We start from the raw sequence: 48,707 nt of genomic DNA, 5'->3' as shown, positions 1-48,707 counted from the left end.
ATTGTCGACACTAGTACGTCCTGTACGTTGGGGGTAGGCGCTCCTCCTAAAAACTAACGCTTTTACTCGTGCGATGATAATGCTGCCGAAGCGTTCCTTGTGGAGCTGGACAGTTCTCAAACTCGAGAAAAGTTATACTTTCTATTGAAATAGCTAACAGATTGTAGAATTTCAATACTGACCAAAAAAAAAGAACATGCTGTAATAGCACGTCCCTATTTTACCCCGATAAATTCCTTTAAATTAGAAAACTCACCAATGGATTTATACTTATCATACCGGTGAATAGTTAATTGGTCTTCTTTAAATCCTTTTAGTTCTTTCAGAGATTTATGCAGGACTTCATCTATGAAATGTGCCTGCTGCTTTATATCTTTATGTGCCCCACCTTTAACCTCAGAAATAATTTCATCAACGATTCCTAACTCTTTAAGATCTGGGGCTGTAATTCTCATGCTCTCAGCTGCTCTTTTCGCTTGAGTGGCATCCTTCCATAATATAGCAGCAGCACCTTCAGGCGAAATAACCGAGTACGTTGAATTCTCAAGCATATGAATATGATTTCCAACACCCAGTGCTAATGCGCCTCCGCTTCCGCCTTCTCCGATAACGATGCAAACGACAGGCACCTTTAAACTAGCCATTTCAAATAAATTTCGGGCAATTGCTTCACTCTGCCCTCGTTCTTCGGCTGCTTTACCAGGATAAGCACCTTTTGTATCAATGAAACAAATAATCGGGCGTCTAAACTTTTCTGCCTGTTTCATTAGCCTAAGGGCTTTTCGGTAACCCTCTGGGTGAGGCATGCCGAAGTTTCTGCGGATGTTTTCTTTCGTATCCTTGCCTCTTTGATGACCAATTACAGTAACAGGAAGTCCTTTATATTTGGCAATCCCGCCAACAATCGCCTCATCATCTGCAAATGTTCTATCTCCATGACATTCAAAGAAATCAGTGAAAAGAAGTGAAATATAATCCAAAGTCGTTGGACGGCCTGGGTGTCTTGCGATTTGCACTCGATCCCAAGGTTTCATGTTTTCATAAATCTCTTTTTCTAATTTTCCTAACCTTGCTTCTAATTTTTCAATTTCTGCAGATAAATCCACATCTGCATTTTTAGTAAATTCCTTTAGCTCCGATATTTTATTCCTAAGCTCAATAACCGGTTTCTCAAATTCAAGGACTCCTACCATTCAAGGTCACCTCCTTGTTCATGTATAGATAGAATAGTCGCAATTTGCCCTTTCAAATCTAACCTCGAAATGACTGCATCCAATTGTCCGTGTTTTAATAAAAATTCTGATGTTTGGAAGTCTTCAGGCAGTTCCTCCCTGATCGTCTGCTCAATGATTCTTCTACCTGCAAAGCCAATTAACGCCCCTGGTTCTGCTAGATTATAATCACCAAGAGAGGCAAAGCTAGCTGACACGCCCCCAGTAGTTGGGTGTGTCATAATAGAAATAATTAAACCGCCATTATCACTGAATCTTTTTAAAGCCACACTAGTTTTTGCCATCTGCATTAAGCTTAGTACACCCTCTTGCATCCTGGCTCCGCCTGAAGCTGTGAAGATAATGAAAGGTACTGACAATTCATCTGCTTTTTCAATTGCTAGTGTTATTTTTTCTCCAACTACCGATCCCATACTGCCCATTCGAAACGTTGAATCCATAACGGCAATAACAATCTGATGTCCGTTAACTGTTCCAATGCCAGTGACAACCGCTTCGTTTATACCGGACTTTTTCCTGTCCTTTTCAAGTTTTTCAATATAATCAGGGAAATTCAATGGGTTTTCAGAAATCATTCCCGCATTCATTTCTTCAAAGCTGCCTTCATCAAGAAAGCTATCTACCCGCTCACCTGAATCCATAGAATGATGGTATTGGCAATGCATGCAAACCTTTAAATTCTTCATTAATTCTTTCGTATACATGATCTTTTTGCAGTTTGGACACTTTGTCATAATTCCTTCGGGAACATCCTGCTTGGCTGCTTCCGAAGGAATTGTAGCGTATTTCTTCTTTTTTGGTTTTGTAAAAATCTCCTTAAGCAAGGTGAAACCTCCCGTTCTATATATAACAGCGTTTCTTTTCGTAACAGAAGTGGTCAGACCACTTAGAACAAAAATAAATGAGTGAAGGAAAACTTGTCTATCTTTACCACTATAGAATAAAAGAGCTACAAAATTTGCAAAAAACTGTCGTTAATCATTCGACAATTTTCTAAGCTCCTTATAGGCTTTCCTAACCTCAGATTCTTTTCTTGTTAATAGTTTATTGATTACATTCATATATTCTTGCTTGTCTGCGTCCATTTTAAATATTTTCAAGGAATTATAATAGTCTTTTAATATTGTCCATAATCGCAGAAGCAAATGATTATCTGCAAGCTCCGCCATTTTCAGGAAAAAATCTTCATCTGTGAATGATGAAGTTTCCGCCCATTTTTTTATGTCTTGCAATAGCTTATCTGGTGATTTGATAAGAACAAGTAACAAGCAGTCCATTTCAATCAGAGACTTTGTCTCAGCAATGTCTGCTTTCGCCTTTTCATCTTGAAGAATAAAGGTACTGATCAGTTGAACAAGCTGATGTCCTTTAAAGTCGCGAATAAAGGTTCCTTCTCCTCTTCTAGTTTCAATTAACCCTAGAAGTTCAAGTGCTCTTAGCGCTTCACGAACGGAAGAGCGCCCAACTATTAGGCGCTCACACAATTCTCGTTCAGAAGGTAATTTATCGCCAGCTTTTAGACCCTCTTGTTCGATCATCAGTCTAAGCTGTTTGACAATTTCAACATATATCTTTGAACCTTGTTGACTTGGATCCACGTTAAAGACTCACTCACTTTTCCCAATAACTGCGAGTTTTCGTGTTTTCTCTTTGACAGCTTCCGGGTCAACTTTAATTCGAGCTACCCCTGTCTCCATCGCTGCTTTTGCCACTGCGGCAGCAACTTCTGGTGCGACCCTAGAGTCAAAAGGACCTGGAATCACGTAGTCTGCGTTCAGTTCATCTTCATGAATAAGATTTGCTATGGCTTCTACTGCCGCAATCTTCATCTTTTCATTAATATGTGTCGCCCTTACATCTAAAGCACCGCGGAAAATACCCGGGAATGCAAGAACATTGTTTACCTGATTAGGGAAATCGGATCTTCCTGTTCCAATGACAGCTGCACCTGCTGCCTTTGCTTCATCAGGCATGATTTCCGGAGTAGGATTCGCCATTGCAAAGATAATCGGATCTTGGTTCATTGAACTAACCATATCTGCTGTCAAAGAGCCAGCGGCAGAAACTCCAATGAAAACGTCTGCACCTTTAATGACATCTGCAAGACTTCCTTGAACCTTATCGCGATTCGTATATTTCGCGACATTCGTTTTTATATCATTCATACCATTCGGACGGCCTTCGTAAATCGCACCCTTAGTATCGCACATAATGATATCTCTAACCCCATATGTGTAAAGAAGTTTAATGATGGCGATCCCAGCAGCGCCAGCTCCATTTGCAACAACCCGAATTTCATTCATTTTCTTCCCTGTAATCTTCAATGCATTTACAAGGCCAGCAACCGTTACAATGGCGGTTCCATGCTGATCATCATGGAAAACAGGGATATTTGCTTCCTTTTTTAATCTTTCTTCAATCACAAAGCAATTAGGGGCAGCAATGTCCTCTAAATTAACGCCTCCAAAAGTAGGCTCTAGTAATTTAACCGTTTCAACAATTTTATCAATATCCGTTGTATTTAAACAAATAGGAAATGCATCTACACCAGCAAAGCTTTTGAATAAGACAGCTTTTCCTTCCATGACAGGCAGTGCAGCTTCGGGGCCAATGTTTCCAAGCCCAAGTACAGCTGTCCCATCTGACACGACCGCTACCATATTGCCTTTCATTGTATATTCGTATACAGATTCAGGCTTATCATAAATCTCCTTACAAGGCTCTGCGACTCCAGGTGAGTATGCGAGACTTAAATCTCGTGCATCTCTCACTGGCACCTTAGACTTAGATTCAAGTTTTCCTTGGTTAACTCTATGCATATGAAGAGCTTCTTCACGTAAAGTCATGCTTATTCCACTCCTTTGAATTGCTTATAAATTCGGTAGCATATACGTTATGTAAAAACAAATAAAACTTGGCGTCTGCAAGTTCTATTGCAGATGCCTTCGTTTTCTTTATGCGATATTCTAAGCAGTAAGCTAATTAATTTCTAAATTATCTTTTCTTTTATAGATATTATCTTTCTATCGATCGTTTGTAGAATTCTTTAAGTCTCGTGGTGGTCAGACCATTTTCTCTTTTAACAAATATACCATATTTGTTGATGATGTAAAGTAATAACATGAGACAGGAATAATACTATTTTTTTAGAATTACATGTTGTTCCCCAAGGATTTCCTTTAATTTTATAATAAATTCTTCAGAAGGATTAACTAAATCTTCCTCTCCTAAACGAATCCTTTTTTGTGTGCTTTCATAATATAAAATAATTTGAACTTTTCCTTCATTTTCATTAAATAATTTTTTGAGGTAATGAAGAATATCCGGATTTTCATTTTCTTTTGTAATCTTTAAATATAGTACAGGATCCTTTTTCTCTTCCTTTTCAATAGCCGCATTGACTTCTTCACATCTTTGAACAATAAATTGACGCTTTCCATCCTTTTCTTCCAGCTTCCCCTCAATTAAAAGAATATTGCCTTGCTTTAGCAATACGGAGAATTTAGTATATGTATCAGGAAAAACAACCGCTTCCAATTCATCTGTTTGGTCACTGATCGTTAAAAAAGCCATGGCAAGACCTTTTTTTGTTCTTATATTTTTTATATTTGTCAAGTAAACTACTGCACGGACTCGGTTTGTACTAGGATGCAAATAATATAGTTGTGTGGCGTTCAACATTGGCACATACATCTCGTATGAAGCAACAGGATGGTCTGATAAATAAACCCCAAGTACCTCCTTTTCAAAAGCCAGTTTATCCTCTGAACGTATCGAATCTACTTGTGTATACTTTGGTTTTGGAAAAAAATCACCTTCTGAAAAGAAATCAATTTGTTCATCTTCGATCTTCAGTAAATTTGCATGTTCAACTGCGGGGTCAAGACTTGCAAGCAGTATAGCCCGGTCTTGACCAAATTCATCAAAGCTTCCTGAATGCACTAGCGCCTCCAGCACCTTTCGATTGATCGCTTTCGCCGTCACTCGGATAGAGAAATCAAATAAATCATCAAACCGTTTATTCTTTCTCGAACGAAAAATTTCCTTAAGAACAGATGCACCTATTCCTTTAATTGCAGCCAAGCTATATCTAATTGCAGCTTTTTCAACTAAGAATGAGTATCCGCTGTTATTTATGGAAGGAGGAAGAATCTTAAGATTCATTTGCTTGAGCTCCCTCACATATTGAGAAATCTTTTCTTCATTTCCAATAACAGATGTGAGCAATGCCGCCATAAAATGAAGGGGAAAATGTGCCTTTAAATAGGCAAGCTGATAAGAGATAAAGCTATAGGCAACTGCATGGCTGCGGTTAAAGCCATAGTTGGCAAAGCGAACGATTAAATCATATATATCATTGGCCGTTTTCTCATTGTAGCCTTTCTTTAACGCTCCATTTACAAAATGGGTTCTTTCCCTGTCAAGAATTTCCTTTTGTTTTTTACTGACGGCTCTCCTAAGCAAGTCAGCCTCTCCAAGTGTGAACCCCGCCAATTTGGCTGCAATTTGCATAATTTGTTCCTGATAAACAATCACCCCATATGTATTCTCAAGAATGGGGATTAAATCGGTGTGGGGGTAAGTAACCTTTTGTTTACCATGCTTACGATCAATAAAAAGTGGAATATTCTCCATTGGACCTGGTCTGTACAAAGCATTTACGGCAACGATATCTTCAAAACTGGAAGGACGGAGCTTTTTTAATACCTTTCTCATTCCTTCAGATTCCAGCTGGAAAATTCCAGTTGTCTCCCCTCTGCTTAATAATTCAAAGGTGCTATGATCATGGAGAGGAATCGCTTTAATATTTATACTCTTACCGGTCTTTTTTTGAATTGACTTTAAAATATTTTCAATTAGGGATAAATTTCTTAACCCTAGGAAGTCCATTTTTAATAAGCCGATTTCTTCTAAATGCTCCATTGAATACTGTGTCAAATAAACCCCAGCATGCCCATTTTGAATTGGAATAACATTTACTAATGGCTTTTCACTAATAACGACCCCTGCCGCATGAGTAGACGTATGCCTTGGAAGGCCCTCTATTTTAAGCGCAGTTTCGAACAGCCTGCGATTTAAGCTCGATTCACTTGCAAACCTCCTTAAAGACTCTGATTCTTTATAGGCATCCTCTAAGGTAATCCCTAATTTAGAAGGTATTCTTTTCGATAAGCTGTCTAATTCTTTCGGATTTAATCCGAATGCTCGCCCTACATCCCGTAATGCCGCTTTTGCTGCTAAGGTACCAAATGTAATAATTTGAGCCACATGAAGCTCACCGTATTTCTGTGAAACATAATGGATTACATCGTCTCTGCGATGATCGGGAAAATCAATATCAATATCCGGCATCGATACACGCTCAGGGTTAAGGAAACGTTCAAAAAGCAGCTTATGCTCAATCGGATCAGCATCCGTTATATATAAAACATAAGCTACAATAGATCCAGCAGCCGATCCCCGGCCTGGTCCTGTTAATATCCCATTCTCCCTTGAAAACTTCATAAAATCCCAAACAATTAAGAAATAGTCGCTAAACCTCATTCTTTTTATGATCTGAAGTTCATAGGCTAACCTTTGTTTATGCTCTTCTGTTACGTTTGAATATCTTTCTTTAAGCCCTTTCAGGCACGTAGCCTCCAGGAGTTCATCAGCAGAGCCATTATTTTCTACTGGATACTTTGGGAGGTGCTGCTGATTGAGTTCGATCATTACATTACATTGGTCGGCAATTTTCAATGTGTTTTCCAGGGCATCTGGATATTCTGATAACAACTCAGCCATTTCTTCTGCAGTTTTTAAATAGTACTCATCGCTTTTTAGATGCACCCTCGTTTCATCCTGAAGCTTTTCCCCATTCTTAATGGCCATGAGGCACTCTTGTGCAAATGCATCCTCTTTTGAAAGATAATAAACTTGGTTTGTTGCTGCTAGTTCAATGCCTGTTTCCTTTGACAAACGGACTAAACTTGGATGTATTTTTGTTTCCTCAGCAAGCTGATGATTCTGGAAAGACAAATAAAAATCTCCCCTGCCAAACAAATCTTTATATATACTAGCTGTTTCCACTGCCTTTTCATATTCATCATTTGCTAAATAATGTTCAATTTCTCCCTCCATGCCAGGACTAATACCTATAAGACCATCTGAATAAGCCTTTAGCCATTTGGCTGGAATCCCTTCAGGAGATTTTGTTTGAACAACACTTGTTATTTTTAATAGATTTTGAAAGCCAATCTGATTTTTTGCCAGGAGCACAATGGGATAGGCTAACGAGGGCTGTATCTCACTAACAGCATCAACCGTTAACCCCAAAATCGGTTTAATAGATTGTTTTAAGCATTCTTTATAAAAAGCTACTGCCCCGTACATAACATTGCGGTCAGTCAAGGCTATTGCTGAAAAGCCCTTTTGTCTTGCGTCTTTGACGAGCTGCTCAACGGCTGCCGTACTAGTCAATAAACTATACGCACTATAAACTTGAAGGTGAATAAATGCCAATTTGTTCACACCCTTAATTCTTCTCTTCTTAATATTATAGGACGGTTCATGGAAAAAGGAAAATACGTTCTCTTTTTAATAAGATCTAAACAAAAATTTGTAGAAGAGGATTAATCATATTTCAGAAGGTTTGTCCATAGAATGGTAGAAATCGTTTTGATATTAGGCGGAAATAAGAAAAGCGGAAGCGTTTTTATCTCCGCGGTAAGGAAGGATGATCATGAAAATCCAGCCCTATTTCGCTACATTATTTGATAGTTATTTTATTGCTCTTGGGGTAGTCATCGGAGGTTCGATTATTGGAAGCGTTGCTGCGTTTCTTACGGGAAAGCCGCCTTTAACAGAAGCATATCGAATATCTAATATTATTAGAATTTGGGCAATTATTGCAGCAATCGGAGGAACATTTGATACGCTTTATAGCTTTGAAAAAGGTGTTTTAGATGGTCAAACAAAAGACTTATTTAAACAATTCTTATTAATTCTATCTGCCTTTGGAGGAGCTCAAACGGGTGCTATACTAATTAACTGGCTAACTCAGGAGCATATATCATGAGGATGCCGCCGTATTTTTCTAGACCAGTCTGGCAACGCTTCTTTGCTGGAATGGCAATAGGCGGTATAATCAGCTGGTTTATTTTTCTATATATATTTGGCGAATGGAATGAAAAATACAGCAAGGAAATACAAAAGCAGAGGGAAGACATTGCTGATCTTGAGAATGATATTAAAATCTGGCAGGAGGACTACAAAGAACTAAATAAATTAAATAGTCAAAAGCTTATCGTTCAAGAAATTAAAGTAAAAATCCAAAACAGCGATAAATATAAACTAGATTCATTTAGTGTTTTTGAAATTGAAGATGAAATAAAAGAAGATATTAAAATGATGAAGGCAAAGGATATTGAAACTATTAATAAAAGTAGTGATTTAATCGAAAAAATTATTGAGAATAAGGTTTTTAAAGTGAATGAAAAGCGTTATCGTGTTGAAATTAGAAAAATGGTAATCTATACAACCTTATCAATTAAAGTAGATATTAAATTGGATTAATAAAGTAATTACTGTAAATAACCATATCAAGAGTCAGGCCCTGCTGCAAAAAATTAGGGGCCCGACTCTTTTATTTCGATCAGCCTTCTAGCCCATACAAGCTTCTTCTAAGTCCTTAATGACGAGATCCTTATCGTCCCATGAATAGATGGATGCTCCCGCGGCAAGTGGATGTCCGCCGCCATTGTATTTTCTGGCAATTTCATTAATGATTGGACCTTTAGAACGAAGACGAACTCTAATCTGATCCTCCTCCTCGATAAAGAACACCCATGCCTTAATTCCTTTAATGTGACCAAGGGCTCCTACTAGAAGGGAAGCCTCTGATGCCTTTACTTGAAATTCTTCTAGTAATTCTTTTTTTAGAACCATTGATACAGCGCCATGTTTTTTCACTTCAAAGTTTTGCAGGACAAATCCATTTAACTTCACAACGTTTGGCGATAGTTCATACATTTTATCAAACAGCTTTGGCCGTGAGAAATTATAGTGAATAAGTTCACCAGCATAGGCAAAGGTTTTATCAGATGTGCTTGGGAAAAGAAACCGTCCTGTATCTCCTACAATTCCCGCGAATATTAATCTAGCTGCTTCATCCGACATTTTTAAGCCCTTATCCTTGCCAAAAAGATAAAATTCATAAATCATTTCACTGACAGAGCTAGCATCTGTATCAATCCACATCATGTCCCCATATGGGTCAACATTTGGATGATGATCAATTTTTATTAATTTATCCCCTAAATGGTACCTGTAATCACAAATCCGTTCGGCATTCGCTGTATCACAAACAATGACTAAGGCCCCTTCATATGCATCATTTGGGATTTTATCCAGTCTGCGCAAATAGTAAAGCGTTTCTTCTTCCTTTCCAACGGTATAAATTGTCTTTTCAGGAAAAGAGGCTTTAAGAATCTCAGCTAGACCTCCCTGAGATCCATATGCGTCTGGATCTGGACGAACATGCCTATGGATAATGATGGTTTCATAATCTTTTATGATGTTTAATATTTTCTCTTTCATGGTCTTCTCCTTTATGATCAAATAAATTTTTATTTTACTCCATATGAAAAGAAAAAAGAGCATGCTATGGCATTTTTTTAGATAAAAAGTTAAAATAGCCTCAGAGTAATGAAAAATGGAGGTTAAGTTAATCATGCCAGTATTAGTTATTTTAATTACAATCGCACTTTCATTTTATCTATATTACAAAGTAAAATTTGTTCGCTGCAAGAAACCAGCTGAAAAAAAGTGGATTTCTTCTAAATCAAGTATGGCTTTAGGTGTTTTTATCGGATTATATGGCTTAAACCAGTTTTTTTTAAATGGAAATACAGCTACTTATATTATCGGTGGAATCTTTTTTCTAGTAGGGGCCTTTACTATTTTCGCCGGCCTTAAAGCCTATAAATATTATTTACCGATTGCCGCAAATGAAGCAAAAGAATAATAATTTTTTAAAGCCGCTCCTTTATGGAACGGCTTTTATCTTTGTCTAGCTTTAGTGCCAAAGTACTTCCGCTTTTCTTATCTCTCAATCAATTGACACATCATCATAGCCTTGCCAACGAGAACACCTTCATTGTAGACCTCTACATCAACTTTCCCGAATTTCCGTCCTACTTCTAGTACACGTGGATAAACCTCTAGCATACTCTCAATTTGTACGGGTTTAAGGAAATAAATGGTCATATTCTCGACAACTAAGTCACCTTTTTTATAATTTCGCAGCACTCGATTGGCGGCTTCTGAAACGATTGTTGTAAATACTCCATAAGAAATGGTACCAAGATGATTGGTCATCTGTGGCGTAACCTCACAGCGGTACACATCTTCCCCTTTTGTCTTCCCCCTCATTAGCACAAGTTGATTGGTCACAATATCATCAATCGTTTCACCGACTTGGGGCTGACGCTGAATCATTTGCAGTGCCTTTAACACATCCTGTCTGGTTATGATTCCTTCAAGCCTATTCGAATCATCGACAACCGGGAGGACCTCAATTCCTTCCCAAACCATCATGTGCGAAGAGGAAGCAACACTTGTTTGTTTCCCGACAGTCATTGGATTCTTGGTCATTAGCTTATCAATTTGTGTATCGGGATCATGCCCCATAATATCCTTAGATGTAACCATACCAATTACCTTTAAATTTTTATCGACTACCGGGAACCGTCCATGATTTGTTTCTTTATTAAATTGAAGCCAATCTGAAACTTTATCAGTTGGTTTGACGTATACCGTTTTTTCAAGAGGAGTTAATATATCCTCTACAAGGACAATCTCCTTTTTAATCAGCTGATCATAAATAGCCCGGTTGATCATCGTTGCTACAGTAAATGTATCATAGCTGCTTGAAATAATAGGCATCTGCAATTGATCAGCGAGTTTTTTTACACTTTCCTCTGTATCGAAACCGCCAGTAATAAGTACAGCTGCACCTGCCTTAAGTGCAGATTCATGTATTTGCGTTCGATTTCCGACAATGAGCAAGCTGCCTGCGTCAGTGTACCGCATCACGGCCTCTAGTTTCATGGCCCCGATTACAAATTTACTCAATGTTTTATGCAAACCATCTCTTCCGCCTAAAACCTGGCCATCAACAATATTAACAACCTCGGCAAAAGTTAGCTTTTCAATATTTTCTTTCTTCTTCCGCTCTATCCGAATCGTACCAACCCGTTCAATCGTACTGACATAACCTTTGTTCTCTGCATCCTTAATAGCCCGGTAAGCTGTCCCTTCGCTGACGCTCAGTGCCTTGGCGATTTGTCTAACTGATATTTTCTCTCCGACAGGCAATTCATCGATATATTGCAAAATTTGTTCATGTTTTGTAGCCAAGACGTTCACCCTTTTTCAATAATTCCTATATCTTCATTATAAGGTTAAAAACGCCTTTATTTCAATTCGATGTGATGAACGTCCTAAATATTTTAATATTAGCGATTAATAGCTCTTGATCTCTTTCTTTCTTGGACTTGTATGCTAGTACTTGGTACAGATTTCTTAGGTGAGTATAGCAATGAAGTTAAATTTCCAGCAATGACAATAAGTGCGAAGGCTAGCCAGCTAATGGCAAATATTCCTTCCAAACCTTCGCCGAAAATGTTAAGTCTTGGAACTGCAAAATAAAGAAAAAAGCCACAAACAAGCAAACATAATAAATATCGATTTTTTTTCATTCCTTTTTCCTCCTAATGATGCTTCTTCATTTATATGTATGCGGACATGCTTGGAAAATGTATGGATTTCTTTTGCTTTGAAGGGGGATATAATGAAATACATCAAGAAAAACTACGAAAAAAAACAGCGCAGCTTAAATCAGCTGCACTGCAATTTTATAATTGAATAGAATCTCCCACCTGAAGTACTTGAACAACACCTGGTTCAAGCATTTCTGCAAATTTTTGTGGATCCTGTCTGATTGGCGGGAACGTATTATAATGTATCGGTACTACTTTCTTAGCACTCAACAAGCCCGCCGCATAGGCTGCGTCCTCTGGCCCCATTGTAAAATTATCTCCAATTGGTAAAAATGCAAGATCAATCGGATGCCGGTCACCGATTAATTTCATATCGGAGAATAGACCTGTATCGCCTGCGTGATAAATCGTTTTATTTTCAATAGTGATCAGCACTCCCGCTGGCATGCCTAAATAAATGATTTCATTGTTTTCTGTCTCTAGTCCAGTTCCGTGAAAAGCAGGTGTCAATTTTACCTTTCCAAAATCAAACTGATAAGCACCACCTATACTCATTGCGTGAGTATTCACACCTTGCCAGCTTAAATAGGTTGCAAGCTCAAAATTGGCAATAACGAGAGCATTATGCCTTTTAGCCAATTCAACGGTATCTCCCAGGTGGTCCCCATGTCCATGGGTCACAACAATAACATCAGGTTTAACTTCATCCACCTTTAAATCTGTTAATTCGTTTCCAGTAATAAACGGATCTATTAAAATTGTTTTCCCTTGTGACTCTATTTTCACAACAGAATGACCATGAAATGATACTTTCATTTCTCTTCCCCTTTCTACTTTTACGCTATGTAATTGATTCAACGGAAGTTTTGGTTTTCCTGCTTTCTATACACTACCCTATTTTACACTTTTCTAAAAGTTTACTTTTCTCCATTTAGTTGCTAATCTTTTAATATTAGCGAAGAGCTTTAATTACAAGGAGGGTAATGATGAATAGCAGATTACAGAAATTATCCAGCTGGATGAAAGAAAATAATGTACAAGTTTGCTTTGTGACGTCACCTGAAAATGTTTTTTATTTTAGTGGTTTCTTAAGTGATCCTCATGAACGCCTTCTAGGCTTAGCCGTTTTTCAAGAAGAAGAGCCTTTTCTCGTTTGCCCTGCATTGGATAAAACGGATGCAAAAAATGCAGGCTGGAACAATGAGATTATTTCTTACAGTGATATCGAAAATCCATGGGAAATGATACATAAATCAATCTTCGGCCGTTTGAAATCCGTTGATCACATCGCGATAGAAAAAGAACATATGAATGTTGAACGCTTTGAAATTCTTACTCAATTGTTTAATGGGGCAAGATTTATTTCGGCGGAGGAAAAGTTAAGAAAGCTTCGGATGGTAAAGGATAAAAAAGAGCTAAGCATTATCCGCGAAGCTTGTGCATTGGCAGATTATGCTGTTGAAGTAGGATGTGCTGAAATAAAAGAAGGGAAATCAGAATTAGAGATCATTGCAGCTGTTGAATTTGCCTTGAAGAAAAAAGGCGTTACAGAAATGTCGTTCTCTACGATGGTTCTTACTGGAATAAATGCAGCATCTCCTCATGGAACACCAGGATTGACGAAAATTAAAAATGGAGATTTCGTTCTTTTCGATCTAGGGGTAGTTGTGGATGGCTATTGTTCAGACATTACTAGAACAGTTGCCTACGGAGATATTAATGATAAGCAAAGAGAGATTTATGATACAGTTTTAAAGGCACAGCTGGCCGCAGTTGAAGCAAGTAAGCCCGGTGTTTCATGCTCCGAAGTTGATTTAACAGCAAGAAAGATTATTGCTGATGCTGGCTACGGCGAATATTTTCCTCATCGATTAGGCCATGGACTTGGGATTAGCGTGCATGAATATCCTTCCTTAACTGAGACAAATCCGCTCCTGCTAGAAGAAGGAATGGTTTATACAATTGAGCCTGGCATCTATGTTCCTGATGTTGCCGGGGTTAGAATTGAAGATGATATTTATGTAACAGCTAACGGCGTTGAAATTTTAACGAAATTTCCGAAAGAACTGCAGATTATTAAATAGTTACTTTAAAATTTGGCCTCGGTTACCGTTGGTTGGAAATTTTTGTTTGAGCGGGCACCATTGACAGTGATTGGTGACCGCTTTTGGCTTTTTCCTATCGTCACAGGCACCATCAGAGGACATTGGTTACCATTGAGTAGAAATATTTGATTGAGCGGGCACCATTGACAGTGATTGGTGACCGCTTTCGGCTTTTTCCTATCGTCACAGGCACCATTGGAGGACATTAGTTACCATTGGGTGGAAATATTTGATTGAGCGGGCACCATTGGAAGTGGTTGGTGACCGCTTTTGGCTTTTTTCGTTATGTTAGGACATCAAATAAGAATGTAGTACTTCTATTCACACTTAATAATCTATATAATGTGAAGATTTACCATACCCGATTAGATTAAAGTTTCTTTTTAATATTCTTCGAATGGTTTTCCTAGAGTCAATCACTTTACACCACTCCCAGATATCCTCTGTAGTAATCTTTCTTAATGGGAACAAGAGTCTATACTCTTCCACACTGCGTATAATTGCACTTTGAAAATCTTCCTGAAATCCACACTCATTGCATGCGATTTTGTCCTTACTCACTTCCGAAATAAAAGTATAACATGTCTGACATGTTATCCCTTTTATAAGTTGTTCATATGAGTATTCTGGTAGGTTCATATATGGTGAATTTTTTATATGGAGAGAAGTTATTTTTTCTGCAAGTACGAAGTATTTTTCTTTCTGTACGGCAATCCTCGTTTTAAATTGATTAAGAAATCGATTAAGTTGCGAAGAGAAAATAATAGGCAGATTTAGCGGGGCCTGATATAGTACAAAATCAGGGTTTATAAAAATGATATAGGCTTTTATTTGTAGATTATATCCTATGTCCTTAAGCAATCGCCTCATCAATGACTCACTACGGTTTAATTGGAAAAATGGATTTGATATCTCCTTTTTATTCGAAACTCTAAACCACTTTTCACTGTCAATATAATAATCACCTTCATAATTCTTTATATTAATAATATGAATTGTTCCGTCATAGATTAATAATGAATCGATTTGAAAAATACTATTGCTTTGTTCCAATAACAAATCATTGAGGATTATACAATCATCAGAAATACCTTCCAACAACTTATCAAACTTTTTCTCTCCATCGTAGCCTTTTTCCATAGTTAAAAAGTTATTTACCTCCTTCTCATTTAAATTCATCCTTGCATGCAAATGCCTCATAATTCTTAATTCTTCTGGTTCACATCGTGGCTTAAAAAACATATAATACACTTCCTTATCCTTTTATTTCGAAGGTTTGGAAAAGGGGAGATATTGAATAAGTGATATTTCTGCAAATCAGGACAAAATTCCTCTTTTAAATTATGAATGATTTGTTCTACATGCGAATGAAAAAGCAGCTAAAAAAATGGAACCATTTTTCTAGCTGCATACATTTTGAGATTATGTCATAAAGTTTTTTCCACTGTCAGACTTCTCCTTCAGCGGCCTCATTATCAGTTAAATTAAAAGTTGCATCCGACTGTTCAATGACACCACTATTATAGGCATCCATAATTTGCTCGCTTACCTCATTTTGTCCTTCTTCATTAAAGAAATAATTTGCTTGTGCTTTTGGATCACGCTTCTCCATTCTTCTAACAACTCCTTATTAAAGTTTTTAATGAACTGTCTTATTGTTCGATTTTTTGTTACAGATATACACATTTTGGTTCTGTATAATAAAGGAAAAGGAGGAGATATTTATGGGGATGAAATATAAAAATATATTAGTAGCTGTAGACGGTTCAACAGAAGCAGAATGGGCATTTAAAAAAGCAATTGAAGTTGCTAAAAGAAATGACGCCCAAATTACTTTAGCCCACATCATCGATACACGTACTTTCGCCACAGTCGAAGCATACGATCGCACAATTTCCGAAAGAGCTGATATGTTCGCTAGAGAGTTAATGGAAAAATATAAGAGTGAAGCAATGGAATCGGGAGTTGTAAAGGTAGAGTATGTAATAGATTACGGTTCTCCAAAAGTCATCATTCCAAAGGATATGGCGAAAAAGCAAAATGTCGATCTCATTATTTGCGGGGCAACAGGAATGAATGCCATGGAAAGATTCCTAATCGGCAGTGTTTCTGAAAACATTGTTCGCTATGCAAAGTGTGACGTTCTTGTAGTACGGACTAGTAAGGATGAAGAATAAATATGAAGCCAAATGATGCATGGGCATAATTCCCCAGCATCATTTTTTTACTTTGTAACTCAAGAAATTCTCCATATTTAGTTTAATAATTTTCAAGAACTAACAAATACTTATAAGAAACTTTTAAAAATAGGCGGGACGTTTATTTGATTAATCATGTCAATCATCTTATTGAGCATTATGGCTATCTGGGAATTATTCTGGCATTAATCGGGGGCATTATCGGGCTGCCAATTCCTGATGAGGTGCTGCTTACATATGTAGGATTCAATGTTTTTCAAGGAAAACTTGCTTATATTCCCTCACTTCTAAGTGCTTTTACCGGCGCAATTGGGGGGATTTCTTTAAGCTACTTTTTAGGAATTAAGCTTGGTCTGCCTTTTTTACAAAAATACGGTCCTAAATTTCATATCAATGAGGATAAGATAAGCAAGGCAAAAAAGTTGTATAATCAATTTGGTCCATTCCTTCTTTTTATTGGTTTCTTTATCCCAGGAGTCCGCCATATTACTGCTTATCTAGCGGGTATTAATTGCTATTCTTATAAAAAATTTGCAACATTTGCCTATTCGGGAGCCATTTTCTGGGGTTTTACGTTTATTACTGCTGGAAAAGTTCTTGGACAAAATTGGCATCAGGTAGAACATTATCTTACGAAATTCAGCATGATGATTATTCCCTTAATTTTGCTTTTAATAGGTGCTTACGCTTATTACTACTGGAGAAAAAAAATAAAAAACAAAAAGGTTTACAATTAAATATATTACACTATTTGCCCCAGCGGATTTTACTAAATTACACGAAGAAGATTTGATTTCAAATTGTTAAATTCCACTTACTAAATACCGTAATTTTCCAACAAACAAATCACACACCCTCACAATCTATTTATATAAAGTTTGATTTTAACTGATAAAATTGCTCCATTTTACCATAAAATCCATATTTTTCTCTGATTACATGTTAATATAAATCTAACTATTCTAACTTATCAAAAAATGGAGGGTGTTAAGATGAACTATTTTATTGCTTTAATGAAAACCACTGACCCCGCAAAGGACGAAGCCATCCGTAAAGAGCATATTGATTATCTTAATGATTTAATTGAGAAGGGAAAAATTATTGCTAAGGGCCCGTTTACAGACCATACAGGAGGTTTAATTATTTTCCGTGCGGAATCTTTGGAGGAGGCTCAGCAGCTCGCTGACAATGATCCAGCAGCGATTGAAAAGACACGTGAATTTATTTTAAAAGAGTGGAAAAGCAACCTAAGTGTATAAAAAAAAGGAGTGCGGACTTGAGCCGGCACTCCTTTTTCAGTTTATTTTTTAACTATTAATTCTTTCGCTTTTTCAATTGCAATCATGATTTGTTTAAAGCCTGTTCCGCCAGCACTATTACGCCTCTTCACAGCTGTTACAGGATCTAATACTTCATAAATATCATTTTCAAATAATGGATGTGCTTCTACAAATTCTTCTAATGATAAATCGGCAAGAAAACAGCCTTTATTCACACATGTTAACACTAGCTTTCCTACAATTTCATGAGCTTCCCTGAAAGGAATCCCTTTGCTTGATAAATAATCAGCTAGCTCCGTTGCATTTGAAAAATCAGTTTTCGTTGCCTTCTCCATTTGATTCGTATTGACTGTCATCGTACGGATCATGCCAGCAAAAATTTTAAGGGAGCCTGTTACTGTTTTAACCGTATCAAACATGCCTTCCTTGTCCTCTTGCATATCCTTATTGTAAGCAAGCGGGAGTCCTTTTAACACTGTTAATAGCCCCATTAAATTACCGTAAACCCGTCCTGTTTTACCGCGGATTAACTCAGCCATATCTGGATTTTTCTTTTGCGGCATAATACTGCTTCCAGTTGCAAAGCTATCATCAAGCTCAATAAACTTGAATTCTTGGCTGGACCAAAGAATAAATTCCTCGCTTAATCTAGATAAGTGCATCATAAAAATCGAGCTGCCAGATAAAAACTCTAGAATGAAATCACGGTCACTTACAGCATCAAGGCTATTCTCGTAAATTCCTTCAAATCCCAGCAATTCTGCACTTAGATGACGATCAATTGGGAAGGTTGTTCCCGCAAGCGCTCCAGCACCAAGCGGGGACAAGTTAATTCTTTTGACACTTTCCGTGAAACGTTCTTTATCACGCTCAAGCATCCAGAAATAAGCCATTAAATGGTGAGCAAATGAGATTGGCTGGGCACGCTGAAGATGTGTATAGCCTGGCATGACCGTTTCAACATTTGCTTCTGCTTGCTCTAATAATGCTTGCTGCATTTCCTCAATTAACTCAATTATCACTTGAACCTGATTGCGTAAATATAAGTGCATGTCGGTAGCAACCTGATCATTACGGCTGCGTGCAGTATGAAGTTTTCCCCCAACAGGACCTACAAGCTCTGTTAAATAGCTTTCTATATTTAAATGGATATCTTCTAGCTTCACTGAATAAGCTAATTCATCGCTTGCTGCTTTTTCCTTTAATTGCTCAAGGCCACTTTTAATCTTGGCTGCTTCTTCTTCAGAAATGATTCCGCATTTGGCAAGCATGGTGACATGAGCGATGCTGCCCTCAATATCTTCCATAACTAGTTCCTGGTCAAAGGAAATCGATGCGCCAAATTCGTCTACCCATTCCTCAGCTGATTTTGTGAAACGTCCGCCCCATAGTTTTTTCACACGTTCACCTTCTTGTTTTGCTGAACAATGCTTTGAACCTTTGTTGGTAATCCCCAAAGCTTAATAAAACCAACTGCTGCATTATGATCAAATTCATCATCAGATGTATAAGTAGCAAGCTTTTCATCGTATAAAGAATATGGAGATTTTCTTCCTTCAACAATTGCATGTCCTTTAAATAACTTTACACGAACTGTACCAGTTACAAACTTTTGAGTTTCTTCTAAGAAAGCTGCTAATGCTTTTCTTAATGGTGAGAACCATAAGCCTTCATAGATAAGCTCTGCGATTTTCTTTTCGATATTTGGTTTAAAATGAGCTACTTCTTTAACAAGTGTTAAATCTTCGAGCTCTTTATGTGCTTTAATTAATGTCATTGCGCCTGGGCACTCATACACTTCACGAGATTTAATTCCTACTAAACGGTTTTCAACGTGGTCGATACGGCCAACACCGTGTTTACCAGCAAGGGAGTTTAACTCTAAAATAAGCTCAGCCAATGGATATTGTTTTCCGTTCAAGCTAACAGGAACCCCCTGTTCAAAGCCGACTTCTACAATATCTGGTGTATCAGGTGCATTTTCAAGACTAGAAGTTAATTCATAAGCTTCTTCAGGCGGTGCTGCCCAAGGATCTTCTAAAATTCCGCACTCATTGCTTCTTCCCCATAAGTTTTGGTCGATTGAGAATGGAGAATCTAGATTAATAGGAATTGGAATATTCTTTTGCTTTGCATACTCAATCTCTTCCTCACGAGACCATTTCCACTCACGAACTGGCGCTAATACTTCTAATTCTGGATTTAATGCATGAATAGCTACCTCGAAACGAACTTGGTCATTTCCTTTACCAGTACATCCGTGAGCTACAGCTACTGCTCCCTCTTTTTCAGCCACTTCTACTAGCTTCTTCGCGATAAGTGGACGAGAAAGTGCAGATACTAGCGGATAAACACCTTCATATAATGCATGAGCTTGAAGAGCCATTAATGCATATTCATTCGCAAACTCTTCTTTAGCATCAATTACATATGATTCTACAGCACCAACTGTTAAAGCTTTTTCCTGGATGAAGGCTAAATCCTTGCCTTCACCAACATCTAAACAGCAAGCAACAACTGCATATCCTTGCTCCTCTAACCACTTGATTGCTACTGAAGTATCTAATCCGCCTGAATAGGCAAGAACAACTTTTGGATTTGACATGTTGTAATTCCTCCTAATATTTATCGAATATTTATTCATGTTTTGTAATGTTTATTCATTCATAATGTATTATATTATCATAATTTCGATCAAAATCAATATTTTTTTTTCAAAAAATGTATAAAAATAAATTTATGTTTTTAAACAAAATAAGAAGAAGCAGAATCTGGGGAATTCTGCTTCTTCGGTCTATTTATTCATTGCTTCATAAACAGCTGTAACAATACTTCCATATTGACTTATATCAAATGTGTCTCCATAAAATCTGTTTGAATCGACCATTGGATCAATAACTGGAGAATGCTTTTTATTTGTTAATAACGCAATAGCTAAATTATTTTCTCTGTCAATCACTGTTATCGTCCCAGTCCACCCAGTATGACCAATTACTTGATGATTAGCATACTCGCTGAACATCCATTTCATGCTATCATTCGAATTTATTCTCCACCCTAAACCATATGTAGGATTCATCTCAGATGGTTGAACAAATAGATCAATCGTTTCTTTATCAAAAAGCTTTACTTTCCCATACCCACCATCATTCAGCATGACTTGGAGCAATACAGCTAGATCTCCGGTTGTGGAAAATAAGCCTGCGTGCCCAGAAACACCGCCCATAGAATAGAAAGCCTTCTCATCGTGGACTTCACCTTGTAATGTATAAGTTCTTATATTAGGAAACGAAATGACGCCATCACGTGTATTTCCCATTAACTCAGTGGCAGCAAAATCCTTTTCATTAAAACCTTTACTAAGGGGGTTGAACATTGTTGATTTTAGCCCTAAAGGTTTATAAATATGCGTTTCAACGTATTGGTCTAATGGCAATCCTGTTACTTTTTCGATGATAAATCCAAGAAGCATATAATCTATATCACTATAGACCACAGTGGTGCCTGGCACATTTTGTAGAGGAGTTTTTAAGATCATTTCCAAGGTTGTCGAACGATCCTGGGAGTATAATTCCCCCGCTCTTACTGGATTATGGTAATGAACACTTGATGGAAAACCGGCCGTATGATGGAGGAGATCGATAATCCGAAGATGATCTTTTCCTTTAATTTTATCTGATGGGTGATCTTTGAAGGATGGGAAGTAGTGCTGAATAGTCTCGTTTAAATCGATTTTCCCTTCACTAACTAAATGCTGCAGCGCATAGTTGACAGAATACATTTTTGTATTGGAAGCCAAATCAAACATCGTATCCACTTTCATTTTTTGAGGATGCTTTAATAGGTCGTGTCCTTCATATTTTTTCGCATAGCCATAGGCTGTATTTTTAACTATTTTTCCGTCTTTAACGACTACTAGTGCAGCTCCTGGGAATCCGTTATTTATCTCCTGTTCAATTAACTGATCCACTTGTCGCAGTTTTTGAGATGAAAATCCCGCCTCCTCTGGCTTCCCAGCTTTCTTTAAGGTTGGATACTTAACTTTCTCCTCCTTAGTAGGATTGCTGAGCATATTTTGATTGGATAAGGCTATTTCTGCTTGACTTGTTACAGTGGCGTGGCCAATTGAGCTCCATGGCATTATGATGCCTAAAGCCAAAATAATGATAATGAATCTGTTCAAATAGTTTTTCATTCTATTCCTCCTCGATTGCAGAATATTCTAAAACTATTTTAATCTTATCCAGCATAAATGGGCTTGTAAATGCCTTAGTTAATAAATAGGTCATTTTCCCCTCAATTGAACTCTTATAAGAGCTTAGCAGGAATTCAACGTAGTTCTTTCGTTACTGTTAAGGTATTCCCATTTAAAGGTTAACTTATTAAAATGCTGCAAAAGGGAATAATCCGTGGAACGCAAGAACTGAATATAGTAGAATGTAAGCATTACAGACTTGGAGGATTAATAAATGGTGGAGTATTTTTCACACAATGAACGGCTTGGTATCTCCATTCCTTCCTTCGATCAGGAATGGGACCTTTACTCAGATAAGATAAAGCAGCATATTTTATATCGATGGGAGATTACCAGGGGAAGAATTCCTGATCGAATCGCTGAACTTGAGGAATTAATTAATATAAAGCAGGCACAGCTTAATGATGAGGAAAATTTCATTAAATCTTGTGAGCTGAACAGCGAGATTTCTGAGCTCGCCTCCATCATTAACGATCTGTGGCTTTGGTATAGGACTCATCAGGATATTTCTGAAAAAGCTCATTTATAAATAAAAAGAAGAAATCCATATAATGTTAATCAAGTGGATTTCTTCTTTCTTTATTTTACAAATCCTTTTTTAATTCCCTAACCACATGCCCAATCTCAGGTAAAATCAGTTTATTCATCGCTAAGCGCACTGCACCTGAAGAGCCTGGTGTTGAAAATACAGCCTTATTTTTCACAACACCAGCAACGGCTCTCGAAAGAATGGCAGCAGATCCAATATCTTCTTGATAGCTAAGCATTCTAAATAGTTCACCAAAGCCGATAATTTCTTTATCGAATAATTCCTTGACGGTTTCAATCGTTATGTCACGGAGGGCGATGCCAGTTCCTCCATTCGTAAGCACGACATCAATTTCTGGATCTTCGCAACCCTTTAGAACCTCCGTCCGAAGCTCAACTGCATCATCTATCACGATTACATAGTCCTTTACAATATGGCCTTCCTCTTGTAATCGTTCAATCATTAGCTTCCCGCTTTTATCGGTTACTTTATCACGAGTATCACTAACAGTGATCACTTTACAGGTGACCTGCTTTGGTGCTTCCATCTTATGTTCCATTGTACTCAAGAGGCGTCTTCCCCTTTCTTATACAAGTATCGATATTGATAATATTTGTGAGCAAACTCGGTTACTTTTCGTGTAAGCTGATAATTTATCCCAGCACCAATAGCCATACTAATTAACGGAATTCCTTGGATAAATTTATTTCGAAACATGTATATCGCTACACCTTTTAATAACTGTTTCACAGGCTGTTCCATCCAGGAGACATCTGCAATTTCCTCTTTCCCCTCATAGAAATAAAAATCCTGTTCATTTTGCAATTCACTAATTAATTCTTCCCAAGCCCTCATTTGCATGCGCGAAGGAAGGGTGGCAGCATGAAAAACTTTAAGAGAACTCATCATTTCATAAGGGGTATTTACCTCTATTCCATATGTCATCGCAATGAGCTGAACAACTCTTAAATTGATGACAGCCATTGCGGGAATATCTGCACCAAGCATAAGTGAACTTCCTGTTCCAGCTAAGCCTCCCTGTGCAAAGGAATAAAGCCGGTGACGGGCAATTTGCTGCTCGGCTATGTATTGAAGCTGATCAATCGTTAATAATTGTAGGTCTACTACGCTTTCGATTTGTACATTAAATACTCTGCCTGCCTGTAGGATCCTTTCTTTAGCATCTAGTTGAAGCTGTGATCCTTGTATTAAGGCGTGAAGATGAAACATCCAATTATCCAATGCACTAAAAACTTGCTGCTGAATATTTTCCGGAAGTAAATGAAAGGATTTCTCCATGTATTTTTCATAAGTTAATTCAAAATCATTTGATTCGTAGCTGTAAAGTTTGTTTTCCCACTCTTGAATTTCGGACCAGACCTTTTGTTCCCGTTCGGTCAAAGCCATGCTGTCTTCCTCCATTCAAAATACTTTTTTTATTAGTATAGCATAACTTAAGTGGGAAATTCTTCTACTTATATATGAGCAAGTCTTACAACATCCCTCGCAATCATCACTTCCTCGTTCGTTGGAATGACTAGCACTTTAACTGGTGAATGAGGATAGTTGATAAAAGCTTCCTCTCCTCGTACTTTATTAAGTGAAGGATCCCAGTAAACTCCCATAAATTCTAAACCATGAAGAATTTGTTTACGAATGACGTCACTATTTTCACCAATACCAGCTGTGAAGATAATCGCATCAACACCAGACATACGTGCCGCATAAGAACCAATGTATTTATGAATTTTATTTGCAAACACTTCCAGTGCTAATTTCGCTCTGTCATTTCCCTCTGCAGCTTCCATTTCAATATCACGAATGTCACTTGAGAACCCGGATAATGCTAGCATTCCGCTCTTTTTGTTTAGAACATCCAGCACTTCGTCTGCTGATTTATTCGTTTTTTCCATAATGAATGGAATTAATGCAGGATCGATATTTCCAGAACGGGTTCCCATTGTTACCCCAGCTAACGGAGTGAACCCCATAGAAGTATCAATCGACTTCCCGCCTTGAATGGCCGCAATACTAGCTCCATTCCCAAGATGGCATGAAATTAAACGCAGCTGGTTAAGAGAGCGTCCAAGCATGCTGGCGGCCCGCTGTGATACATACTTATGAGAGGTACCATGGAAGCCATATTTTCTAATTCCATATTTTTTATAATATTCATAGGGAAGACTGTACAGGAAAGAGTTCTCTGGCATTGTCTGGTGAAAAGCTGTATCAAACACCGCCACTGCCGGCACCTTTGGCAGCACTTGCTTAAATGCATTTATCCCAGCAATATTAGCCGGATTATGGAGAGGGGCTAGCTCTGAATATTCTTCAATTCTCGTCTGAACCTCATCCGTTATTATCGCAGAATCAGAAAACTCTTCTCCACCATGTGCGACTCGGTGGCCAATGCCCTCAATTTCATTTAATGAATGGATAATTTTTAATGCTGTTAATTTATTTAGCAGAAGAGCAACAGCTGCATCATGATCAGGAATTATAGCTGTTTCTTTAATTTTTTTGCCATTTGCAAATATATTAAATACCCCTGTACTCTGTCCAATTCTCTCTATTAAACCTTTTGTGATAACTTCTTCACTCGGCATATCAAACAACTGAAATTTTAATGAGGAACTACCAGCATTTATCGCTATAATTTTCGCCATCCTTCAACCGCTCCTTTATATTGGCTCTTATAGGTCTCTCTTATTTTGCACTATAGATGCTATGAATATCTCTTAATTTCCATTTAAAACTAACATGAAGAAAGAAGCCGGAGGAAAATCGGCTTCTTTCTTATTTATTTTCCTTATACCATCCATCGATTTTTAGCAGTATTTTCTCGACCTCATTCGTCTTAGACAAGCTAGGGAGATTAGCAAGGAGCACTTGCTTTGGCGGCTTCACACCTTCTCCTTTTTTCTGAAGAATAAAGATACTTTTGGCTGCTTTTTCATTTTTGAAGAGAGAGAGAGGCAACTGCAAAAGACCTTGTATGTTTGCATTCTTCTTTATAAAATCGTGAAGCTTGGGTGCCTGTTCGCTTTCAAATAGACCATTTGGAACGATGAAAAATAAATAGCCGCCTTCTTTCACATGGCGAATGCTCTGCTCAATGAACAGGTGATGTGCATATGTATGGCCTTGATCGGCTTTTATTTCATAGTCTGCCGCTCTCACGTCATTCGGATAATATCCAACAGGCAAATCACTTACAACAGCATCTGCCTCTTCAATAAACAATGGCTCCAAACTATCTTGATTAAAAAGACGTAGTGGGTGCTGCTGTAGATTTGCGTTTACATAACTAAGCCTAATTAAAATATCATCAATTTCAATCCCAGTCGCATGGACAGTTTTGTTTTGCTGCTGATTGATGACTGTTGTTAAAAGGTTTCCAGTTCCAACTGCAGGATCCAGTAAACGGTACTCATTTTTTTGTACAAACTTATTAACGAGATAGCCTATGAGCAGTCCAACAGCATCGGGTGTCATCTGGTGATTGGGCTGTATCATTTCGTTCATCCCTTTAAGAATCACGAGCTGAAAGGACTTCCGGATCTCTTCTTTAGTAAAGTTGTCCATTTGAATCGATTCATAACTTTTTTCTACCCTTTTAGCTGTTAATTCACTTAGCTCTTCCTGTATGATACTTCCATGAAACAAATTTTCTCCTGTTTCAGCTAATGCTTCTAAATATGTACAAGACAGTTCTTCTTTAATTATCATTGCTGTTTCATTAAAAACAGTAAACAATTCCTCAACCGGAGTCGTTCTATTCATTATAAATCCTCCCGATTCTTTCTCTGTCCTATTTTACAGACCTTTTTGCAGATTAACAAGATTCAAGCAAAGTAATGCAAAAGCGCCNNGGCGCTTTTGCATTACTTTTTCGAATTTCTACTTACCTCGCTGCTTTTGCAGCTTCTACCGCAGCTTCATAGTTTGGATGGTCAGTTGCTTCACTTACATATTCGGCGTAAGTAACGGTGTCATTTGAGTCTACTACAAAAACAGCACGTGCTAATAGACGTAATTCTTGAATAGCAACTCCGTATGCTTCCCCAAAAGAAAGATCGCGATGATCTGATAGAGTTTGAACATTTTCAATTCCAGCTGCCGCACACCAGCGTTTTTGGGCGAAAGGAAGGTCTACGCTTACAGTTAAAATCTTTACATTGTCTAATTTCGAAGCTTCTTCATTAAAACGGCGAGTTTGTGCGTCACAAACTCCTGTATCAATAGAAGGAACCACACTGATTAAACGAACTTGGCCTTTAGAATCTGCTAAAGTTACTGCTGATAGATCATTGGCAAGAACATTAAATTCAGGAGCTTTATCTCCTACTTTCACTTCATTTCCTAAAAGCGTTACTGCGTTTCCTTTAAACGTAATATTTGCCATCCTCTTCATCTCCTTAAACAATATATGTACATTGTAAATATATCCTCTTAACTAAAGATTTGCAATTTTATTGACTTTATTTCTTACTTACTTTAGCCATAAAATATTAGCCAAGAAAAAAGTTAACCTTCCTGAATTTTGGAAAGTTAACTTTTTAAATTAAATATTTAAATCATGTTTTGGACCGTCATATTCATTTGTAGGGGTGTGATTACTGCTTCCCTGGTTATTCTTGTTATTAAACATCTGCTGAATTTTGTCTACTGCTTGAGGAGCAAGATCAAGTATTCTCTCGTATAAATGAGTGCTTTCATCAAGGTGAACCATTTTCACCCCGCTTGAATTTACGATGAGAAAAGCAATAGGCGTAATGGAAACTCCTCCGCCGCTTCCTCCCCCAAATGGATGACCGCCAGATTGTCCCTGTCCGCCGCCATTTGTTTGTCCCTCTAGTTTAAATTCGCTCCCTCCGGCCGCGAAACCGAAACCAACCTTTGAAACCGTTAAGATTACACTGCCATCTGGTGTTTCAACTGGGTCACCGATTATAGTATTGACATCAATCATTTCTTTCAGATTTTCCATGGCAGTTGTCATTAGTCCTTGAATTGGATGCTCAGACATATACTGCACCCCCCTTTTCTATATTGATTTAGTTTTATTATTAGACAAGGCAGATAAGGGTTTTGCTTTAAAATTAGGTCTTCCGCCTTTCCAATATTTAAGCAATTTAATTCCTGCTAACATAGCATGTCCGATTCGAAAATAAATAATACATGAAATGGATGTCTTGGATAATGCAAATTGAAATTGAGGAGTAATGCTTAAGCTGGGAATAGTCTTAAGTCGCATAAAGTGACTGACAATGCCGATAATCCCCCCTTTAATACCCCAAAATGCACCTGTAAGCATTCCTGTGTATGCGGCATCTCCAATACCAAAAGCTGTGTGCCATTCCATCTTCTGTATGGTAACCTTTCGTAAAAACTTCCTAATAATTTTATTAAAAGATACCACTTTTCTAAGCAGCTCTTTCATATCATGAAAACTATTTAGCAAGTCATCCGCATCATATTGCTTTGTATCTTTCTTCTTGGATTGATCTTTCGTACCCTTCTTTTGTTTAACTACAATAGTTGGTGAATTATCATCAATTTTAATAAGCGGGAGCTCTATTTTATATCTGATTAGACCGAACCATGCCCTGAATTCTATTTTTAGATGATCATCATCATTATGATGGTTATAATGAAAATAAACCTTTAATTTCGTAATAAGAATGATAATAAAAATAATGACCAATATCGCTAAGGCAATTAGAATCCATTTCAAATCAAGTCACAACCTTTCAGCCTATTATTATTGCCGCCAAAAGGAAAAATAAACCTGCAGGCTATAAACAGCCATGCAGGTTTATTTAAGAATAATCAATATTATTTTTCATGGATGACTGTTGTATCAGAAAAAAGATCATGCAGTCCTTGCTTTTTTGGTAAAAAGGCGACAACCACATACCCAATCATAATTGTTGCTGAAATAAAACGGCCAATCCATTCTCTAAAAATGATCGTTCCCCATGTTAGCTTCTGCCCTTTTAAATCAACCACTTTTAACCCAAAAGCCATCTTTCCAAGTGTTTGATTGAAGAAACGTGTCATCAGAACAAAATAAGCATAGAACGTAACAGCGGTTGCAATCGTAATCGGCGCAAAGATATTGAATTCAGTTAGCGGAATGTCTAAAGCTCGAAAGATAGGATTGATCAGAATGCGATCTATACTCCCAATGACAATCAAGTCAAGCAAATAAGCCCAAAATCTCATCCAGAAACCCGCAAATCGTACGGGAGCCAGTTGGCCAATTTGGTCACTTTGACGATGAATGCTTTCAGTTTCTGATTTCGCTATTGCCAATAATTCTTCACTTTTTTCATCACTTACATTCATTTCTTCATCTAATCGGTTCATCTTTGCACCTCCTATTCTGCATATAAATACATGAGACGCGGTGAATTAGGCTGTGACAAAAGCTTCATCAGCCCCGCCATTTCGATATCTTTGCCCATAAGCTTTTGTGCTCCCATACTAAACATGGAACCAAAACCAAGATTTTCAGTATATCTCACAACTTGTGCACCCTTTAGCTTATGATCCTGTTTAAGGGTGTCAATGACATCATCCAAGTATCCAAAACCATCAATTAAGTTTAATTTCTGTGCCTGTCTGCCGTCATAAATTCTTCCATCTGCAATTTCCTTTACTTGAGCAACAGGAATATTTCGTCCTTCAGAAATGACCTTTACAAATCCTTCATAGGAATTGTCAATCATCGATTGAAGGATTTCTCTTTCATCAGCTGTCATTTCTCTTGACGGACTCATAATATCCTTATAAGGCCCGCTCTTGATGGTTACAAAATCCACGCCATATTTTTCGGCAAGACCAGAATAGTTAACACCTTGCATAATGACTCCCAAAGAGCCTGTTAACGTTTCTGGGCTAGCGAAGATTTTATCGGCAGGTGCAGATATATAATATCCGCCTGAAGCCGCCATAGATCCCATTGAAATATAAACTGGCTTATTCGTTTCCGATTGAATTTCTTTGATTTTATCATGAATTTCTGCACTTTCAACGACCCCTCCTCCTGGAGTGTTGACCCTTATGACGATGGCCTTTACCGTTGAATCATCCTTAACCTGATCAAGCTTCTTCATAAATCCTTTATGGTTGTAGCCTGCGCTAGAAAAAAGTGAAGCAGCATCACCCGTATCTTGAATGACTCCATCTACATCCAAGACAACAATTTTCTTCATTTGATTGCCTTCATCCACTATTTCTTCAACAAAACCGGCATTGCTCGAAGCAAATAAATCAGTAATCGAAGTTTCAAAATCTTTAAATGCCAGTCCCGTAAGGAAATTCGTCACAATAGAAAAAACAAATAATACACCCGCAATCCCTAATGCGGCCCAACGCTTTCCATTCATTTTTAATCCCCCTTAATTAAAAAAGACAAACTGCATAACTTATCTTTATACAATCCAGTCTTTCATACGTATTAAACTTTATAAATGTTTCAAAAAGGTGTAAACTGAGTCGAGAAACATTACCTATCATACCAAATTTTTCAACAATGTTGTTTGAATATGCACTTAATAATCTCTATTTTTTGGAGGAATTCACATGACTACTCGTCGAAATGTTTATTTTTATTATAATAATAATTCTGAAATGAAAGAGAAGGTTGAACCCCTTCATGAGCTTGCACTAGCTCATCAATTTAATATTGTGACTGATTACAAAAAAGCAAACATAATTGCAAGCATTGGCGGAGATGGTGCGTTTTTGCAGGCTGTTCGGAAAACAGGATTTAGAGATGATTGTTTATACATCGGAATTTCTACTATGGATCGTCCTAGCCTTTATTGCGACTTCCATATTGATCATCCAGATCAAATGAGTGAAGCGATGACAAATGAAAAGGTTGAAGTCCGTCGATATCCAACTATTGAGGTATCTGTTGATGATCAAACCTCCTTTTATTGTTTAAATGAATTTAGTATACGCTCAGCTATTATTAAAACATTTGTGTTAGATGTATTTATCGATGATTTTCATTTCGAAACGTTCCGTGGCGATGGAATGGTTGTGGCAACGCCAACAGGGAGTACTGCGTATAATAAATCATTAAAAGGTTCGATTGTAGACCCGCTTATTCCTTGTCTGCAGGTAAGTGAAATGGCTTCCTTAAATAATAACCGGTACCGGACACTTGGTTCATCCTTTATTCTAAGCGGTGACAGAAAATTAACATTTGGGGTTGTGCAGGACGGGAATGATCATCCTACAATGGCAATGGATAATGAGGCATTAAGCATTCAGCACGTAGAGAAAGTTGATATTAAACTTAGTGGTAAAATCATAAAAACAGTCAAATTAAAAGATAATTCATTTTGGGAAAAGGTACAGAGAACATTTTTATAATGTAAATTTGAGGAGCTGTCCCCTTGAACAGCTCCTCAAAAATATTATTCTTTTATTACTCTCAAACTCCTAAACTATTTCCCTTATTTCTTTTAGAATTTAAAAAGACAAAAAACTTTGTTTTAGATAATGAAAAGATTGTAATGGCAGACCAAATAAAAATAAATGAAATCAAATGTACTTTCGTAAAATGCTCATGGTAAACGAATACCCCAAGAATTAATGAAATTGTAGGTGCGATAAATTGTAAGAATCCTAAGGTGGACATTGGTATTTTTTGAGCACCTTTTGCAAAATATAGAAGAGGAATGGCAGTAGCTGCCCCTGCTCCAATTAGCAGCAGATCCGTTCCAATTGATACAGATAAGAATGACTGGTTTCCTTTTACGAAAAGAACGGCCATATAAATAAAAGCTAGTGGAGTAACCACAAGTGTTTCGAGAGCTAGCCCAATGGAGGAATCTACCTTAATCATCTTTTTTGATAACCCGTAAAGGCCGAAAGATAAAGCTAGAAGAATTGATATCCATGGAAAGCTTCCATAAGAAATAGTCAGAATTAGAACGCCAATTGCCGCTAGCGCAAACGAAAGATACTGTGCCTGCGATAATCTTTCTCTAAAAACGATCATCCCCAATAAAACACTAACAAGTGGATTTATATAGTATCCAAGGCTTGCTTCAATTATTTGATCCGTATTAACTGCCCATATGTAAATAAACCAGTTACAGCTTATTAACATTGACGCCATAATAAGTGCGGATAATTGCTTTTTATTCGTACGGAAATTCTTCAAAATTTGAAGAAATTCTCCCCACTTTTTTGTTACAAGCAGAATCCCGACCACAAAGAAAAAGGACCAGAAAATTCGGTTGACCAAAATTTCGTCCGCGTTAACATGATGAAGGAGCTTCCAATATATCGGCAGTAATCCCCAAATGATATAGGAAAAGCCAGCATAAAAGACTCCTGACTTTATTTCATTATTTTTCATATTTATTCCTCAATTCTTTCTAGTATCGAAATATTAATATTATAGTTCGAACTGAAAGATGCTGGCAATCTTTTAATTTTATCCATTTAATCTTTGTTCGATGAATCAAAGACAATTTTTCCGCCAATTATCGTTTTTGAAACGGTAATATCCGGTATGGAATGTAAGTCAATGTTAAAAATATCCTCTTTCAAAATGGTAAAATCAGCTAAGAACCCTGCTTTGATTAACCCTCTATCATTTTCGTGACAAGCAGCATAGGCACTCCCCTTAGTAAATAGTCCGACAGCCTCGAAAACGGATAATGCTTCTTCTGGAAAATAAACTGTTTTTTCCGGATCATTGATATTTGTCCTAGTAACCGCTGCATGAATACCTAAAAGCGGGCTTAATGGTTCGATTGGTGCATCTGATCCCCCAGCACACGGAAGACCTTCCTTTAATAACGTGTTCCAAGCATACAGATATTTATCCTGTTCCCCGCCGACTCGGTCTATCACCCATGGAAAATCAGAAGCAAGAAATCTTGGTTGAATATCTAAAATTAACGGCAGCCTTTTTGCACGTTCAATTAAATCCATCCGAAGAATTTGGGCATGTATGAGCCGATCACGCCCATTCCCGCTCAATGGATGTTTTTCAATTGCATTCAAAACCATTTCAAATGCTAAATCACCGATCGCATGAACGGCTACAGGCAATTTATATTCTCTCGCCTTTTTAACAAGTTGATTTAATTGATCCTGTGAAAAGATCGCTACGCCTGATGTAGAAGGATCATCAGCATATGGGTGACTTAGCAATGCAGTACTGCTTCCTAATGAACCATCAGCAAAAATCTTCATCGCTCCAAATTCAATCCATTCATTACCGCTCAGAAAGGTTTCTCCCGCTTCCTTCATATCATCTACAACAAGGTGATGAACTAAAAGATGAGCCCGAAAGGAATAGCCTTCCTCCTCAATGATATCCTTAAAAGCTTGTAATGTTCTCTCGTATCCGCCATAGTAGCTTAAATCCTCTGTATGTACACCTGTTAACCCTAATTTGTAGGCACTTTGAATAGCTGCACGAATGTAGCTTTTTAGATTGGCAGCAGATACTACTGGAAGAACACGATATAAAAGTTCTTGAGCCTCTTCCTTTAGCAAGCCATTCAGCTTTCCATTTTCATCTCTTCCTATCACCCCTCCTTCCGGATTAGCTGTATTTTGATTGATATTTGCAGCTTCGAGTGCTTTAGAATTTGCAACAAGTGCATGTCTGCAAACCCTCTTAAGAAAGACAGGATGATCCGGAACAATTGTATCTAATTCATAATTAAAGATGGGTGTAGCTCGGGGCCCCCATAGATTTTCATTCCAGCCATCGCCGATAATCCATTCTCCTTTTTCAATTGTTGCAGAATATTGCTTTACGGCCTGCAGAGCTTCCTCTTTCGATTGACAATTTGTTAAATCAAGTCGATTCAGCTTTTCACCATATCCAATAAGGTGCATATGGCTATCAACAAATCCAGGAAGCATCGTGTCACCATGTAAATCAATATTGCTCTCTATTTCATGGCCGAATCTCTGCTTCAAATCTGCCTCAGTTCCCATTGCAACGATTCGGTTTCCTTTCGTATAAACAGCTTCTACCTTATGATCTTGCTCTAATAAAGAATAAATATTTCCACCGTACCAAAGTGTGTCCATGTCCATACCTCCATATTAGTAGAAAAGTTGAAGCGCCTAGGTCACCCCCGACAAGCACAAGCCAATCCTCACAGAAAGGTGAGCTCTACCTTTCAGGTTGGGCTTGTGACCTCGAGGTCGACATAAACGCGAAGTCCTCCCAAAAGCTTCACTTTTGGTCGTGCGATGATTACGCTTCCGAAGCGTTACTTGTCCTGTCGCATTGCCGACACTAGTACGTCCTGTACTTCGGGGGTAGGCGCTGAAGCTAGACAAAATGCAGGCGGTTTTTCGCCTGCATGAATAATTTATCGCTCTAAAATATTGTGTTTATTTTTTCGTTGCTGCTTCCATTTCTTGTTTTCGAAGTTCAACACGGCGAATTTTACCAGATGTTGTTTTTGGCAGCTCAGCTAAAAACTCGATTTTACGAGGATATTTATATGGCGCTGTCAGTTCCTTCACATGTTCTTGAAGGGTTTTCACAATGTGCGAATCGTCTTCATTTATTCCATCCTGCAAAACAACAAAGGCTTTGACAATATTCCCGCGAACCTCATCAGGGCTTGCAACGACCGCACACTCCTTCACAAAAGGATGTTTGACAAGTGCATCCTCCACCTCGAATGGTCCAATTGTATAGCCAGAACTGATGATGATATCATCTCCGCGGCCTTCAAACCAGAAATAACCCTCTTCATCTTTCTTTGCTTTATCCCCTGTAATATAATAAGCTCCTCTGAACTGCATGGCCGTTCTTTCAGGATCTTTATAATATTTTTTAAATAGGGCTGGTGTATCTATATGAACAGCGATATCTCCCACCTCATTTACTCCGCAAGGTTCGCCGTTTTCATTGATAATTTCTACACTATTCCCTGGTATAGGTTTCCCCATAGAACCAGCCTTTAAATCCATTCCTTTTGTAATACCAACAAGCAATGTATTTTCTGTTTGGCCATAACCATCACGCACAGCCACATTAAAGTACCTTTTAAAAGTTTCAATTACTTCACTATTCAAAGGCTCACCTGCTGAAACAGCACTTCTTAAATTCGGCAGCTTATATTCATGAATATTATCTACCTTTGCCATAATTCGATATTCTGTAGGTGTACAGCATAGAACATTTACTTCATACTGCTGAAGAAGCTGCAAGTATTTCTTTGCTTCAAATTTTCCATTATAGACGAAGCCAGTTGCTCCAGAGCCTAATACGGAAAGGAATGGACTCCATATCCACTTCTGCCAGCCCGGACCTGCTGTTGCCCAAACAGTATCACCTTCTTCGATACAAAGCCAGTTTGGTGCTGCCGCTCGCAGATGGGCAAATGCCCAGCCATGAGTGTGGACAACGCCTTTTGGATTTCCTGTCGTCCCGGATGTATAAGAAAGAAACGCCATGTCACTTTTACTTGTATCAGCCAATGGCAGCTCGTCCGTAGCAGCTTCCATTTCTTTATTTAAATCGATCCATTGTTCTTGCGGGCTTCCAATCACAAACTTTGGTAAATTCTCTATTTCCTTTATATGTTCAAATTGATCGACATATGGGAAATAACTAACGATACCCTTTACATCACCATGTGTAATCCGATATTGGAGGTCTTTTGTTCGAAGCATTTCAGAGCTTGGAATGACTACTAAACCAGCTTTTAAAGCTGCTATGTATACTTGATAGGCTTCTATAAGCCGAGGAACAACGATTAAAAGAACATCACCTTTTTTCAGGCCATGTTGAAGGAAAACATTCCCGATTCTGTTTGCATTTTTAAGCAGTTCTTTGTACGTAACCTCTTTTTTGTCCCCAAGTTCATTTTCCCATTTAATTGCAAGCCTATTAGAATCACTTGCAAATCGCTCTATTTCGGATACTAGATTGTACTTCTCAGGTGCTAATAAGTCTTCACGCTTCATCAAATCTCCCCCAATAGTCTGTCTAATCTCATGCCTTGCTCAAGATGGTTCTTTTAAAATGATTATACTAAATTAATTTGAAATTTTAAATTATTTAGTATCAAAGGTTAGGTTTAACCTATATAGGCAAGGGAAAATAAAATAGGAGCAGGATGTAAATATCCTGCTCCATGTAGCCATATTATTTTTTTTTATTAAGATTAGCGACCACCTAATTGCTGTTCAGCCATTTGTACTAAACGCTTAGTGATTTCTCCTCCGACAGATCCGTTAGCACGAGATGTTGTATCTGCTCCAAGGTTTACACCAAATTCGCTAGCAATTTCATACTTCATTTGGTCAAGAGCTTGTTGCACTCCAGGAACTAGAAGTTGGTTTGAGCTGTTGTTTGCCATGTGACTTCACCTCCTTGTGAGTATAGAATGTGTAGAATCACATGGCCATATTCAAATATTTATTGGTAATTGTTTCAACTTCTGGCAGATTAAGAGAGCCTTGTCGACCAACTTTTATAGAGCATTAAAATAAATCTTCTAACATTTCCTGCTTTAAAGATTCCGGTTTAATCCGGATCGTTTCCGTATTTTCAACAGCTTTTCTAATATAAGGCTCATAATCTGTATAACTTTCATAGTACTGTACCTTTTCACGTTTAGGTTTTGTTTTTGGAGATGAAGGAACGAACACTGTACAGCAATCCTCATAAGGCTGATTCGATATTTCAAATGTATCAATTTGATGGGCAATATCGATAATTTCGGACTTATCCATTGTAATTAACGGCCGGATGATCGGAGTATTTGTTACATCATTTATTGCGTACATACTTTCAAGTGTTTGGCTCGCAACCTGTCCAAGGCTTTCTCCAGTAATGATCGCCAAGCCTTCATTGTTCTTCCTTATTTCATCTGTAATTCTTAGCATGAGCCGCCTAGTCGTAGTCATCGAATAATTCTCAGGAATCTGCTGCTGAATGAGCTGCTGAATTTCAGTAAATGGCACAATATGAAGGACAACTTCGCCGCTAATATGAGCCAGCTTTTCTGATAAATCCAAAACCTTCTGTTTCGCCCTCTCGCTCGTGAAAGGAGGACTATAGAAGTGAACCGCTTCTAGCTCTATACCTCTCTTCATGGATAGATACCCGGCTACAGGGCTGTCGATTCCGCCTGACAGCATCAGCATGGCTTTTCCGCTAGAACCGACCGGAAGCCCGCCAGCACCCTGTATCGTTTCACATGAAAGATAAACACCTTCTTCTCTGATCTCAATTTGAAGATTGATATCGGGATTTTTTACATTGACCTTTAAATCCTCTACATTTTTTAAAATATGGGTGCCGAATGTATGATTAACTTCATTTGTATCTTGATTAAAGGTTTTATCTGCTCTTTTTGTAGTAATTTTGAATGTTTGCCCTGGCTCGTAAATTTTCCGAAATAGCGACAGGGCTGCTTCTTTCATTTTTTCTAAGTCTTTTTCCGTTTTTACCGCGGGGCTGAATGATTGAATACCAAATACATGCCTTAAACGCTCGATGATTTCTTCACCGTTTTCTCCATTTAATAACACGAACATTCTTTCTCTATTTGCTTCAATTTTTATTTTTTCAAAATTACGGAGAACCCTTTTAATATTTCTCCGTAATTGATCAATAAATAACTTTCTGTTTCTTCCTTTTGTTGATAATTCGCCATATCGAATAAGAATACGATCATAATTCATTTTAGTTCATTACCTTTCTTAGCCTAGCAACGGCTTCGTTTACTGCCTTCATAAATTGCTCTGCCTCATTAAGTGTATTATCATAGGATAAGCTAATTCTAATAGCGCTCAACGCCTCTTCCTCAGGAATGCCCATAGCGATTAATGTCGTGCTTGCCTTTTGCCTTTTTGAAGAGCATGCACTTGTAGATGAAACGTAAATATCCATTTCCTCCAGAGCATGGATGAACACTTCAGCCTTAAATCCTTTTATTGAAAAATTAATAATATGAGGAGCCGACTGGCAAATAGGGGTATGAATAGTAACCCCTTCTATCATTTCCAATTTGTCTCTTAAAAAATCCTTAATTTTTACCATATTATTTATTTGCTCTGTTTGCCGCAGAATTGTTAGCCTAAGAGCCTTCGCCATCGCAACCATACCTGCAACATTTTCAGTTCCACTTCTAAGCCGCCATTCCTGTCCTCCGCCTGTAATTAATGAAGAAATCTTTACCCCATCTCGAACAAACAGAGCTCCAGTCCCCTTTAGGCCATGAAATTTATGCCCTGATATTGTGCATAAATCCACTCGGCTTTCACGAATATTCAGAGGCACTTTCCCAATACCTTGAACAAAGTCGACATGAAAAAGGATTTTAGAATATTGCATGAGAAGCTGTCCAATTTCATGAATTGGCTGAATAGAGCCAATCTCGTTATTTACGTGCATAACGGAAACTAAAATGGTGTCATCGCAAATCGCTCTTTCAATATCCTCTACCTTTACAATCCCGTTTTGGTCAACAGGGATATAGGTGACCCGAAAGCCCAGGTCCTTTAATTGCTCTATGGATTCCTTTACTGAAGGATGTTCAATTTCGGTTGTTATTAAGTGCCGGCCCCTGCCTTTATGCATGAGAGCCGCACCTTTTATCGCAATATTATTACTTTCAGTCCCGCCGGAAGTAAAGTATATTTCATTTTTTTGGACATCTAAAAGCTTGGCTATTTGTTCTCTTGCTTGGGAAAGCAGCTTTTCCGATTGAGCACCTAGCCCATGCAAGGAAGATGGATTTCCGAAATACTCAGAGGAAACCTTTAAAAAAGACTCTAAAACCTCTCTATAAGGCTTAGTCGTTGAACTATTATCAAAGTAAATCATTTTTACTTTCCTCCTAAAAATAAACGGATGGCAATTGTAAATCTTAGCATAAATATAATCGATTGAAAATGCATCTTTCCTATATTATCGCAAAAAATGAAAATTAGGCGTAAAACGTTTTAAGTTTATTTGGCAAATTTTTAATGATCTTAATGGGACAAAGAATTTAGAATCCACTAAAGACCTATCATAAGATAACCAAAGAAGAAGAGGTATCCCTATTCGGACACCTCTTCTTCTTTACTATTCACTTATTAATTCTTCAATCTTCTTCATTGCACTAGGGTCAATTTCCTCTACCGCTGTTGCTGCCTGCTCTAAGGCTGTCTTGTAATCAAATCCTCTAAAGGAAGCCTCTGCATCCTGTAAGCCTCTTGCAACTGAGGGATATCTTCTCCGATAGCGGTTTCCATACTGAATAACTTTTTCAACGAGCATGACCGTTTCAATCATATCATTTGTTGTATTTACAATTTTCTCCACAGTCAGCACAGCAACCTCTAAATATTGCTGGATCGTTTGGATATTCAGCGGCTTTTCATCAAGCTTCAAAATGACATTTCCAATGCTCTCTTTTGCATCTTCCATTAAATATAAATAGTCCTGAGGAAGCCCTGGAATATTGCTTTTTGAAACAAGCCTTGATGTTTCAGCCAATCTTTTTCTTAAATCATTAATGCTTTCACGAGCAGCCATTTCATCTTTTCTTAGTGCCTGAAGCTTTTCTGCAAACTTAACATGCTCTTCCTCAATCTCTTCCAATTGTTCTTTAATTCCTACAAGCTCCGTTTTAAGCAATGTATGAGCCGTGTTTTCTGAAATTATTTTGTGTTCCAGAACCTCATAACTTTTATTTAATTGACTTAACTTCTTCTCTAGCTCTGTCTGAATGATTATATCCTTTTCTGAAAGATGGTAGCTTTGACGAACGAGCTCCACTTCATCCTTTAACTGCCTGTTTATTTCTTTGTTCGTAAATAACATATTCCTTGTGGGCTCATCCTGCTGTCCAATATAATGCTTCGCATGAACCTCAGCTTCAAGCAGTTCATAAAGGAAATCAATGCTTCCCTTAATTTCTTCTATTCCTTTTTGTACATCTGTCATGTCAGCTAACTCGATTAGACTTAAATAAGCCGTTGTTTCATTTTCAAGTCTGTTTATTTCTTTATCAAATTCAATATGATCAAGGATATATCCCTGTTCAACCATTTCTTTGTATCCGTCACTCAATTCTTTCAATTGAGATGGGATTTTCGATTGACACTCGACAAGAAATTCAGGGATTCTATCCATTTTAAATTTAACTTCATTTAGCTGAGCATGAATGGTTAAAACAATTTCCCGTGCTTCTAGATAGTTGCCATTATCTGTTTTTTCATCAAAAACTTCAAATTTTGCAAAGGTTTCATCTAAATGCTGCTCAAGAATATCAGCTGTTTTCCCATATGTGTGATGATGTGCCAATAAGGATTTCTTGCTCTCGCGATATAAATCCTTCAACTCTTCAATATCTGACCTATTCTTTTCTTCGCTTCCAACTAGCTCGTTCAATTCGTTTAATAACTTTTTAATATTTTCTTCAATTTCGTTTAAAAAGTTTTCGGTAGACTGCTGTACTTCTTTTGCCTTCCTAAAGCGGTATTTATCGATATATTCCTCCGCATCGAATAAATATTCTTCAACATTTGGAAGCTGGGCCGTAACAATATCATCCCATTCAGTTCTCCAGCGCTCAAACAATTCTTCCGTTTGTCCAGTCATATTTAATTGCTTTACTTTAGACATTTCATCGAGAACAGGGCGATTAACAATATCCATCTTCCATGTTTCAAGCCGATCTATTTCTTTATAATATTTTTTCTTTAATATGTATCCTGTTAAAAAAAGCACGATCACGATGACGATGCCGCCAATAATATATTCCATTCTCCAAAAAGCCCCCTGTTCTGTACCGAGCCAAATCCTTCTATATCGAATTAAAAATAATGTTCAGTTCAATGTTTTTATGATACCATGTATACGACAATTTTTGACTATTAATTTCAATTTTTTATCTAAATTAGGGAAAAAAATGTACATTGTATTCTTTATTGAACACTAAGCGTGTCATTTTTTCAAATATTTTGCCTTTTCTTGAATTTTACAGAAAGAAGGTTTAATTTTCTAATGGAAAAAGATGGACATATTCATACTCCCTTCTGTCCTCATGGCACGAATGATGCTCTTGAGGGTTATGTCGAAAAAGCAATTGCCTTAGGTTTTAAGGAAATATCATTTACCGAGCACGCACCACTGCCTATAGGATTTAATGACCCCACACCAGCCCGGGACAGCTCCATGAGAATGGAAGAGCTTGAGAAGTACTTGCAAGAAATAGAAAGGGTAAAATCTATCTTCAGTCAAAAAATCAAAATTAACGCAGGACTTGAAGTAGATTTTATTGAGGGATTTGAAGAAGAGACGCGCTCCTTTCTAACTCAATATGGACCATTATTAGACGACTCTATATTATCTGTCCATTTTTTAAAGTTTGGAAATGGCTATGACTGTCTGGATTACAGCCCTGAAGTTTTTGGGCAAATGATTGAAAAATATGGTTCTATCGAGGCTATTTACGAGGCATATTTTCATTCATTGCTTAAGTCCATTCATTCTGACTTAGGTCCTTTCAAACCAAAAAGGATCGGTCATATGACGTTAGTGAAAAAATTCCAAAAAAAATTTCCGGCACAAAGGGAATTTGTTGAACTTATTCAAGAGGTCCTTTCAGCTATTAGTAATAAGGGATATGAGCTAGACTATAACGGCGCTGGATTTTCCAAACCTCTATGCAGGGAGCCCTATCCACCTAACTGGGTTGTAAAAGAAGCCATGAAAAAAGGGATCCCGCTTGTATATGGATCTGATTCTCATCAAATTAAGGATCTTGGGCAAGGGATGGATGAGATGCTTTTTTGAGGGAAATCCTGCTTAGATTTCCTTCCATTTTTATTTTACGGCTAGATAAATTGGCGGGTCATACGGCCGCTTGCATATAACCCCATCAATCCAGTGATAAACTTCACGAACGTATTTCTCAGCAAAATACTTTTCGTTTGGCATCACATGCAAAACTTCGGTCATATATTGTATATTTAAAAAAGGCATACTTAATAGCCCCTTTAATTGGAGAATCATATAATCAGGAGATAGAGTTCGGAATTCTCTCGTTATCATTCCTCGTTCAAATACTTTACTTAAATAAAACCTTTCTTTCATCAAATAGGTTGACATAATTTCACGAACAACCTGAGAGTCAATCGAAATTTCCCTCCATATTAATCTCGTTAAATAAATATTTTCAAATTGATAATACATCACATTTTCCGTAATTTTTCTCAAACAGCCTGCTGCACCCTGATCAAGGGTTGAAAATCCATCTTCAATTTGCTCCACATACCCTTCGAAAAAAACTGTAAAGCAATGCTCTAGCAATCCGTGTTTATTATCGAAGTAATAAGCAATATTTGCCGAGTTCACCTTTGCCTTATTGGCAATATCCCGTACCGATGTGCCATCAAATCCATTGACATTAAATAGACTGATTGCTGCATTAACAATTGCCCTTTTCACATCTCTGCTCATGTTTTCACCTGCTTTATAATTTTATTAGCTTTATTACAACAAACATATTCATCACGATCATTAGCGTAAAAACATAGATAGCGACCATAAGCAAATTGACAGTAACAGCGAAAAATTGTCAAATAACGTGGATTTCTTGTTATGTATAAACATTCTTGTTAAAATCACTATATCCTTTATAAAAATCTCGACAAAGTATTGGGTATTTCTTCTGATTTTGCGATTTTTTTAAAAACATTGATAGAAAGTAGGGTGTATGAAGTTGTTTAACGTCGAAACTTACCACGGGAAACGTGAAGAAAACTATAAATTAGTAAAAAAGCAGCTTGCTGCATTGCTTGAGGGGGAAAGTAATGTAATTGCAAATTTAAGCAATGCTTCCGCTCTATTAAACCAATTTTTAGATCGGATTAATTGGGTTGGATTTTATTTAATGGATAACAATGAGCTTGTCCTTGGGCCATTTCAGGGCCTTCCAGCATGTGTTAGAATTCCGATTGGAAGGGGTGTTTGCGGTACATCAGCAAAACTCATGGAAACTGTCCGTGTAGAAGATGTTCATTTATTCCCAGGCCATATCGCCTGTGACGCAGCATCTCAATCAGAGATTGTTATCCCACTCATCAAAAATGGCCAGTTAATCGGTGTTCTGGATATTGATTCACCTGAAAAAAATCGATTTGATGAGGTTGACCAGAAGGAGCTTGAAGATTTCACACGAATATTGGTCTCCTTTTTATAAATTGACAAGAAACGCGATGAAAAATCTCATCGCGTTTTGCTCTTATTCTACTTTTTCCAATGCCTGTTCAATGTCGTCACGAATGTCGTGCCAAGATTCAAGTCCAACAGACAGTCTTAAAAGCGTATCATCAATCCCCATTTTTTCTCTGGAGTCCTTCGGTACAGCCGCATGGGTCATTGTCGCTGGATGCTGAATTAATGTTTCTGCATCTCCTAGACTTACGGCAATTTTAATAAGTTTTAATGCATTCATAAAATTTTGAGCTGTTTCCTTTTCCCCTTTCAAAGTAAAGGAAATCATTCCGCCTGGTCTTCTCATCTGCTTCTGGGCAATTTCAAATTCTGAATTATGTTTATGTCCAGGATAATACACTTTGTTTACCTTTGGATGTGAAAGCAGGTAATCTGCCAATTTCTCTGTGTTATCACAATGGCGATCCATCCTTACTGCCAAAGACTTTAAACCCCTTAGCAGCAGCCAAGCATCAAAAGGAGAGATAATTCCGCCTATATCCTTTTGCGTTGTCATGGCCACTTCCTCAATAAACTCCTTAGGCCCAATTACAAGACCTGCAATCACATCTCCATGACCACAAATATATTTAGTCGCACTATGGATAACAACATCACAGCCAAGATTGATTGGATTTTGTAAATAAGGGGAACTGAAAGTATTATCTACTACAACTAGAATTCCCTTTTCTTTCCCAATCTCAGCAACCATTTGTAAATCTACAAGCTTCATAGTTGGATTAATAGGTGTTTCTACATAGATACAAACTGTTTCTGGACGGATGGCTTCAAGCAGCTGCTCCCTTGTTTCCATCGCAGAATAGTCATGACTGATATTATATTTATCATTCATCATCTGAAGCAGGCCAAATGTGCTGCCATACACACCTTGGGAGCATAAAATATGATCACCTGTTTTGGTCAGTGCAAACAGAACAGCAGACACAGCAGCCATTCCCGACCCAAATGCTAGGCAAGCTTCACCATTTTCTAATGCCGCTACTCTTTCCTCAAGCATTTTTACTGTCGGGTTCCCAAGTCTAGAATAAACAAAGCCTTCTTCTTTTCCAGCAAAGCGCCTTTCCCCTTGCTGGGCTGTTTCAAATGCAAATGTTGATGTTTGAAAAATAGGCGGTGTCAGACTGCCACAATATTTTTCTGCTTCATATCCTTCATGGATGACCTTCGTTTCGAAACTCACATCTTTTTTCTCTTTCATAAAATCTCCCCTCTTCAGTAAACGCTCTCATCATAAAATAAAAAAAGATCTCTTTACAGGGTATGCATAATATGAAAGTTTTGAATGCTTATTTAATGAGGAAAAAAAGACCTCGCCACAGAATTATGGCGAAGTCTTTTCAATGACAATATCACTTTCTTGAACAATGACTTTATTTTTTCCAGTTTGCTTAGCAACATATAATGCTTTATCAGCACGTTTAAATAATGAGGCGTACGTATCCCCTTGTCCTCTGGTCCAATGTGAAACTCCACATGAAATGGTCACTTGAGGGTTGGAACATTCACACACTCTCGCAACAAGCCTTTCAGCTATCACCACACCAGCGATTAAAGAAACACCTGGCAAGTAAATGGCAAGTTCTTCCCCGCCCCATCTTGCACCAATATCTGTTCCCCTAATATTGGCGTTTATCAGCCCTGCCACCTGAATGATAACCTCATCCCCAACTTGATGACCATACGTATCATTGATGGTTTTAAAATTATCAATATCAATCATTATAAACGTACCTTCATGATCTTCGTTCATCGATTGATAAATTTTATCATCGAGATAATTTCGCGAATATAGCTTAGTTAAATGGTCTGTTACAACCATCTTTTCAAGTTCCTCTCTAAGCATTGAGTTTGTAATAGCCAGAGTGGAGTGGTGGATCAAAGATTGCAGAAGCTTAAAGGTTTCAAAAGAGAAGCGATAAGGCGGCTCACTCATGACAAGTACAAACCCTTTTAGGACTCCAGACTGGGTCATAGGAACTGCCATTATCGATTTAAAATGCTTCACACCTGATTCAAATGACAATTGAAAATCACCAATAAAAAGGGACTCCACCTCTTTATCAATTCTGCCCTTTATATATTGGATATAGCTTTCTGCGTCACTTGTGTGAAAGAAAGCTGTACTTCCCTTTAATACCTCAATTTGTTTTCCACCTTTACCGTATAAGATGAAACCAACTTCTTCTGCTCCAAAAGAGTCCGAAATTTGCTCAGTCATAAACGCCATTGATTCTGTTAATCTTAAATTTGAGTTCAAGCGATGAGAAGTTTCATTGATTAATTTTAGGTCTGTAATAAGGCGCTTCGATTGCTGGTAAAGCTGAGCATTTTCTAATGCACTGCCCGCTGTATTTGCTAAAAGAGTGATAAACTCAACTTCACTATCTGGAAAAACAATGGTATTGGAAGCAATTACTTGCAAAACCCCATAAACGCCCTGTTTTCCTTTCAAAGGTGCATATAGAACTGATCGTTTCATTTGAACGGAATCTTCAAATTGAATATTGCCTGTTACATATGCCTGCATAGCCGCAATATTTTCGCTATTGAAGTCTAAATCCTTTATAGGCAGATCTTCAAGCATATGATTATCATGTGAAAGCAGGAGGTAGTAAGTGAATGTTGGATAGACCTCTTTAAGTGTAGAAATAATTTCGCCGAGGACATCATCCATATTCATCGTAGAATGAAATTTTTCTGTCACACGGAATAGCTGTTTATACCTTCTATCCTCTGATACTTTATTATTAAGTGATTGAACATTTTCAAGAAATTTTAAAGTATGATGACTTATTCCCTCGAGAACATTATCAGAAAGAGAGTTCATACCAGCTTCTTGCTCTTTCAAAGCCATAATTCCAAGAAAGGAATTCTTTTTCTCCAAAACTAGCATTAAATCATATTCTTCAAATCCCGGCAATTCACGATAAAAGGACTGTAATTGACCAACCTCATTTATCAATTCTTCCTTAGAAATATTTGGGCATGTCACTTGTTCTATGCTGTTAAGTGTAGAGGTCTCAATCAGTAATTTCTCTTTACAATTATTAAAACTAAAAAAAGTAGCTTCCTTGGCATTTAATAAGGTTTTGATGGCTGAGAGCATATTTTTCAATACATCATCATATACCAAAAAGCCATTTTCTGTATCTATGATATCAAAAAAATTACTTTTCAATTTCAATATTAATTCATGCTCATTATTAACCATCTAATCATCACCTATTTTCATTCCCGTTTCCCATATAAATCCATTATATATGTAAATAGACAAAAGTTCTTATTTCTTTTTGACTATTTCATTTCAACAGTCCCAATACTTATACCCGATTTGTTAAAACTAAACTGTAACCAATTTAAAAAAACCGATTAACATAAATCGGATAAACTACTCTTTTTTAATTCATTCACTAGTATCACTCTTAGATGGTTTTAATCTTACTTACTTTATTATATCATATATAAATGATGGGAGCAGGAAAAAATTAAGCCGCTTTCTTCACCATCTTCCGTAATACTCCTTGACTTTTCTTAATCAAAAATTATATAATACTCTTTGTGTAAAATATTGCAGCCTATGTGTACTGTTTTATGAATTCATTTTGTTCCTCAATTAGCTTTTCGAAGCTTTTCTGAAGAAGGGGTACTGCGTAACCCTTAGCTGCTAGGGCGAAGGTACATGAAAACAAAATGACCATAACTTATAGCACATCTGTTTTTATTTTACCAAAATAAAAACATTAAAGGAGGAGTCTTAAATGGCTCGTTATACTGGTCCAAGCTGGAAATTATCTCGTCGTCTTGGAATCTCTCTAAGCGGTACAGGTAAAGAATTAGAAAAGCGTCCTTACGCTCCTGGACAACATGGTCCAAACCAACGCAAAAAATTATCTGAATACGGATTACAATTACAAGAGAAGCAAAAGCTTCGTCATATGTATGGTGTAAATGAGCGTCAATTCCGTAACCTATTTGATAGAGCTGGCAAAATGGCTGGTAAACACGGTGAAAACTTCATGGTTCTTTTAGAATCACGTCTTGATAACGTTGTTTATCGTTTAGGCTTAGCACGCACTCGTCGCCAAGCGCGCCAACTTGTTAACCATGGTCATTTCTTAGTTGATGGCAAGCGTGTAGATATCCCATCTTACCGTGTTGCACCTGGTCAAACAATCAGCGTTCGCGAAAAATCTCGCAACCTTGACATTGTTAAAGAAGCAATCGAAGTTAACAATTTCGTTCCTGATTTTGTTACATTCGATGCTGACAAATTAGAAGGAACTTTCACTCGCTTACCAGAGCGTTCTGAACTTCCAGCTGAAATTAACGAATCTCTAATCGTTGAGTTCTACTCTCGTTAATTAATACGCTTTGTAAATAGCGTAAGTAAAAACCCTAGAAACCTTGTTATATCAATGGTTCTAGGGTTTTTTATTTGTTTTCTGTTTTGTAGAATCATCGCCTCCTTTAGCATGCTATCTGGAAATAAGATATTTTTCTTTGAAGATTGGACTAAGTTCACCCCATACATCAAATTTATTACCATCTAAATCATAAAAAACAAAATTCCTTCCAGAATGCCCTCTGTCCTTAAACAAGTTTTGAATAATACCTTTCCGCTTTGTTATATATAATGGAAAATCTATCTTCTCATTAATTTGTCGAAGAAATATGGTTTGATGGAACAAAATCGTTTAAACCATTAAATTCCATTTTACTTTGTTAATCATCTTTACGACCTATCATATAAATTCCCCCAATAAAAAAACCTGTATAGAATAAATTCTACACAGATTTTCGATATTCCTATTAGATTGTCAACAGCCCCATTAGCAAGGTTTTTTACTCCCTTTTTTTCCTGTAAAGTATTAGTCTTCTTGCATTATTTCATCAAAGGCTGAAGAAACTCTGTCGAATTCCTCATCGCTTTCAATGGCTGTGAAATCTCCATCCTGATTGACCTTTAAAAAGAAAATATCAATGTCTTCCTCGATTTCTTCTTGAAGATCCTCCACAAAGCTGACTGCAACGTATTCTGTCCCTTCCATATTTACGACTGCCAGCACTTCAATTTCCTCGCCCTGGTCATTTGTAAAGATTTCGCCTTCTTTAATGTTTTTCATGAGATAGCCCCTTTCTTTTTTTAAATTGTCTTGCACGGATCTTCGTTTAAAAGAATCATAATCATTTTATTTCCAAAGAAGTCTAAATTCATGTAGGAAATCCAGATTTAAACATTAAACATACAATTATTAATATATAACAAAATCACCTGAAAGTTTGAACTGCCACTAACCTCCGCTACTTAAAGAAGAATAAAGCATCCCAATTAAAGCAGAATGCACATATTTTTGTAACGATTCCTTCAAACAATTTTGTTGTATTAGGTTAATCTAACTGCTGTACATTCAATTCTGTTTTTCTTTTATCTGTTCACGGATCCTTTGAAGTTCTTCCAAAGAAAGTTCACCTAAAGATTCTCTAATTTCTTCCTCAATTAGTTTCCTATTGCTTTCTCGATATAGATTCCACCATTCTTTAATCGGTATGTCTAAAAAAACATTTATTCTGGTACTAGCTGACTAATGCTTATCTATCAAAATTTCACCAATAGCCAATAATTTGGAAAGAAAAATATTCACACAATAAGAAAAAAGTCGACTCGCCGACTTCTTTATCATTCCTTATTTCTACCTTATGAAGGTGTTACAATGGCTGCCGGGGAAGTACCTATTTCAGGCTCATCATCTTCATCGCTGAATTTTGCCTGCAAATTAAGGTTTGCTGTTGTTTCCTCAGTACTTCCTTTTGTTGTGCCATGGACCTTACCATCTTCGAGTTTTTCAATTATTTTCATTTCTGCCTCGGCAACCTCATTAGCTGATTTTCGCTCGTTCACCATAATCATCTCCATGTTTAATTATTAATCTGTATAATCCCCAATAATAACTTTTGTAATCTCTTTATTTAAATAAGCATTTCTAACCAAACTTATTACTTTAAATATTTACAATATAAAAGCATTGGGCCTTCATCAGCTCATTAATATTTCAACATAAATATCCAGTTTTCATTAAAGTGTGTTATTCAACTAAAT

General features: G+C 37.4%; 47 protein-coding genes and 1 pseudogene. 12 read left to right on the top strand and 36 right to left on the bottom strand.

Annotated elements, in window-relative coordinates:
- Positions 1 to 215: 215 nt before the first annotated feature.
- The 5 genes from accA to dnaE form a co-directional block, all read right to left on the bottom strand.
- On the bottom strand, positions 216 to 1,193 hold the full coding sequence (gene accA / locus V7122_RS19230) for an acetyl-CoA carboxylase carboxyl transferase subunit alpha (RefSeq protein WP_335528336.1): 978 nt from the start codon (positions 1,191 to 1,193) through the stop codon (positions 216 to 218).
- Positions 1,187 to 2,056 (bottom strand): acetyl-CoA carboxylase, carboxyltransferase subunit beta, encoded by an 870-nt coding sequence (accD, locus tag V7122_RS19225; RefSeq protein ID WP_335343864.1) that lies wholly within the window; start codon positions 2,054 to 2,056, stop codon positions 1,187 to 1,189. Before accD ends, accA begins: the two co-directional genes overlap by 7 nt.
- Before the next feature lie 150 nt (positions 2,057 to 2,206).
- A complete protein-coding gene (locus tag V7122_RS19220; protein ID WP_438823972.1) occupies positions 2,207 to 2,770 on the bottom strand; it encodes a FadR/GntR family transcriptional regulator in 564 nt (187 codons plus the stop codon).
- Positions 2,771 to 2,839: 69 nt separating this feature from the next.
- Entirely contained in the window at positions 2,840 to 4,078 is a 1,239-nt protein-coding gene (locus V7122_RS19215) for an NAD(P)-dependent malic enzyme (RefSeq protein WP_335343866.1), read from the bottom strand.
- A 292-nt stretch (positions 4,079 to 4,370) separates the two neighbouring features.
- A complete protein-coding gene (dnaE, locus tag V7122_RS19210) occupies positions 4,371 to 7,733 on the bottom strand; it encodes a DNA polymerase III subunit alpha (RefSeq protein WP_335528332.1) in 3,363 nt (1,120 codons plus the stop codon).
- A 220-nt stretch (positions 7,734 to 7,953) separates the two neighbouring features.
- On the opposite strand from dnaE, the gene V7122_RS19205 reads away from it, so the two are divergent.
- Entirely contained in the window at positions 7,954 to 8,289 is a 336-nt protein-coding gene (locus tag V7122_RS19205; RefSeq protein WP_335353776.1) for a YtrH family sporulation protein, read from the top strand.
- On the top strand, positions 8,286 to 8,786 hold the full coding sequence (gene ytrI / locus V7122_RS19200) for a sporulation membrane protein YtrI (protein WP_335528327.1): 501 nt from the start codon (positions 8,286 to 8,288) through the stop codon (positions 8,784 to 8,786). The genes V7122_RS19205 and ytrI overlap by 4 nt, the downstream gene beginning before the upstream one ends.
- 87 nt (positions 8,787 to 8,873) lie before the next feature.
- On the opposite strand, the gene V7122_RS19195 is transcribed toward ytrI, so the two are convergent.
- The gene (locus V7122_RS19195; protein WP_335528324.1) at positions 8,874 to 9,809 is read right to left on the bottom strand and encodes a DHH family phosphoesterase; all 936 of its coding nucleotides are present in this window, start codon (positions 9,807 to 9,809) and stop codon (positions 8,874 to 8,876) included.
- A gap of 133 nt (positions 9,810 to 9,942) precedes the next feature.
- Between V7122_RS19195 and V7122_RS19190 the strand changes: the two genes are divergently transcribed.
- Positions 9,943 to 10,236 (top strand): YtpI family protein, encoded by a 294-nt coding sequence (locus V7122_RS19190; protein WP_335528321.1) that lies wholly within the window; start codon positions 9,943 to 9,945, stop codon positions 10,234 to 10,236.
- A gap of 77 nt (positions 10,237 to 10,313) precedes the next feature.
- On the opposite strand, the gene V7122_RS19185 is transcribed toward V7122_RS19190, so the two are convergent.
- From V7122_RS19185 to V7122_RS19175, 3 genes are all read right to left on the bottom strand, one after another.
- Complete coding sequence (locus V7122_RS19185) at positions 10,314 to 11,630, bottom strand: CBS domain-containing protein (RefSeq protein ID WP_335346922.1); 1,317 nt, start codon at positions 11,628 to 11,630, stop codon at positions 10,314 to 10,316.
- Between the two features lie 98 nt (positions 11,631 to 11,728).
- The gene (locus V7122_RS19180) at positions 11,729 to 11,971 is read right to left on the bottom strand and encodes a hypothetical protein (RefSeq protein WP_335528319.1); all 243 of its coding nucleotides are present in this window, start codon (positions 11,969 to 11,971) and stop codon (positions 11,729 to 11,731) included.
- Positions 11,972 to 12,127: 156 nt separating this feature from the next.
- Positions 12,128 to 12,808: a metal-dependent hydrolase gene (locus V7122_RS19175; RefSeq protein WP_335484308.1), complete on the bottom strand. Its 681-nt coding sequence runs from the start codon at positions 12,806 to 12,808 to the stop codon at positions 12,128 to 12,130.
- Between the two features lie 170 nt (positions 12,809 to 12,978).
- Here V7122_RS19175 and V7122_RS19170 point away from each other — a divergent pair, with 170 nt between their 5' ends.
- On the top strand, positions 12,979 to 14,076 hold the full coding sequence (locus V7122_RS19170) for a M24 family metallopeptidase (protein WP_335528316.1): 1,098 nt from the start codon (positions 12,979 to 12,981) through the stop codon (positions 14,074 to 14,076).
- Between the two features lie 348 nt (positions 14,077 to 14,424).
- Here the strand turns inward: V7122_RS19170 and V7122_RS19165 are convergent, their stop codons facing one another.
- Both V7122_RS19165 and V7122_RS19160 read right to left on the bottom strand, forming a co-directional pair.
- Entirely contained in the window at positions 14,425 to 15,339 is a 915-nt protein-coding gene (locus tag V7122_RS19165) for a nuclease-related domain-containing protein (RefSeq protein WP_335528312.1), read from the bottom strand.
- A 205-nt stretch (positions 15,340 to 15,544) separates the two neighbouring features.
- Positions 15,545 to 15,709: a hypothetical protein gene (locus tag V7122_RS19160; protein WP_335353945.1), complete on the bottom strand. Its 165-nt coding sequence runs from the start codon at positions 15,707 to 15,709 to the stop codon at positions 15,545 to 15,547.
- A 112-nt stretch (positions 15,710 to 15,821) separates the two neighbouring features.
- On the opposite strand from V7122_RS19160, the gene V7122_RS19155 reads away from it, so the two are divergent.
- The 3 genes from V7122_RS19155 (at position 15,822) to V7122_RS19145 (ending at position 17,554) form a co-directional block, all read left to right on the top strand.
- On the top strand, positions 15,822 to 16,274 hold the full coding sequence (locus tag V7122_RS19155) for a universal stress protein (RefSeq protein WP_335528308.1): 453 nt from the start codon (positions 15,822 to 15,824) through the stop codon (positions 16,272 to 16,274).
- 146 nt (positions 16,275 to 16,420) lie between these two features.
- Positions 16,421 to 17,032 carry a DedA family protein gene (locus tag V7122_RS19150; RefSeq protein WP_335528305.1) on the top strand — a complete coding sequence of 204 codons (612 nt, stop codon included), beginning with the start codon at positions 16,421 to 16,423 and terminating at the stop codon, positions 17,030 to 17,032.
- 255 nt (positions 17,033 to 17,287) lie between these two features.
- The gene (locus V7122_RS19145; protein WP_335528303.1) at positions 17,288 to 17,554 is read left to right on the top strand and encodes a YciI family protein; all 267 of its coding nucleotides are present in this window, start codon (positions 17,288 to 17,290) and stop codon (positions 17,552 to 17,554) included.
- Between the two features lie 41 nt (positions 17,555 to 17,595).
- Here the strand turns inward: V7122_RS19145 and argH are convergent, their stop codons facing one another.
- The 3 genes from argH to pbp4b all read right to left on the bottom strand — a co-directional run bounded on the left by argH (position 17,596) and on the right by pbp4b (position 21,647).
- Positions 17,596 to 18,975, bottom strand: coding sequence for an argininosuccinate lyase (gene argH, locus V7122_RS19140; protein WP_335528300.1), 1,380 nt, complete (start codon positions 18,973 to 18,975; stop codon positions 17,596 to 17,598).
- A complete protein-coding gene (locus tag V7122_RS19135) occupies positions 18,972 to 20,180 on the bottom strand; it encodes an argininosuccinate synthase (protein ID WP_335353941.1) in 1,209 nt (402 codons plus the stop codon). The genes argH and V7122_RS19135 overlap by 4 nt, the downstream gene beginning before the upstream one ends.
- Before the next feature lie 189 nt (positions 20,181 to 20,369).
- Complete coding sequence (pbp4b, locus tag V7122_RS19130; protein ID WP_335528342.1) at positions 20,370 to 21,647, bottom strand: penicillin binding protein PBP4B; 1,278 nt, start codon at positions 21,645 to 21,647, stop codon at positions 20,370 to 20,372.
- A gap of 397 nt (positions 21,648 to 22,044) precedes the next feature.
- Here pbp4b and V7122_RS19125 point away from each other — a divergent pair, with 397 nt between their 5' ends.
- On the top strand, positions 22,045 to 22,359 hold the full coding sequence (locus V7122_RS19125; protein ID WP_335353940.1) for a hypothetical protein: 315 nt from the start codon (positions 22,045 to 22,047) through the stop codon (positions 22,357 to 22,359).
- Between the two features lie 55 nt (positions 22,360 to 22,414).
- On the opposite strand, the gene V7122_RS19120 is transcribed toward V7122_RS19125, so the two are convergent.
- The 9 genes from V7122_RS19120 to sppA all read right to left on the bottom strand — a co-directional run bounded on the left by V7122_RS19120 (position 22,415) and on the right by sppA (position 29,753).
- A complete protein-coding gene (locus V7122_RS19120) occupies positions 22,415 to 22,927 on the bottom strand; it encodes a MogA/MoaB family molybdenum cofactor biosynthesis protein (RefSeq protein WP_335353939.1) in 513 nt (170 codons plus the stop codon).
- Positions 22,924 to 23,766 (bottom strand): EcsC family protein, encoded by an 843-nt coding sequence (locus V7122_RS19115; RefSeq protein ID WP_335346482.1) that lies wholly within the window; start codon positions 23,764 to 23,766, stop codon positions 22,924 to 22,926. The genes V7122_RS19120 and V7122_RS19115 overlap by 4 nt, the downstream gene beginning before the upstream one ends.
- 68 nt (positions 23,767 to 23,834) lie before the next feature.
- Entirely contained in the window at positions 23,835 to 25,025 is a 1,191-nt protein-coding gene (locus tag V7122_RS19110) for an acetate kinase (protein WP_335528296.1), read from the bottom strand.
- A gap of 130 nt (positions 25,026 to 25,155) precedes the next feature.
- On the bottom strand, positions 25,156 to 26,142 hold the full coding sequence (locus V7122_RS19105) for a class I SAM-dependent methyltransferase (RefSeq protein ID WP_335528292.1): 987 nt from the start codon (positions 26,140 to 26,142) through the stop codon (positions 25,156 to 25,158).
- A gap of 121 nt (positions 26,143 to 26,263) precedes the next feature.
- Positions 26,264 to 26,764 carry a thiol peroxidase gene (tpx, locus tag V7122_RS19100; protein WP_066292325.1) on the bottom strand — a complete coding sequence of 167 codons (501 nt, stop codon included), beginning with the start codon at positions 26,762 to 26,764 and terminating at the stop codon, positions 26,264 to 26,266.
- Between the two features lie 159 nt (positions 26,765 to 26,923).
- Positions 26,924 to 27,388 carry a GerW family sporulation protein gene (ytfJ, locus tag V7122_RS19095; RefSeq protein WP_335346478.1) on the bottom strand — a complete coding sequence of 155 codons (465 nt, stop codon included), beginning with the start codon at positions 27,386 to 27,388 and terminating at the stop codon, positions 26,924 to 26,926.
- 18 nt (positions 27,389 to 27,406) lie between these two features.
- On the bottom strand, positions 27,407 to 28,096 hold the full coding sequence (locus V7122_RS19090; RefSeq protein ID WP_335346477.1) for a DUF2953 domain-containing protein: 690 nt from the start codon (positions 28,094 to 28,096) through the stop codon (positions 27,407 to 27,409).
- A gap of 101 nt (positions 28,097 to 28,197) precedes the next feature.
- Positions 28,198 to 28,587 carry an RDD family protein gene (locus tag V7122_RS19085; protein ID WP_438823974.1) on the bottom strand — a complete coding sequence of 130 codons (390 nt, stop codon included), beginning with the start codon at positions 28,585 to 28,587 and terminating at the stop codon, positions 28,198 to 28,200.
- 155 nt (positions 28,588 to 28,742) lie between these two features.
- Positions 28,743 to 29,753: a signal peptide peptidase SppA gene (gene sppA, locus V7122_RS19080; RefSeq protein WP_335353933.1), complete on the bottom strand. Its 1,011-nt coding sequence runs from the start codon at positions 29,751 to 29,753 to the stop codon at positions 28,743 to 28,745.
- A gap of 196 nt (positions 29,754 to 29,949) precedes the next feature.
- Here sppA and V7122_RS19075 point away from each other — a divergent pair, with 196 nt between their 5' ends.
- Entirely contained in the window at positions 29,950 to 30,750 is an 801-nt protein-coding gene (locus V7122_RS19075) for an NAD kinase (protein WP_335346474.1), read from the top strand.
- Positions 30,751 to 30,811: 61 nt separating this feature from the next.
- Here V7122_RS19075 and rarD read toward each other — a convergent pair whose 3' ends face one another.
- The 7 genes from rarD to ezrA form a co-directional block, all read right to left on the bottom strand.
- Positions 30,812 to 31,744 carry an EamA family transporter RarD gene (gene rarD / locus V7122_RS19070; RefSeq protein WP_335353932.1) on the bottom strand — a complete coding sequence of 311 codons (933 nt, stop codon included), beginning with the start codon at positions 31,742 to 31,744 and terminating at the stop codon, positions 30,812 to 30,814.
- An 86-nt stretch (positions 31,745 to 31,830) separates the two neighbouring features.
- Positions 31,831 to 33,441, bottom strand: coding sequence for an amidohydrolase (locus tag V7122_RS19065; protein ID WP_335353931.1), 1,611 nt, complete (start codon positions 33,439 to 33,441; stop codon positions 31,831 to 31,833).
- Positions 33,442 to 33,750: 309 nt separating this feature from the next.
- A complete protein-coding gene (gene mbcS / locus V7122_RS19060) occupies positions 33,751 to 35,337 on the bottom strand; it encodes an acyl-CoA synthetase MbcS (protein ID WP_335353930.1) in 1,587 nt (528 codons plus the stop codon).
- 200 nt (positions 35,338 to 35,537) lie between these two features.
- Positions 35,538 to 35,732, bottom strand: coding sequence for an alpha/beta-type small acid-soluble spore protein (locus V7122_RS19055; RefSeq protein WP_335347557.1), 195 nt, complete (start codon positions 35,730 to 35,732; stop codon positions 35,538 to 35,540).
- Between the two features lie 124 nt (positions 35,733 to 35,856).
- Complete coding sequence (thiI, locus tag V7122_RS19050) at positions 35,857 to 37,062, bottom strand: tRNA uracil 4-sulfurtransferase ThiI (RefSeq protein ID WP_335353929.1); 1,206 nt, start codon at positions 37,060 to 37,062, stop codon at positions 35,857 to 35,859.
- 1 nt (position 37,063) lies between these two features.
- On the bottom strand, positions 37,064 to 38,206 hold the full coding sequence (locus tag V7122_RS19045; RefSeq protein ID WP_335353928.1) for a cysteine desulfurase family protein: 1,143 nt from the start codon (positions 38,204 to 38,206) through the stop codon (positions 37,064 to 37,066).
- 243 nt (positions 38,207 to 38,449) lie between these two features.
- On the bottom strand, positions 38,450 to 40,135 hold the full coding sequence (gene ezrA, locus V7122_RS19040) for a septation ring formation regulator EzrA (protein WP_335353927.1): 1,686 nt from the start codon (positions 40,133 to 40,135) through the stop codon (positions 38,450 to 38,452).
- A gap of 240 nt (positions 40,136 to 40,375) precedes the next feature.
- On the opposite strand from ezrA, the gene hisJ reads away from it, so the two are divergent.
- Positions 40,376 to 41,167 carry a histidinol-phosphatase HisJ gene (gene hisJ / locus V7122_RS19035; protein ID WP_335528283.1) on the top strand — a complete coding sequence of 264 codons (792 nt, stop codon included), beginning with the start codon at positions 40,376 to 40,378 and terminating at the stop codon, positions 41,165 to 41,167.
- A gap of 30 nt (positions 41,168 to 41,197) precedes the next feature.
- Here the strand turns inward: hisJ and refZ are convergent, their stop codons facing one another.
- Positions 41,198 to 41,833, bottom strand: a complete 636-nt coding sequence (refZ, locus tag V7122_RS19030; RefSeq protein ID WP_335347562.1) for a forespore capture DNA-binding protein RefZ — start codon at positions 41,831 to 41,833, stop codon at positions 41,198 to 41,200.
- Positions 41,834 to 42,095: 262 nt separating this feature from the next.
- Between refZ and V7122_RS19025 the strand changes: the two genes are divergently transcribed.
- Positions 42,096 to 42,575 carry a GAF domain-containing protein gene (locus V7122_RS19025; RefSeq protein ID WP_335353925.1) on the top strand — a complete coding sequence of 160 codons (480 nt, stop codon included), beginning with the start codon at positions 42,096 to 42,098 and terminating at the stop codon, positions 42,573 to 42,575.
- A gap of 42 nt (positions 42,576 to 42,617) precedes the next feature.
- On the opposite strand, the gene megL is transcribed toward V7122_RS19025, so the two are convergent.
- Positions 42,618 to 43,808 (bottom strand): methionine gamma-lyase, encoded by a 1,191-nt coding sequence (gene megL / locus V7122_RS19020; RefSeq protein WP_335353924.1) that lies wholly within the window; start codon positions 43,806 to 43,808, stop codon positions 42,618 to 42,620.
- Between the two features lie 123 nt (positions 43,809 to 43,931).
- Positions 43,932 to 45,821 carry a sensor domain-containing diguanylate cyclase gene (locus V7122_RS19015; RefSeq protein ID WP_335347565.1) on the bottom strand — a complete coding sequence of 630 codons (1,890 nt, stop codon included), beginning with the start codon at positions 45,819 to 45,821 and terminating at the stop codon, positions 43,932 to 43,934.
- Between the two features lie 547 nt (positions 45,822 to 46,368).
- Between V7122_RS19015 and rpsD the strand changes: the two genes are divergently transcribed.
- On the top strand, positions 46,369 to 46,971 hold the full coding sequence (gene rpsD, locus V7122_RS19010; protein ID WP_335353923.1) for a 30S ribosomal protein S4: 603 nt from the start codon (positions 46,369 to 46,371) through the stop codon (positions 46,969 to 46,971).
- 114 nt (positions 46,972 to 47,085) lie between these two features.
- Here rpsD and V7122_RS19005 read toward each other — a convergent pair.
- The 3 genes and pseudogenes from V7122_RS19005 to V7122_RS18995 all read right to left on the bottom strand — a co-directional run.
- Positions 47,086 to 47,199, bottom strand: a pseudogene (locus V7122_RS19005) (VOC family protein); the annotation flags it as partial.
- 279 nt (positions 47,200 to 47,478) lie between these two features.
- A complete protein-coding gene (locus V7122_RS19000) occupies positions 47,479 to 47,733 on the bottom strand; it encodes a DUF1292 domain-containing protein (protein ID WP_335353922.1) in 255 nt (84 codons plus the stop codon).
- Between the two features lie 572 nt (positions 47,734 to 48,305).
- Positions 48,306 to 48,509 carry a hypothetical protein gene (locus V7122_RS18995; protein WP_335528280.1) on the bottom strand — a complete coding sequence of 68 codons (204 nt, stop codon included), beginning with the start codon at positions 48,507 to 48,509 and terminating at the stop codon, positions 48,306 to 48,308.
- Between the last annotated feature and the right edge of the window lie 198 nt (positions 48,510 to 48,707).

The sequence above is a fragment of the Bacillus sp. JJ1532 genome (genome assembly GCF_036965085.1).
Lineage (GTDB): Bacteria > Bacillota > Bacilli > Bacillales > Cytobacillaceae > Cytobacillus.
The sequence above is the reverse complement of the archived record's forward strand: the minus strand, read 5'-3'. Positions and strand labels throughout refer to the sequence as shown.

What these genes read in the sequence shown, in the direction of transcription:
- accA (WP_335528336.1), bottom strand. Translation starts at nt 1,193, where the DNA reads ATGGTAGGAGTCCTTGAATTTGAGAAACCGGTTATTGAGCTTAGGAAT.
- V7122_RS19220 (WP_438823972.1), bottom strand. Translation starts at nt 2,770, where the DNA reads ATGATCGAACAAGAGGGTCTAAAAGCTGGCGATAAATTACCTTCTGAA.
- V7122_RS19215 (WP_335343866.1), bottom strand. Translation starts at nt 4,078, where the DNA reads ATGACTTTACGTGAAGAAGCTCTTCATATGCATAGAGTTAACCAAGGA.
- V7122_RS19205 (WP_335353776.1), top strand. Translation starts at nt 7,954, where the DNA reads ATGAAAATCCAGCCCTATTTCGCTACATTATTTGATAGTTATTTTATT.
- ytrI (WP_335528327.1), top strand. Translation starts at nt 8,286, where the DNA reads ATGAGGATGCCGCCGTATTTTTCTAGACCAGTCTGGCAACGCTTCTTT.
- V7122_RS19195 (WP_335528324.1), bottom strand. Translation starts at nt 9,809, where the DNA reads ATGAAAGAGAAAATATTAAACATCATAAAAGATTATGAAACCATCATT.
- V7122_RS19190 (WP_335528321.1), top strand. Translation starts at nt 9,943, where the DNA reads ATGCCAGTATTAGTTATTTTAATTACAATCGCACTTTCATTTTATCTA.
- V7122_RS19180 (WP_335528319.1), bottom strand. Translation starts at nt 11,971, where the DNA reads ATGAAAAAAAATCGATATTTATTATGTTTGCTTGTTTGTGGCTTTTTT.
- V7122_RS19175 (WP_335484308.1), bottom strand. Translation starts at nt 12,808, where the DNA reads ATGAAAGTATCATTTCATGGTCATTCTGTTGTGAAAATAGAGTCACAA.
- V7122_RS19170 (WP_335528316.1), top strand. Translation starts at nt 12,979, where the DNA reads ATGAATAGCAGATTACAGAAATTATCCAGCTGGATGAAAGAAAATAAT.
- V7122_RS19165 (WP_335528312.1), bottom strand. Translation starts at nt 15,339, where the DNA reads ATGTTTTTTAAGCCACGATGTGAACCAGAAGAATTAAGAATTATGAGG.
- V7122_RS19160 (WP_335353945.1), bottom strand. Translation starts at nt 15,709, where the DNA reads ATGGAGAAGCGTGATCCAAAAGCACAAGCAAATTATTTCTTTAATGAA.
- V7122_RS19155 (WP_335528308.1), top strand. Translation starts at nt 15,822, where the DNA reads ATGGGGATGAAATATAAAAATATATTAGTAGCTGTAGACGGTTCAACA.
- V7122_RS19145 (WP_335528303.1), top strand. Translation starts at nt 17,288, where the DNA reads ATGAACTATTTTATTGCTTTAATGAAAACCACTGACCCCGCAAAGGAC.
- V7122_RS19135 (WP_335353941.1), bottom strand. Translation starts at nt 20,180, where the DNA reads ATGTCAAATCCAAAAGTTGTTCTTGCCTATTCAGGCGGATTAGATACT.
- pbp4b (WP_335528342.1), bottom strand. Translation starts at nt 21,647, where the DNA reads ATGCTCAGCAATCCTACTAAGGAGGAGAAAGTTAAGTATCCAACCTTA.
- V7122_RS19125 (WP_335353940.1), top strand. Translation starts at nt 22,045, where the DNA reads ATGGTGGAGTATTTTTCACACAATGAACGGCTTGGTATCTCCATTCCT.
- V7122_RS19115 (WP_335346482.1), bottom strand. Translation starts at nt 23,766, where the DNA reads ATGGCTTTGACCGAACGGGAACAAAAGGTCTGGTCCGAAATTCAAGAG.
- V7122_RS19110 (WP_335528296.1), bottom strand. Translation starts at nt 25,025, where the DNA reads ATGGCGAAAATTATAGCGATAAATGCTGGTAGTTCCTCATTAAAATTT.
- V7122_RS19105 (WP_335528292.1), bottom strand. Translation starts at nt 26,142, where the DNA reads ATGAATAGAACGACTCCGGTTGAGGAATTGTTTACTGTTTTTAATGAA.
- tpx (WP_066292325.1), bottom strand. Translation starts at nt 26,764, where the DNA reads ATGGCAAATATTACGTTTAAAGGAAACGCAGTAACGCTTTTAGGAAAT.
- ytfJ (WP_335346478.1), bottom strand. Translation starts at nt 27,388, where the DNA reads ATGTCTGAGCATCCAATTCAAGGACTAATGACAACTGCCATGGAAAAT.
- V7122_RS19085 (WP_438823974.1), bottom strand. Translation starts at nt 28,587, where the DNA reads ATGAGATTTTGGGCTTATTTGCTTGACTTGATTGTCATTGGGAGTATA.
- sppA (WP_335353933.1), bottom strand. Translation starts at nt 29,753, where the DNA reads ATGAATGGAAAGCGTTGGGCCGCATTAGGGATTGCGGGTGTATTATTT.
- V7122_RS19075 (WP_335346474.1), top strand. Translation starts at nt 29,950, where the DNA reads ATGACTACTCGTCGAAATGTTTATTTTTATTATAATAATAATTCTGAA.
- rarD (WP_335353932.1), bottom strand. Translation starts at nt 31,744, where the DNA reads ATGAAAAATAATGAAATAAAGTCAGGAGTCTTTTATGCTGGCTTTTCC.
- V7122_RS19065 (WP_335353931.1), bottom strand. Translation starts at nt 33,441, where the DNA reads ATGGACACACTTTGGTACGGTGGAAATATTTATTCTTTATTAGAGCAA.
- mbcS (WP_335353930.1), bottom strand. Translation starts at nt 35,337, where the DNA reads ATGAAGCGTGAAGACTTATTAGCACCTGAGAAGTACAATCTAGTATCC.
- V7122_RS19055 (WP_335347557.1), bottom strand. Translation starts at nt 35,732, where the DNA reads ATGGCAAACAACAGCTCAAACCAACTTCTAGTTCCTGGAGTGCAACAA.
- thiI (WP_335353929.1), bottom strand. Translation starts at nt 37,062, where the DNA reads ATGAATTATGATCGTATTCTTATTCGATATGGCGAATTATCAACAAAA.
- V7122_RS19045 (WP_335353928.1), bottom strand. Translation starts at nt 38,206, where the DNA reads ATGATTTACTTTGATAATAGTTCAACGACTAAGCCTTATAGAGAGGTT.
- ezrA (WP_335353927.1), bottom strand. Translation starts at nt 40,135, where the DNA reads ATGGAATATATTATTGGCGGCATCGTCATCGTGATCGTGCTTTTTTTA.
- hisJ (WP_335528283.1), top strand. Translation starts at nt 40,376, where the DNA reads ATGGAAAAAGATGGACATATTCATACTCCCTTCTGTCCTCATGGCACG.
- refZ (WP_335347562.1), bottom strand. Translation starts at nt 41,833, where the DNA reads ATGAGCAGAGATGTGAAAAGGGCAATTGTTAATGCAGCAATCAGTCTA.
- megL (WP_335353924.1), bottom strand. Translation starts at nt 43,808, where the DNA reads ATGAAAGAGAAAAAAGATGTGAGTTTCGAAACGAAGGTCATCCATGAA.
- V7122_RS19015 (WP_335347565.1), bottom strand. Translation starts at nt 45,821, where the DNA reads ATGGTTAATAATGAGCATGAATTAATATTGAAATTGAAAAGTAATTTT.
- rpsD (WP_335353923.1), top strand. Translation starts at nt 46,369, where the DNA reads ATGGCTCGTTATACTGGTCCAAGCTGGAAATTATCTCGTCGTCTTGGA.
- V7122_RS19000 (WP_335353922.1), bottom strand. Translation starts at nt 47,733, where the DNA reads ATGAAAAACATTAAAGAAGGCGAAATCTTTACAAATGACCAGGGCGAG.